The organism is Pseudanabaena sp. PCC 6802, assembly GCF_000332175.1.
Classification (GTDB): Bacteria; Cyanobacteriota; Cyanobacteriia; order Pseudanabaenales; family Pseudanabaenaceae; genus PCC-6802.
Genome location: NZ_KB235914.1, coordinates 2008410 through 2063874 on the forward strand (window position 1 = coordinate 2008410; position 55465 = coordinate 2063874).

Genomic DNA, 55465 nt, shown 5'->3' on the forward strand with positions numbered 1-55465 from the left:
ATCCTGCCGCCGCAAGCAGTTGTTGATATTCTACTTCTGTGCGCTCTTTACCTCCCGGACACATCACGAGCATGTTGATGTCCAGTAGCTTCCCAACAGATGGCGAGTTACCAGGTGGAATCACGGCTTCAATTACTAGTAATTTGCTATTTTCTGTCATTGCTTGGTGGCAAGTCTTGAGAATAGCAATGGAGCGTTCGTCATCCCAATCGTGGATTATGTGTTTGAACAGATAAGCATCTGCCTCAGTTGGTACTGATTCAAAGAAACTCCCCGATACCAATTGACAGCGATCGCTAACTGGATGTTGTGCGATCTGAGTTTTTGCCCGCGCAATTACATCCGACAGGTCGAATAAAGTGCCTTCTAGATTAGGATTTGCTTGCAAAATGGTCGTTATTAGACTGCCATGCCCACCAGCAACATCTACGATATGACGCATAGCCGAAAAATCGTATGCTGCGACTACAGCATCGTTTTCAACGCTGGAAAAGCTAGTCATCGCACGGTCAAAAATAGCTGCGGGTACGGGATTTTGGCTGAAATACTGAAAGGCATTCATCAGATAGAGATCCTCAAATGCGCTCTTACCAGTCATCAGACTATGCATGATATTTCCCCAACTGCTGTAGTGTTCCGGATCTCCCATCATGATTGACACGTCGCGTAGAGAGCCGGGGATATCGCTGCGCAGAAACTCTGCTAAGGGAGTGAGGGTAAACCAACCTGGCTTAGTTTCGGCAAAAATGCCTACGCTTGCGAGTGCTCTTAGCAGGCGAAATAGGGCTTGGGAATTGACTTTCGTTGCATCTGCCAATTCCTCACAAGATCTAGCCCCCGTTGTTAAGAGATCGGCAATGCCTAATTTCGCGGCGGCATAAATCGATTGCGCTACCCAATAACCCGTTATCATTTGCAGCATTGCCATTTGTGGAGGCAATTCTTGCGCCTGGGAAACTTCAGCTACCGTGTCAGAAGCAGCATGTGTTGCTAGTTGCATATTTAAAGTTCAGTTTGCGTTCTAAAGTGTGCGATCTGGAATACGTCAGCCAGGTTGGAATGGATTCATCTCGGGCTCAATCAAATAAATCTGCTTCTTGCAAAGTTTTGCCCATTCGATCCTTAGCAGATAGTAGGGGGTAGGTGTCGATCGGCCAGGCGATCGCTAGTTGAGGGTCGTTCCAAATAATGCAGCGATCGCCATCTGGGGCATAGTAGTTAGTGGTTTTGTAAAGAAATTCCGCATATTCAGATAGAACTAGGAATCCGTGGGCAAAGCCTTCGGGAATCCATAACATGCGCTTGTCATCGGCATTCAAATTAATTCCCACTGACTTCCCAAATGTGGGAGAACTGCGCCGAATATCCACTGCCACATCAAATACTTCTCCCACCACGACTCGCACCAGTTTGCCCTGTGGTTTTGTAATCTGGTAGTGCAAGCCGCGCAATACTCCTTTAGCGGAACGGGAATGGTTGTCCTGCACGAAATTAGCTGCGATTCCAGTTTTATCTGTAAAGACTTGCTGGTTGTAGCTTTCATAGAAAAAGCCTCGTGCGTCGCCAAATACATTAGGCTCCAAAATTAATACGTCGGGAATATCGGTTGTAATTACTTTCATAAATTTAGTCTAATCGTTCCCCTCTAGAGCATTTAATAGTCCGTAAGATCGCTGGCGCTTTCATGGGCGACGCGGTGTAAATATTCACCATAGCTGCTTTTTGCCATCGGTGCGGCTAATTCTAATAGCTGCGATCGCGTAATGTAACCCTCGCTGTAGGCAATTTCCTCGATGCAGGCTACTTTTAAGCCCTGCCGCTGTTCTAGGGTTTGAATAAATGTAGCGGCTTGATGCAGCGATTCGTGGGTACCTGTATCCAACCATGCATAACCGCGCCCTAGAATTTCCACCTTCAGATGACCTTCACGCAAGTAAGCTAAGTTCAAATCGGTAATTTCCAACTCATTTCGCGCCGATGGTTTTAGTTGCGATGCTTTTTCCACCACTTGCGCGTCGTAAAAATATATCCCCGGCACGGCGTAGTTAGACTTGGGTTGTTTGGGTTTTTCCTCCAGGCTGATGGCAATGCCATCGCGATCGAATTCAATTACGCCATATCTCTGTGGATCGGTGACGCGATAGCCAAATACCAGTCCGCCGGATTTTAGCTGAGCGGCAGAGCGCAATACATCCTTAAACCCATGCCCGTAGAAAATATTGTCGCCCAAAACTAGACAGACAGGATCGCTGCCGATGAAATCCTTGCCTAAAATAAATGCCTGAGCTAAGCCATCGGGACTGGGTTGGGCAGTATAACTAAACTTTAGCCCCCATTGACTGCCATCCTGGAGTAGAGTTTGAAACAGCGGTAAATCGTTGGGGGTAGAGATAATCAGAATGTCGCGGATGCCTGCCAACATTAAAACTGACAGGGGATAGTAGATCATTGGCTTATCATAGACAGGCATGAGTTGCTTGCTCAGCGCCCGCGTAATTGGATACAGGCGAGTGCCGGAGCCGCCCGCGAGAATAATGCCCTTCATCTAAAAAATTAAGTTACTTATTAATTTATTGATGCAATTTTATCGTTCGATCGCCTTATTTTATCGGTTTTTGCGAGAGTGTTCAGATTTTTGTGTAAATTGAGTCCTGAAGTACGTATTTACGCTGTTTCAGAGGCTCGATACACAAAATTCCGATCGCACCCGTTTTTGCAAGCATAGCGATCGTCAAAATTATAGCTATAGCCAATAGGCTTAGGACGAGGTGCAGGGGTGGAACCCCTGCGTGGGGGCACAGCCCCCACACCCACTGTCCTAACAGATCTGTCTACGGCTGGCTATATATAGTAGAAGTCGTAGGGGTAGTGCCCCCTTGCCTACCCCTAGATATCGGGGCGATCGGGATTGGATTGCCCCTACCACAATAAATGGATTTTTCACGTTAGAGCAGAATCAGGAGGATTGGGGGCACCGCCATCCAGAAGCTGCCCTAAATGGGTTGAGGTGCGGCCATGAGAATAAACTTCTCCATCAGCCTGGGGAGAATGCGATGGGCGATCGCGGCCAGATATCCCTGCCAATCGACATAGATCTCTGGAGACTCCGTTGCCAAACCTTTAACCAAAGCTCTAGCGACTTGCTCTGGTGTAGTGCGATTCACCCAGCGGAACAGTTGCATTTCTCTCACCATATCCGTATCGGTTAGCGATGGCAGCAATGCCAGGACGCGCACGTTATGACGTGCTAGCTCGCCACGCAGTGCTTGAGTCAAACCTAAGATGGCAAACTTGGTCGCAGAATAGGTAGACATAGTCGGTGCCGCTAGTTTTCCCATGAGACTAGAGACGTTGACAATTACACCATTGCGATGGCTCGCCATGCGCTTCGCGATTGTGTGGGTCACGGTATATAAACCGACCAGATTCACGCCAATCTCTTCTCTCACCTTTTTGGGATGGGATTGCAGAAAAGGTGACTGATGAGCGATCCCAGCGCAGTTGACGAGCAGGTGAATTGGCCCGTAGTCTCGCCAAGCTTGCGAGATCGCAATGCTGAGATTTTCAACTTCAGTCAGGTCGGCAACAATCGGGACTGCCCGTACTCCATATACTTGAATTTGGCTGGCGACCTCCTCTAAAGCTTGGGGATTGCGAGCCAAGATCAATATGCAGCTTGCACCCTGGCGGGCTAGTTCGAGCGCGATCGCTTTACCAATTCCCCTCGATGCTCCTGTCACTAGAGCAGTTTTGTTCGTTACTTTCATGTTGTCTCTCCTTCATTCTAGGAGTCACTTTTAGTGCTTCTTTGATGCTTGAGCAGAAATTTTCTTAGCAAACAGCAGACATCTATCTGGATGTCATAGTTGTTTCGCATCTGAAATTGCAGGCTTATTCTATCCACTAACTATTAAGACCTTCAGAAGATCTTCTAAGTTAATTTTGAGCCTGCAGAGATTCGGACTCGATCTAGATTAGAGAGCATTCAAATCAGCGTTATAGCCCTGCGCAATCTGGTTGGATATAGGTCGTAGGCGAACATTCCCCTCGCAGAGGTAGAATTTCTGTACCCTGCCCTAACCCAACTTCGCAGTGCTATAAAAATAGAATTAAAATCAGAATTGAAGATTTTAAACCGAGATATCGCTTTGCATTATTGTCTGCCACATTTTCACTTAAGAGACATTCAAGCGTGGCGATCGCAAAACAACTAATCTAAGTTCAGAGTCCGAACCTATGCAGAAATCGCAAATAACCCGCAAATTGTGTTTTCGTGCATGTGCCAAACTCCTTTTAGAGATTATGCATACCTGGCAGTAGTACCAGGACAAGTTCAACTTAGCAAGGGGATCGATATGTCACAATACTCCTAAAGGCATATCTCTTAACATAACGCAAACTTTCTTAATACTTAAGATAGATTTCCCTTGAAATTCCCTCTGCCCTTGTCATCCAAAGGGCATAAGGGAACATTTTTTACCCCTACTGCTGTCGATCTAGCATCTGATTCTGCTTGTACCATGTTGCGACCATAATCATCAGCGCTAAGGCTCCACTGGAAGCAACCAGAGGTAGAACGCTATAACCCTCTGCCGCCTGCATCCCAGAGTGACCGATCCAGACAAATGGAGCTAGTCCTACGGGGGTGCCCAAAATAGTCCCAATAAAATAGTCGCGCTTGCTAATCTGACTCAGCCCTCCGGCAACGCTGACCACCCCATAAGGGGCAATAGGTAAGAACCGCATGGCAAAAGCGTAGGGAATTCCACCGGATTTGAGGTGAAGATTTATGTGATTCAAGGTCGGACTGCCAGAATTGCCAACACAACTCTTACCAAGGCACCGAGAAATTGTGAAGGCGATGGCGGCTGAGGTAATGGCAGCGATCGAAGTAATAGCTAAACCCCAAACCCCACCAAAAATTGCCCCTCCAGCAATATTAAAAGCGGTCGAGGGTAAAACCAGGAGTGTAGCTGCGACGTAGGCAGCAATAAATACTAGGTAGCCCCACATGCCAGTCTGGTGCACTAGTTCGCTGATATGTTGTAGTTGCACCAAATTAGTAAAAAGCAGACCGCCAGTTACTATGCCAAGAAGTGTAAGAGCTAGGGGTATCCAAACTGATTTATGTTTGAGGTGTTGGGTTACGTGCATGTGGATTTTGCTCTTTAGGCCGAATCTAGTCAAAATACTGAAGTTGGCACAAGTATACCCAGGATGCACATTTAAATTAACGGCAGTTCAAGAAGAAATAAGAATCCCGATAAAAAACCTATAAAAAATGAACTGTTCGGTCTTCTTGTATTAAGCTAAACCTATAGCAGTAACCGATCTGGTTTGAGATGGAGATGTGGAGGCAACGCCCCACGCAGGCATTTTACCTCCTGCAAGCCGTACTAACTAATTCTGTCATTGCTATATCCTGTGGCTGAAAGAATGAGGATGGGCATATGTCGGAATCACTATTTGCAGAAGCAAGGCAAAGGCTAGATTTAGCCTTAAAGCATGTCAAGATTTCTGAGGATGCGGTCGAGCAACTCAAGTATCCTAAGGCCAGTTTGCAGGTTTCGGTACCTGTGCGGATGGATGACGGTTCCTTGCAAGTATTTCAAGGCTACCGGGTGCGCTACGACAATACCAGAGGCCCCACCAAGGGTGGCATTAGATACCATCCCAACGTCTCGATGGATGAAGTGCAATCCCTCGCTTTTTGGATGACATTTAAGTGTGCCGTGCTGGATTTACCCTTTGGCGGTGCCAAGGGCGGCATTACCATCGATCCCAAGCAGCTATCGAAGTTTGAGTTAGAACGTCTCAGTCGCGGCTACATCGATGCGATCGCCGACTTCATCGGGCCTGATGTTGACATTCCCGCCCCCGATGTCCAAACCAACCAAATCATCATGGGCTGGATGATGGATCAGTACAGTATTATCCAGCGCAAAATCACGCCCGCCGTGATTACGGGTAAGCCGCTGACTATGGGTGGCAGCACCGGGCGCGAGACAGCGACGGGTATGGGTGCGTATTTCGCGATCGAAACAATTATGCCCAAGTTCCAAGCTGTACGGGAGAGCACGACCGTGGCCGTGCAGGGATTTGGTAACGTGGGTGCGGTGGTGGCGGATCTCCTGTGCCAGGCTGGTTATAGGGTTGTGGCAGTCAGCGATTCCAAAGGCGGGATCTATGCCAAACAGGGATTGGATATCCCTAGTATCCGCAGTTACAAGAACTCTACGCGCGATTTCCGAGCCGTTTACTGTGAAGGTACGGTTTGTAATATCGTCGAGCATGAAATAATTACCAACGAGCAATTACTGGCTCTGGACGTGGATATTCTGATCCCAGGTGCTTTAGAAAATCAAATTACTGAAAATAATGCCCATAACATTCGGGCTAAATACATATTTGAGATTGCTAATGGCCCGGTCACGCCCGCTGCCGATCGCATTTTAGAGGACAAAGGAATTCGCGTATTTCCCGATATCTTAGTTAATGCTGGTGGTGTCACGGTCAGTTATTTTGAGTGGGTGCAAAACCGCAGCGGTCTCTACTGGTCGTTGGATGAGGTCAACAGCCGACTCAAACACAAAATGGTGGAGGAGACGGAAAGAATTTGGGCGATCGCCGAGCGAGAATCCATCTCCATGCGCACCGCCGCCTACGTTCACGCCCTGAATCGCATCGGCGAAGCGATCGATGCCAAGGGCACAAGGGATTATTACATCAGCCAGTAAATCTCAAGATTATTGCGCGCTACGCGCGATCGCTATCAGGATTTAGGCTCGAATCAAAAGCACTCGACATAGAATTCTAGATTTCTAGACTCCTCACACATGTCGAGTGCAATTCAATTGCTATTAACTTTAATTCGAGCTAGTTATTCGATCTAGTTCTCGTAGATTACTCTGGAGTTGAACCCTTGCGATCGCATCTTGGAGTTCAGTGCTTCAGCATAACTGCGCTTGTTAAAGCCTTGCACTTCGATATATTGCCCCAGACGAGAAGAACTGAGCTTAGCTGATGGAACTACGCCTCTGGACTTCGTCAACACTTCCTCGGAAGAAGTAGGAATAATCACGTAGTAGCGCTTCACCGATTCTGCCAGTGCGGCTAGATCTTGATTGACCTGCTGAAGCCCTTGCTGCAAAGTCCTCACATCGGCGGCAACCGCAGCTAATTCTTCTTTACTTGCCTTTTGCTCGATTTTGGCGGAAAGCAATTCGTTTACCTTATCCAGGCAACTGCTCAAACCAGCCGCAAATTCGTAACGGGTCAAGGCTCGCTGTCCGCGATACGTGGCATCAGGGTAGCCAGCAATGCAACCGTAGCGTTCGACCAGTGCTTGCAGGGCGGGATACGCCCAATCTGTGGAGCGGACATCTTTAAGCTGTGAGGTTGAGGTCGTATTTTGCGGCACGTTCTGCGTCTCTGTCTGTGCAATTGATACAGTAGGAAAAGATGCTGCCGCGATCGCTACACTCAGAATAATTTGAACAGGGGTTGGTTTTTGAAGTTTAGACATCATAATTTTGAAGTTTAGATATCACGTGTACGGGGAAATTCAGTTACAAATTTTGCAAAAGCCACCCTTTACCTTCTAAATCTTAAGTCCTGGAGACGAATCCCTCATGGATATCGAGCGTTCGATCTCGATTATACATGCACTCTATAAAATTTACTTTAACCCAGTTGCAAAACAGAATTGCTCGCACCGGAACTTGAATTGAGAGCATTTATATGAGAGCATCTATATCCAGGATTGGATGAGATTAGAAGGGTTACTTTGAAGTAATTTACTTTGAATTTTAGCGATTACGCTATTTTACAGCACATGGTTATTCTATTCTACCGCAAAAACTAAAATTTAGGGGGACAAGTGACGCAACAACCGCAAGCGGATCTCAAACCGCGCAGCTATGATGCTGTACTTGGTGGAGAGAAAATACCTTTGCCAACACGCGGCGTTGTTCTAGGTGGGATCGCAGGCGTACGTACTCGCTTTAATAGCGCGATCGCTTCTCAACGGATTTCAGCCCTGCGCGAGGCATTGCAATATGGCGATCGCGGCTTAGAGCTATTGTTGTCTGGCTTAAAGGATGACGTGCTCCAGGTACAACTAGCGGCGCGACTATTACTAGCGAATAGTTCGTATCGGGAACTAGAGAATTACCAACAGATTCTCGCAAAATATCAAGATTACGACCGATTCCATTGTCTGCATACGCTGACCGGCCATGCGAATCTTGTCAACTCCATCGCCATAACTGCTGATTCTCTTACTCTAGCTAGTTGCGGTAATAATAAAACCATTCGGGTATGGGATGTAATTACTGGCACGGAAGTTGCTACTCTGGCAGGACACGCTGACATCGTCAGAGCGATCGCGATCGCGCCTGACGATCGCAAATTGGTAAGCGGTAGCCGCGATCGAACCATCCGAGTGTGGGATCTGCGCGATCGCAAAACCTTATTAACTCTCAGCGGACATTCCGGCTATGTCAACTCTGTCGCAATTACCCCCGACGGAAAATCCATAGTTAGTGGCAGTCAGGATACCACGATCAAAACCTGGTGTTTGGCAACTGGTGAAGCCTTGCAGACATTAAAGGGACATACCAATCTTGTCGATGCAGTGGCACTCAGCCCTGACGGTAAAATTATCGCTAGTTGTAGCTGGGATACCACAATTAGAGTATGGGATCGCATCAGTGGCGCACAAATATGGGAATTTATCGGCCATTCGGCTCGCGTACTTTCCTTTGCGATTAGTCCCGACGGAACCAAACTGGTGAGCGGCAGCCTCGATACGCGGATTATGGTGTGGGATTTAATTGCGGGTAAGAAAATTTGCACGTTGGAGGGGCATTGGGGATGGGTAAAATCGCTGGTAATAAGCGCGGATGGCAAAACCCTCATCAGTGCGAGTTACAAGATAATTAAAATATGGGATTTAGAGTCAGGAGAAGAAATTCTCACACTGAACGGACATGGCGATCTAATCAATTCCATTATTCTTAGTTCGGATGGGCGAACTCTGATTAGCGGCGGCGAAGATAATCTAATTAAAATTTGGGGAGCGAGATAGCAGACGGGATCGTTCCACTAATCTAAAAGCTTAGAAACTTAGGGACTTGCATGAAAATTAAGATACCCACGATGTGTTACGGCTTTCGCCTAACGCATCCTACGGTGGGGACATGATTTAACCGCGCCTCCTTGTAATTGCCCATCTTACATTAACGGCGAGGCTTGGGTGCAAGTCCTGTTATATTTAAAGTTATGTAGCGTAGCAACGAAAATGATTGTCGAAAATAGCGAAGTTATACTGTCAGTAACCGATCTAACCGCTGATGTGGATGGCATCCAGATTTTGAAGGGTGTCAACCTCGAAGTCAAAGCTGGTGAAATTCATGCCATCATGGGGCCGAACGGCTCCGGCAAAAGTACATTTTCCAAAGTCCTGGCCGGTCACCCCGACTACACGGTAACGGGTGGAGAGATCGTGTTTCAGGGCAAAAACCTGCTGGAGTTGGAGCCGGAAGAAAGAGCCAGGTCTGGCATATTTCTAGCTTTTCAATATCCCCTCGAAATTCCTGGCGTGACTAATGCAGATTTCCTGCGGTTGGCATACAACTCGCTGCGCAAGCAAAAAGGCCTGCCAGAACTCGATCTGCTCGACTTTGACGACTTTATCCAGGAAAAACTGCAAGTGGTGGAAATGGATGCATCGTTCCTCAGCCGGAGCGTGAATGAAGGCTTTTCCGGTGGTGAAAAGAAGCGCAATGAGATTTTGCAAATGGCAATTCTAGAGCCAAAACTAGCCATCCTGGACGAAACCGATTCCGGTTTAGATATCGATGCCTTGAGAATCGTCGCTGGTGGAGTAAATCAGTTGTCTAAGCCAGATAATTGCTCGCTAGTGATCACCCACTACCAGCGCCTTCTGAACTATATCGTACCCGACTTCATTCATGTTATGGAAGGTGGGCGCATCATTATGACTGGCGATAAGAATCTCGCTTTGAAATTGGAAGAGAAGGGTTACGATTGGCTCGTAGAAGCAGAGGCATCGCAGGGGGTGGCAAAATGACAATTCAGGTATCTGATTCGCCATTAGGAGATCGTAGCGATCGCCTCGCTCGTAGTAACGGCAACAGTCAATTTCTCTCCCATGTTTTGCAGTTGCGTTCTGAGATTGGCGCGCAGGCATTAGATGGGGATGTAGCCGCTCAAATTGAGCGGCTGCGCGGCATTGCCAGCGATCGCCTCAGTTTTCTCCAGGTACCTACCACCAAAGACGAAGATTGGAAATATACCGATTTGTCCAATCTAGTCAAACAGGAATTTCACCTACCTTCAGCAGCGGGATTGGAAACTAAAGTCCAATCTGTCGTCAACCAGCATGGCTTATTGGAGTCAGCTAACAGCTTATTGGTGTTTGCGAACGGTTCTTACATCTCTTCTGCGTCCCATATTAGCAATCTACCTGATGGCGTAATTGTTAGCAGTTTGTCAGGTTTGAATGCTAATATTGCCGATCCAACAGTGCTGAATCGGATATCTCAGTACTTGGATAAGTATCTGGGCAAGCATACCGACGCTCAGGATACTTTTGCCACGCTGAATGTAGCTTGCATGGCCGATGCTGCTTTAGTCTACGTGCCTAAAGGTACGATTCTAGAAACTCCCATCCAGGTTATCTCTATATCTACTCACAGTGACGTGCCGACGATCGCCCATCCACGTTGTCTGGTAATTGCTGAAAGCAATAGTGGCGTTACCCTAGTAGAAACCTATGTTGGCGATCTCGATGCTACGTATTTTACCAACACCGTTACGGAAGCATGGTTAGGAGAAAACGCACGGCTCAACCATACGAAGGTGCAATGGGAAAGCCAGAACGCATATCATATCGGCACGACCGCGATCGCCCAGATGCGCGGCAGTTCCTATACGAGTAACGCGATCGCGCTAGGAGCGCAGCTATCCCGCCACAATCTCCATATTCGACAGGTGGAGGAACAAACGGAAACGCACATCAACGGTCTGGCACTGATCGGCGATCGACAGCTAGCCGATACCCATTCCTGCATGTCCCACGATCGCCCCTATGGCACCAGTCGGCAGCTACACAAGTGTATCGCTGGCGATCGCGCCCATGCCGTGTTTAACGGTAAAATCCAAGTGGCAAAGGCCGCTCAACTCACTGATTCTGCCCAGTTAAGTCGGAACTTACTTCTATCATCGAAGGCGAAAGTCGATACTAAACCGGAACTAGAGATATTTGCCGATAATGTCAAGTGCGCTCATGGCGCGACGGTCAGCCAATTAGATCGCGAGGAAATCTTCTATTTGCAAAGCCGTTGCATTGACTTTGCCAGTGCAGCAAGTATACTGACCTATGCTTTTGCCGCAGAAGTAATCGAGCGCATTCCTGTTACCTCACTACGCGACAAGTTAAACTCTTGGGTATTAGGCCAAACGCAAGCCCAAACTTGAGATGTCCAAAAGTGATATAGCAATCACAAATGATTTGTGAAAAAGGGGGTGTGGGGGCGCAGCCCCCACGCAGGGGTTCTACCCCTGCACCCCGTTCATAAATGATTTACGACCGCTATATAGTGCTTTATCTGTGCGAGCTTAACGTGATGCAAAGGCAAAATCTATGGGAACCAATTGGGAAAATTTCCTCAAAAATCTGGGAGAATGGCAAGGATCGTTCGTCCGGGTTTCGCTTGATGGAGAATTGCTGGACTCAACTCCTTCCATTCTTTGCTTAGAAGGACTAGAGAACGATCGACTGGTACGACTCAGTCTGCGACGCTTTGGAGCCGGAGGTTACAACGAGCCTCCCATCTCAACCTACGAGCAAGAATACCGTTCTGTGGGCAAGCAAATTATTTTTTTTGACACGGGCGCTTTTTCTAAAGGATCTTTACAACTGGCACCCTTTGCTGAATTTGGTGCGGAGTATGGTTTTGTAGCCGAAAATCGTCGCTTGCGTTTTGTCCAGCTTTACGATCGCCAGGGGAATTTGAACGGCCTCACCCTGATTCGAGAATTTCGCAGTGGGGCAACAGCCCGCGAGCGTCCGCCTCTGACGCTGGAGCAAGTGTACGGTCGTTGGCAGGGAATTGCCTGCACTGCTTACCCAGACTGGAAGCCCTCAGAAACATATCCCACAAGTTTGGAGATTAAGGAGATAGGTGGCGATCGCATCCAGCAGCAATTGTCCTTTGGCGATCGCACGATAACTTCAACGGCTCGCAGAGAAGGCAATAAACTGATCTTTGAGGAAGGAACGCTCCCCAGGCAAATTTTATTGTTGCCCGATGGAACATCAAGCAATACTCCTCTACAAGTGCAACTCCGACAACCATTTTTTGTTGAATTAGGTTGGCTTGTAGAGGCAACACAACGCCAACGTTTGATGCGCAGCTACAACGAGAAAGGGGAATGGATTAGCGCCACCCACATTATCGAGCAGAAGGTAGAGTAGCGCTATCGTTCGATCTAAACCCTAGATCTTTAAAGGTTTTAGAGCGCCAGTTAAGCGATCGCTTCCTAGTGGTAAGATCGGCTATGGCAAGTGCGAAGCAAAAAACAAAAAGTAAAAATTAAAGTTTATATGCTCTCTCCAGAACTTGTTAAGCCCCATTCAAATACCGCTTTGGGTTGTATTTTGGTGGTTGAGGATGAAACGATCATTCGTAACACTATTGCTCTCGCCCTCAGGGATGAAGGCTACGAGGTCATAACTGCAGAGGATGGTTACAGTGCCTTAGGCGCGCTAGAAAATGGCGATCGCGTCGATTTAGTCGTTCTAGATATCATGTTGCCATATATCAACGGTCTAGATTTTTGTCGTACCATCCGCCATGCTGGAAATTCCGTACCGATCTTAATGTTGAGTGCCAAGGGCAGCGAATCCGATCGCATTGTTGGCCTGGAGGTAGGTGCGGATGATTACCTCACAAAACCCTTTGGCATGCGCGAACTAATAGCGCGATGCCGTGCTTTAATGCGGCGGCGCATCGGTTACAACCAGCAAACTGCTAGCAGCCCCGTTTTAAAATTCGGCGACCTGACTATGCACTTACAGGAATGCCGCGTTACGGTCGGTGACAAAGAAGTCAGCCTTTCTCCGAAAGAGTTCCGGCTTTTGGAATTGTTCATGAGCCACCCCCGCCGCGTCTGGTCGCGCGAACAGTTGCTAGAAAAAATTTGGGGTACTGACTTTGTCGGCGATAGCAAAACCGTCGATGTCCATATGCGCTGGCTCCGCGAAAAACTAGAAACCGACCCCAGCGACCCCAAATACCTGGTTACAGTCCGAGGCTTCGGCTACAGGCTGGGTTGACTCTCCATCTCTCTCCCAATTGGTCGGTTAAACCGATAGGTTTAGGGCAGTCACAAGGGTTAGGGCAGAAGGCGCTGCCCCAACCACCAACCACCAACCACAACCACCATAACCCAACCCCTAACACCCAATCCCATGTTATGGTTCCTCCTAGGCTTTACGACTAGTCTAATCCTGCTATGCGGCGGTGCAATCTGGCTTTACCTCAGGTTAAAGCGCGATCTGGAACGACAAGGACTTATACTGAGTGAGGGATTGATATGGCAATCGCTCCAGCGCATAACAAGTTCGACGAGGCAGGTCCAGATCGATATGCTCGGTGGCGATCGCGAGCCAGAGAACTATCTATTGGAGCCAGAGCATGATGATTGGCAGCAGATTCTTCAAAATGCACCGATTGGCTACCTGGAAGTAGATGAGGAGAATTGTCTGTGCTGGATTAATGTCAAGGCTTGCAATTTGCTTGGCATCCCAGTTCGCTCCGATTACGCTATTACTAAACGCTTGCTATTACAAATCGTGCGTTCCTACGAATTGGATTTGTTAATCGCCCAGACTCGGACAACCCAACAGGCTCAGCAAAAGAAGTGGGTATTTCATCGGGTCGTTCCAGATCCGCTGCATCCCGTGCAGCAGCAGGAGCAAACGCTCAGGGGACATAGCGTGCCTTTGCGCCACGAGCATATTGGCATCTTTATTGAGGACTGTCAGGAAGCAGCCGTTCTTCAGCAGCAACGCGATCGCTGGGCATCGGATGTCGCGCACGAACTCAAAACACCGCTGACATCCGTGCGCCTGATCGTAGAGACATTATCCAGTCGTGTTGCGCCCGATCTCAGAGAGTGGATGGAACGCCTGCTGCATGAAGTAATTCGCCTCGGTAATTTAGTAGAGGATTTACTCGATCTCGGTCAGATGGATACTGGTATGTCCGTACGATTAAATCTCAGTCATGTAGATCTGCCAACATTAATACAGTCCGCATGGTCGAACCTCGAACCTCTGGCAGCACAACGACAGGTGAGTTTAGAGTATCGCGGGCCTGGTAATTTGGATATTGAAGTCGATGAATCGAGGATTTATCGCTTGCTGCTCAATTTGTTTGATAACAGTATTAAACACAGCCCCCCATCGCAACCCGTATTGGTCAAGCTGGGCGTTGAGAGCGACGATCGCGGCAATCGACAAGCCATAATTGAAGCGATCGACTATGGTAAGGGATTCCCTGAAGCAGCTCTACCGTACGTATTTGACCGCTTCTATCGCTTTGACGAATCGCGCGCGCGCTCTGCTGGTAACAGTGGTGGTAGCGGTCTGGGTTTGGCGATCGCGCGTCAAATCGTACAGGCACACCGAGGTAGCATTACCGCCAGCAACCATCCCGAGACTGGTGGGGCTTGGGTGCGAGTTAATCTCCCAATCTGCTACATTGGTGAAGATTAAACCCAAGTAGTCTAGTAAAGTCAGATAAAGCCAGAATGAAGAATTTTCAAGTTTTCGATAACGACATCGATAGCACCGCCCTTGAGTACTACTTACAATGTGGCGCGATCGCTGTTGATACGGAAACGATGGGGTTGATTCCGCGTCGCGATCGCCTGTGTTTAGTCCAAATCTGCGATGCTAGTGACTGTGTCAGCATGGTGAGAATCCAGCGCGGTATTACGAACGCACCGCACCTCAAAAAACTGATGGAAGCACCGGATGTGACCAAAGTATTTCACTTTGCTCGGTTTGACGTGGGCATGTTAAAGGCATATCTGCAAATTACTACGTTTCCAATTTTCTGCACCAAAATCGCTAGCAAACTAGCCCGTACCTACACTGACAAACATGGCTTAAAGGATTTAATTAAGGAACTCGAACAAATAGAACTCGATAAAACCTCCCAAAGTTCTGACTGGGGAAGCGTTTACGAACTTTCCGATACGCAACTTCAATATGCCGCTAATGATGTCCGTTATTTACTACCTGTGCGCAAAAAACTGATCGAAATGCTCGAGCGCGAAGAACGCTACGAACTAGCTCTAGCTAGTTTTAATTATCTACCTATCCTGGTCAATCTGGATTTACTAGGTTACGAAGATATATTTCGCCATTAAGAGGTTTCTCGTAGATAATACCAAATCCTTTGATTTGTTCCCTTAAGTCCGCGAAGGCAGACTTTGTTTGTGTATAGCGGTTTTCACTTGAGAACGGGTTTTATTGACGGGGTGAAGGGGTTCCACCCCTTCTTGGGGGCAACGCCCCCAAACCCCTGCTCTTTCCGATCTGAAAACCGCTATAGCCGCGACTGGAAGTCGCCAGGCAATATAGGGATAATTGATGCAGATTTGGTCATGAGAATGAGAACTTCTTTCTAGCTAACGTTAACCTTTGGTTGGCGGAGTACTTGAGCGTATAACTGTTCCACGCGATCGATATTTTTGTTCAGAGTATAACGTTCCAACACCCGCTTTCTGGCCTTTTGCCCCAACATACTCACCATCTCGGGATGAGATACAAATAGAGGTAGTAGCGTGCAAAGCTGCGAGGTCAGTTTTCTGGGATCTAAAATGATGCCCGCACCATCGGCTAGCGCTTCCCCATCTGCGCCCACATCGGTTGCAAGGCAGGCAACTCCGCAGGACATCGCTTCCAGTAGAGACAAAGATAAGCCTTCTACGAGCGAAGGCAAGATAAATACATCTGCCCCTCTCAAAATCTCAATCCGTCGGCGATCGTCTCCGATAAAACCCATCCATTCAATCGTCGGATCTAGGCCGTAAAATGCCTTCAGGCTGGGAGCCAGGGGGCCATCACCCACGATCGCTAGCTTACAAGTAGAAGGTAATCTCAGTTTGCGCCAGGCTTTGAGCAGTGCTTCCACATTTTTCTCCGGTGCCAGCCTGCCCTGGTATACAAATAGTCGCTCTGCCTTTAACTCTGCTTTGATATTAGAAGGCCCTGGTGAGAATTTTTCCGGATCGACACCATTGGGAACGATCGCGATGCGACTGCGCGGCACGCCTAGCTTTTTGAGCAGATCGCGTTGAATCGCCGAGAACACGATCACCTGATCGTAGTCTGCCAGCGAAGGAGCGTAGATCTGGTATGTAATTTGTTGCGTGCTCGAAGTCAGGTTGCGACGCTTGACATCAAATGGCAAATGGAATGTGGCAACCAGTGGTACGCCAATCTCTTCGCAGATTTCCGGCAGGCGAAAGTCAAGTGGGGATAAAGCTAAGGATGCATGTACCACATCTGGCTTCAGATTGTACAAGGAATCAACTAAAAGTTTGCTAGTCCTGAGCGTAGGAACGGTGTAAATGGTGGATTTATACAAGAACGGTAAAGTGACTTCCTGCCATTCCTGGAGCGTATCGATGGGATAGTCGTCTTCGGTTTCGCCTTCGCTTTCCGACGCAAAGTGCAAAAAGCTCACCTTATGACCTCGCTCCAACAAAGCATTTGTGATCTCGCGACCGTAGGTGACATTGCCACATACGGGTGTTTTCTTACCTAGCCAAGCTACGTGCATTAATTACGCGATTTAAAAAAATTAACGAACAATATAATTACCTATCATAATTGTCGCCGCTTTCCGTGAAATAGTCCATTAGAAACCACTTTTACTTATAGCGTATGCCTGCTTCTTCTAGACGCTGCAGTGCTACGCCCAGGCGATCGCGATCGGCAATCAGGCTAATGCGGACGTAGCCTTCGCCACCCTTACCAAAAGCATTGCCAGGAGTCAGGACTACACCTGTACGGCTCAGCACGTCAAGCGCAAAATCGGTGGATTTGGTGCCGGGCGGACATGGTACCCAGAGGTACATCGTGGCGTAGGTTTTGGGAATATTCCAGCCCAGTTTGCCCAAACCCTCAATGAGAAAGTCGCGGCGATCGCGGTAGCGGTTCCGCACGGTTTCTAAGTAAGAATCCGGTAGGTTTAGTGCTGTTTCAGCCGCCACCTGAATTGCGGAAAAAATACCGTAATCAATATTGGTTTTCAAGGTGCGCAGCCACTGAACCACATGGCGGTTGCCCACGGCAAAGCCAACCCGCCAGCCTGCCATGTTATAGGTCTTGGACATTGTATGAAATTCCACGCCCACATCCTTACCGCCAGGGACTTCTAGCAGACTGGTAGGCTGATAGCCGTCAAAGGCAAGCTCTGCATATGCCATGTCGTGCACCAGCAAGATCTCGTATTTACGGGCAACTGCCACTACTTCCTCAAAAAACTCCCGCGAAGCCACTGCCGTAGTTGGGTTGCTGGGGTAGTTAAAAAAGAGCACCTTGGCTCGTTGCAGCACCAATTCGGGGATGCTATTTAAATCTAGCAGCCAGTTATTTTCTGGCTTGAGGATGGCTTCATAAATTTCCGCTCCGGCAATCAATGGCCCCCGGAAGTGTGCGGGATAGGCAGGACTGGGAACTATCACCAGATCGCCCGGATTAATAAAGGCAAGTGCTAAATGCGTCAGCCCCTCTTTGGAGCCAATCAATGGCAATGCTTCGCTTTCTGGATCGAGCGATACTTTGTAGCGGCGATGGTACCATTCCGTAATGGCACGCCGAAAATTAGGAGTACCCTCAAAGGGAGGGTAGCCGTGATTTTTGGCATCGTGCAATGCTTGAGTCGCGCTCTTGATGACTGGCGCAGGCGTTGCTCCGTCTGGATTTCCCATACCCAGGTCGATTAAATCCAGCCCTTGCTCTTTGGCCTTGAGCTTTAGCTCGTCCAGGCGGGCAAATACATATTGCGGGAGGCTTCCTAAACGTTGGGCGGGCTGTAGCCAGTCTTTCATAGGTTTACAAGGTTTACAAAGTCGATCTAAGGTGTATGAGCAATTCGGACAAACTTAGCAGTATGCATTGATACAATCTTTCATAATAGCTGCTTATATATCTTCGATCGCGGCGATTTCACAATTCATAAATACCAGTGTTAACCCCACCCGTAGAACTCGATCTAGAAAAAATGCTGCTGGCGATCGCAATGATGGCGATCGCCGCTGGTCTGTCCGTATGGCAAAAGCTCGGTCTGGCTGGCAGTTTAGCGATCGCCACGGTACGCAGCATCGTCCAGCTCGTCATCGTGGGGTATTTACTCGATGCCGTTTTCGATCTGAAGCAGCCAGTGGTAATCTTGCTGGTGGTTCTGGTGATGAGCGCGATCGCTTCGGTGGAAGCCAGGCACCGCATTGGCAAGAAAGTTCCGTTCGTGTTGCCATTGGTGTGGCTGTCGGTTGTGGTGGGTGCGGGTACGATTTTGGCATATACCACGGCGATCGTGGTGCGACCTGGTGTGTGGTACGCGCCGCAATATCTAATCCCGCTGGCAGGCATGATTTTAGGCAACGCTATGAACGGGGCATCGATCGCGGCAGAGAAATTAACGGCGGCGCTTAGCGATCGCGCTCGCGAAATCGAAACTCATCTATCGTTGGGCGCAACCGCTCAACAGGCGATCGCAGCCTATGAAAGCGATGCAATTAAAACCGCCATGATTCCCAGTATCAACGGCATGATGGTGGTGGGACTGGTAACTTTGCCTGGAATGATGACCGGACAGATTTTAGGCGGCGTGTCGCCGCTACTGGCGATTCGCTACCAATTAGTAATTTTGTTTGCGATTACTGCTTCCAATTTGATTACGTCTCTATTTGTAACTAAAGCGATCGCTCGTCAGTTTTTCACGCCCGCTCAGCAGTTGAAGCAGTTCTGATAGCTATAATGTAAGTTACTAGCTTTTGTGGAGAACGATCGATGCACCAGATTAACTTAAAAGAAGCAGAGACACAACTAGCTGAGTTAGTCGAAGAAGTATCCAATGGTGAAGAAGTTGTTATTATTCATAGTGATGGGAGATCTTTCAAGATTGTACCGATCTCCACAGAAAAAAAACCTAAATTTGGCAGTGCTAAAGGGTTAGTAAAATTATCAGATGATTTTGACGACCCAGTTGAAGGCTTTGAGCAATATACTCCATGAAGCTCTTACTCGACACCCATACCTTCTTGTGGTTCATTGAGGGGAACCTCAAGCTCAGCGAAGAAGCAAGGATTTTGATTGAAAACCCAAAAAGTGAAAGATTCTTGAGCATTGCTAGTCTGTGGGAAATGTCGGTAAAGACAAGTATTGGTAAATTAGAACTTGGAATGACTTTCACCGATTTAGTCAAGCGCGAAGTGTATGGGAATGCCATTGATGTACTCGAAATATTGCCAGAGCATTTAGATGAGTTGGCAAAACTGCCTTTTTACCACAAAGATCCATTCGATCGGCTTATAATTGCTCAGAGTATTGCGGAGAATATATCTGTCATCACAAAAGACATCATATTTGAAAATTATCCCATAGCTATACTGTGGTAATTGATATGATTCAATGTTTATTTAGAGGCGATCGCCCCATGCACATCTCTAAATAAACATGGCGATCGCCTCACTCACAGAATTACAAAAGCGATCGCTCGTCAGTTTTTCACGCCCACTCAGCAGTTAAAGCAGTTTTGACCGCAAAAAATCCCATCAGATTAAGGGTGAAGTGTCAAAAAATTAAGGAAGTATGACTAGATGAAGATCTCCTAGCCCCCATTATAGTAACAATAATTTGACCCATGATTCCTCCTTTCGATCAGTATCGCTTGTATCATCTCAAGACTTTTGCCAATATGTCTAATGCAAAATAAATTGTTACCCGGTATGTTCCACTAAGTTGGACATTGTTCGCCCTCCTTATAGTGTTTCCTCTATGAAGTTACAGTATTTTGCCTGATGCAAATTTCCTCGTAAAGCTGTTTAAGACGACTAGGAGACTCAGGCAAATCGACTTCTACAAATTCCTCAACTGGGGCATTTGGCTTACCAGTCAGCTCACATAAATCTCTGATTTTTCTTATCAGTAAAGTAATTAGTGAACCGTTTTGATCCAAAGTTAAAATGTCATATTTATCAAAAACCACTATTGCTTTCTTAGTAGCTGCATGAAAAACAACTTGGCGTAACCTAGAATTTCCTATCTTTTGCTGCCTGGCTTTACCTTCTTCTGGGAATCCAGATGCACCATTCAAAGTAAAAAATACTCCTAAGCTGGTATTAGTAAGATTGTATGACATAATGCAGCATAATCTTGCAAATTGGCTATCCGACAACTTCTCTGTAGTTGCTTTCGCCTCCACGACTATGTCTCTCTGATTAAATTCTATATATAGCAAATCACAAATTGATTTCCACTCTACCGTATCCCCACCAATCACGAGATCGTATTGAGAAGATGGTGAACGGAAACTCTTAAGGCTTGTATAGCCGCTTAAACCACAAAAACTTAGCAAAGCTATTTCTTCTAGAAGATAACCAGCTTTCTGGATGTCATCTTGAGTAGGTTTATTTAAATCTACAAATTTTTTGAGTTTAGAAAGATGTTCAGACAGTTCTGGGATTGCAGTGTATAAATACGATGCTAAAAGAGCTATGTCAGAAGTATCGTTTGGATCGCGGTTTTTTAAGACTTCTAAAGCTTCAAGTACTTGCTTAACATAATCGTTTTGGCTCATGCTCATACAAATTCAATCTTGTCAAGCGCTTTGACCATAACATCAAAAAATAGCTCTGAATAGTCTTCCACATCCTTGTCGCATAAAGGACAATGCCAAGGTAGTTTTGGGAATCCAGTGCCATAGGGAATTGCTCCTGCTGCTACCTCTGGATCACAGTTATGGTAAATCAGTAGAGAGCTTTCAGTAGATTCAGAACTACTTAAAATCGTTAATATTGCAAGCGCTTCAGAGTATTTTAGTCCTAGTTTTGCTGCAAGTTGATGAGGCATTATATTGCTGCCTACTTCACTAAAGTGACTGCTAAGTAACTCCTTCTGATCATCATTTAACAATTCTAGATTGTTGCAAGAGAACTGAGTCATTTTTTTACTCCTATCCCAAGCTCATTTATTAAAAATTCTAATGCTGCATGACTACCTCCGTATTCCAGATAACAATTTAAATGTATGAAGATATCTGGAGTCTTTGAACTAGGTTTAGCTCCAAAATAGCAATGTGCTTTGAATACATGTTCCTTGCTAGACAGTTCATCCTCAGAAGATAGATCTAGTCTATCCAAGCGAAATTCATAAGACTTAGTTCCCCATTCTTGTATCAGTGTTCTCAAGATTGCACTTTCTACATCAGAAAACCTTTCTGAATCTTCTGAACCTTCTAATTTTAGAGATTCGATAGCGGATTTAGCTAACTGTTTTGATAGTGCCTGTAACCCTCTAACATCAATATCAGAACTCCCAGAACTTCGAGCATTTAGAGCTACTCCTGATGCTTCAGCCCTGATACGTAAATGCTGCCATTGATACTTAAAACCTCCCAATTCACTATTAGAACCCATTTAGGAAGTCGCAGTTGCCAGATTTCTTAGCATTTTGCGGATTAAAGCCAAGTAAATAAACGATTCAGACATTTGCTCATAAAATTCATAATCCTTGCTTAGTCTACGACAATTACCTAACCAAGCAAAGGTTCGCTCTACCACCCAACGCTTTGACTCCACTACAAAACCTTTCTGATTGTCTGCCCGTTTGCTAACTTCCCAAAGCCATCCGAAGTTGTCGTTGACCCATTGTGTGATTTCATCACCAGAGAATCCAGCATCAACCAGAATTTTCTCTAATCGTGGTAATGGAGATGTGAGATTCTGTAACAACTGCTTAGCTCCTGCTCTTTCACCGATGTTAGCTGCACACACCAACACCTTTACAACTAAGCCCAAGGTGTCAACCATAGCGAAGCGTTTTCTGCCCTTGATTTGCTTACCGCCATCAAAACCTCGACTGCCCGCACTTTCTGTTGTCTTCACACTCTGGCTATCGATACTCACCAAGCTTGGGGTCGCCTCTTTACTAACCTTTTCCCTAAATTGTTGGCTCAATTTGCGATTAATCTCCTCCAGTAGCCCAGTTCTTTCCCACCTTTGCCAGTAGAAATAGACCGTTGAGTAAGGCGGAAAGTCATGGGGTAGATTCTGCCATGTACAACCATTTTTGAGTATATAGAAAATGGCATTCAGTAACTCTCGCATATTTGTTTTGGGTGGCCTACCCCATTTTGATGGTTTGGGTAGCATGGGTGCGATAATTTCCCATTCTTGGTTGGATAAATCGGTATTATAGGATCGGCGCATCTCTTCAGGTTTATACTAGACTTCATCAGTATTTATACCTGCTTTTGGTGCGCCTTTTACTTCCTAAATGGCTTCTTAAGATATTTATGCCATAGATCTGACAATATAAGTTTATTTAAGTTTGGGTCTTCCCAGTTACCCTCAAGTAGCTCTTTCAACTCATCAAAGAATTTTGGGATATGCATCCAATATGGAAATTGATGTTGCCTAATGTCCGATTCTTCTTGAAGTATATAGCTAAAACCCTTCCAATGGAGGGCGATATAATTTGAACAAATCTCGGCTGCAATAATCCAACGAATATTTCGATTTCGATCTAATGTGCGAGCTTCACCTATTCCAATATAGGAAGGGCTAGAGATCTTATGAACGCGGACGTACCATTTTTTATCACTCTTTTTGGCATTAATTGCACCGTACCATTTCTCTTCTCCAAAACTACTGAGCAGAAAGGCAGCATCTTCTAAGTCAGGTTCTTTTGAATGACTTCCCAATTTGAAGCTCAACCATGATTTCGGGCACTCTAGATATGCTAAGAGAATATCATTTGCTGAGATAGTCTTATTATCCAAAGCACGTTCAACTTCACTAACCAAATCATCCTTCGACTGATTAGTTTTTTTCGATGAAATTATTTTTTTTAAAGTAGTAGTAGTAAACTCTGGGCTAGACAAAAAATGACGGAGAAAATCTTTGTCTGAAAAACCTAGATCGATAAAAGCATCAATGCCCATAAGAGTTTAACTATCTTGTGTTAACTATAAATTATAATAATCGATCAATGATTATTGTAACATTTTTCCAAACCCCTTTTTTAGGGGCAAAATATAACTTTATGGTTTAAGTCGCATTTATGCTGAGCAATCTATACCGCCTGTATGTCCTACTATGACATGTATTACGGTATTAATAGGCTCAAATACATTATCTTTATTCCAAAACTAAAAATATCTGGCCGCGCCTGACATTCGGGCTGTCTTTGGTGTTAGATGACGCGCTCGCAATGGTTATGGCTTTAATGCGATCAACTATTGGCAGCTTAGATTTGGTAATGCGATCGCTCATTTGCTTCAGTCCAGGTACATCCGCTAATAATGCTGCCAAATCCAATTTTTCATTCAGATAAGCGTAGGTCTGGTAATTGCGAGGTAGCGTAGCGGCGATCGCTTTGGCATTCGATTTGTAATCGGAAGATTTGGGGTTAGCAGTCAATGCTGCTTCCATCGCATCGACGGAATTGGCAACCAGGACTAGATCTGGAGTCTGGCTGCGCACAGCCGCTACCGTTCCAGTTATGGCAGCAGGACTGGAAACTTTTTTGTCGGCTTTGCCGATCGCCGCACTGAGTCGAGTCCAAACCGTGAGTTCGCGTCCGTCAACCTCCAACTCACCTACGGTTAGTTTCGATTTACTGCGCGCGGAGTCGTCAAGTTGAGCGATCGCTGTCTTAGCGATCTCAGGATTAGTTTTTTGGACGGCAAATACCCAGTCGTTTGCTCGATCGGCTTGCGGTTGTAAGCTAATGGCATATTCGCCCCGCACCCAAGCAGAGATATCTTGCTCCAGGCTAAACCCTAGATGAGATGACACCAGAGCGATCGTCCGATCCAAGAGTGCCGTTAGTTCGGGATAGGGCTGTACGGCGGCATTAATCTGCTGCCAGGTTTGCTGCAAATCTCGCCCCACAATTACCGAACTGCCCACTGGGATAGACTGGGTAGCCTTGTTGTCTGTAGCACTAGAAGTACTCGCGGCGATCGCGGGTAAATTAGCCAGCGAATCTAGAGTCAAAAGCGTCTCCGCTTTCACGCCCAGCCGATCTAAGCCCAAGCCCAGAGTAATTGCGGCTTCAGGCAAGTTAGCTAAATTCGACGGGATAGAACCGCTGCCTGCCCCCCATTTGCCTAATTCTGCCAAATTGACAAATGCTACCCCAACGCGTGCTTCGGATAGCTGACCTACGCTCTTTTTGTAGTTGTTAAAGCTGGCAAGTGCCAGATCCGGTACCTGAATGTCGTTAATGGCATTGCGCATCGCTTTGGGATCGTTGGTTAACAGCACAAACTTGCCCAAAATGCCCGCCGTCAGTCCTGGACGCTTGGATGTAGGCGTGGCATAGATAAAAGGTACTCCCTGATATTGTTCGAAGGCTAGATCGATTCCAGCGATCGCCTGTTTTTGCCAGAATGCTTCCACAGATTTTTTTGCTACCCCTGGTTTATCGATCTCCAGTGCCAGCAGGTAACCCGGTTGCAAGCCATTCTCCGGTTGGCGATCCAGATCTGTGGTGGTGACAGCAAAAGTAACTTCATTCCCCAACCAGGGTTTGACATCGGCATCGTAATCCAGCGCCCACTCTTGCTTCACCAACCGCTTCAGATCGTCGATCTCGCGGCGGAGCGCGGCGCGATCGCCCGGTGGCGCTGCCAGTTTTGCAGATAAGCCCAGCTTATCGGGATTTACAAGGAAAGAGGCCACCAATGGCGATCGCTTGGGCAAGAACGTGGCGGCGATCGGCTGGACTGTGGCATCGCGCAACAGGTTGCCAGGGGACGCACTCAAAACCCTCGATACTGCCGTAATACTCAAGAGCAGCAATACAATTGCCGCCGCTGCAATACCGATAAAAACTGATTTTGCCTTCATAGAAAAACTGGGGAACAGCGCTTATCGTGACTAAGTCTACCGCCGATCGTGCAGGCTTTAGCTCAAATTATGTGGAAATTTACGTGGATTTGGGGTATGGGGGTTAGGGGTGGTTACTTGTAGGGGCAGTGCCTCCGTGCCTGCCCTCAACTAAATCGGTCTTAACCCGAGGACTAGATCGTAATGCCAGGTTATGAGATTTGCTATAGCATCAACTGCAAAGTATCTTGCCTAAGCAGTCTCTAAAGCTAGCTGCTGAAAGCTAACGACTATAGTTAGAATGAATGGGCTGAATTTAAGATCTACGTTCTATGGGCTATTTTCGTCCTGCTATTGATGCGATGTCTGGGTATGTTCCGGGAGAGCAGCCAAAATCTGGTGTTAAGGTAATTAAACTTAATACGAATGAAAACCCTTACCCACCTTCGCCTAAAGCGATGGCAGCGTTGCATCATGTGGAGCCGGATGCTTTGCGGCGCTATCCCGATCCGTTTGCGTGGCAGTTTTGTCAGGCCGTTAGCGATGAGTTGGGCGTGCCTGCGGACTGGGTCATCGTTGGCAATGGTAGCGATGATGTATTGAATGTATTGGTGCGAGCCTGTGCGGAGGGGCAGGAGCGACGGGTAGTATATCCCATGCCTACCTACGTTTTGTATCGCACTTTATCTGCCATGCAGCCCGCCGAAGTAGTTGAGGTACCCTACCCAGACAATTTCCAGTTACCGATCGCCGATCTCGTTGCAGCCAATGGGGCGATTACGTTTATTGCTTCGCCGAATAGTCCTTCGGGGCATACGGTGCCTTTGGACGATCTGCGGAAATTAGCTGGAAGCGTATCGGGAATCGTAGCGATCGACGAGGCCTATGTTGACTTTGCAGAATCCTCGGCATTGTCTTTGGTACGGGAATTTGAAAATGTAATCGTGTTGCGAACTTTATCGAAAGGTTATTCCCTGGCGGGATTGCGTTTGGGGTTTGGCGTGGCAAATCCGCAATTGCTGTCCGGTCTGTTTAAGGTGAAGGATAGTTACAATATCGATGCGATCGCGATCGCAGTGGGGACGGCAGCTATACGCGATCGCGACTATAAAAATACCTGCGCCGAGAAGGTCAAAGGATCGCGCGCTCAACTAACCGCTGATTTGCGCAAGTTGGGATTTAAGGTATTGGACTCCCATACGAATTTTGTATTGGCAACTCCACCACAGGGTAATGCCGAGTTTATATATCTGGCATTAAAGGATCGAGGGATTTTGGTGCGGTACTTTAAGGAAACAGGGTTGGAGGATAAGTTGAGAATTTCGGTTGGAACCGATGAGGAAAACCAAGCATTGATCGAGGCACTAGGCAGCATTTTGTGATGTCGATCGCTAAGTTTTTGCTATTTATTCAACGAGTTAATTGCCCAGCGTAGATAACCCTGGCTGACAGCAATGACAGGAACGGCAACGATTTCTGGTTCTGAATAGGGATGAAGCGATCGCAACCTTCCTTCCAGGGCAGCATAGTTGCTAAATAGAGTTTTGATCATCAGTAGATGTTCGGATTCCGTACATAGCTCTCCTTGCCAAAAATAGGTTGACGTAATTCCAGGTAAAATCTGTACGCAAGCAGCATGATGCTCGTCTACCAGGATACGAGCCAGGTGCTGTGCCGTACCCCGATCTGGCAATGTGGTCATCACTATAACTAGCTCGTTAGCATCTTGCATATTCTGGTACTTTTGTCTTGGCTAGAATAAGGGCAGTCACGCTAATTTTCGACTTGCCCAGAACAATACCAGATTTGCCCCACAAAATGAACCACGGCTATATCGATAATTTAACTAACCTGTGGTTTAATGGATTTTGCACGTCTTGGGCCTGTAGCTCAGTTGTATAGAGCAACCGCCTTCTAAGCGGTCGGTCATTGGTTAGAGTCCAATCAGGCCCGTTTTAAAAAACCTTGAAAAAATGCAAGGCATTTTTTCAAGGGGGTAAGCGTTTACTTCTTTTCAACGTTTTTTACCTGAGATGTAGACAGCTTGACTGACTCGGCTTCTAGCTGAGCTAGCTTTTGCTGCACCTGGGGCGAGTAAAGCCGCATGTAGTTCCAGTTATTCGCAAATACGCGATAGACATAGTCCCTCGTTTCGTCGAAGGGAATCGATTCTACAAATTCATCGGGATCGCCGATACCGCGACTCTTGACCCAGCGCCCGATCGCACCGGGGCCAGCGTTGTAACTCGCGATCGCCAGCATGGAATTATCGCCGAACTCTCGATGCGTGTAGTCAAAATACCAGGTTCCCATCTCGATATTATGCTCGGGATTTTTAAGCGAATAGTTTGATATGCCTTGCTTAGAAGCAATCCAGCGACCCGTATCCGGCATAATTTGCATCAAGCCCACCGCGCCGGATCGCGATAAGATCTCCGGCTCAAAGCGGGACTCCTGGCGAATTAACCCCATAACCAGCAGCGGTGGTAGGTTGCGCTGTCCTGCCCAGTTAGATATGGTGGAATAGTAGGGGAAAGGATACAATGCCTGCCAGAAAATGGGCTGCTTTTTGAGTTCGTTAATTTCTGCTTGTTCGGTAGCGGTAACGTCGAGCCAATTGAGACTGTCAGCTTTGGCAATACCGCGAATGTTGTCATTCACCCCAAGGCGCACGATCGCATCGGTAAGAATTTCCCTCGGGTTCTTCATTAACTGCCCCCGTATCGCAAACTGCCAGTAATCGCTAGCATCGCGATCCTGGCCGAGCATGTAGAGTTCCGACAAAGCTGGATTGCCTGCGGGTAGGGGACTGCGCGTGCTAGGACGGTTGAACGACGGCTGAATGCTGCGGGCTGTGGTAAAGTCACCCACCTGCAAGCCCAGTTGATTGGCCGATCGCCAGGCAAAGTAAGATTGAGGGTGCTTAGTTACGGCAAAGGTATACATCTGGCGAGCCGTAGCCCGATCGCCGAGTCGAGTTGCCCATTTCCCCGCCCAATAGGCAGCCTCCGGTGCCGTTTCGCTCTCTGGTTCGTTGGCTACGATGCGATTTACCCAAGTAATTGCCCGATCTAACTGCCCAGACCGAGCCTGGTGTTTGGCATAGCGCCAGGAAAGTTGAGCTGCTGCGTCGCTGCTGCCATAGTTATTGAGCAGTAAAGTTTGGGCATTGCTAGCTGCCTGAGCGTTACCCTGCTGTTGCAGGATATCCGCTTTTTTCAATAATGCTTCGCCCGCCGTGTTGGGATACTTTGCCACTACGATATCCGCAAACCTAATTGCCTCTTCTGGTCTGGAGAGATCGATCAGGCGAATCAGCGCCCTTGGTGCTTGGGGACTGTTGGGAAACTTTTGAAACACGCTGTGATAAGCGGCGATCGCCCGATCTTTCTGGCGATTGCGTTGGAAACTGCGCCCCAAGCGATAGGCAGTATAGGGATTGGAGGTGGCGCGGGCGTAGGCAAGACTGGCTTTGCCATACTCGGCATTGTCATAGTATCCCTCAGCGATCGCCCACCACCGATCGGGTGTAAGCACCACGCCCTTAAGACCGACCAGGCGATCTAACAAAGGCAAGATGCCCTTGTAGTCCCTAAAGTAAACCGCCATGCTAATTAGCAAATCAGGGCGATTGGGGCTCTTGCGCAATTCGGCTAGCAAGACATCCTGCGATCGCGGATGAGAAGGAAATTTTGACATTAACTGGGGAAATTGTCCCAGGGCATACAAAGCTTCGGCGGCGGCGGGACTATCGGGATACTGACTGAGAATTTGCTGCCAGACCGCCCTGGCTCCATTGAGATCCGACGATGCAGTTAGAGCCTGTGCCCGCTTCAGCAAGACATAATCAGCCAGCACGGGGTATTCCGTTTCCAAGCCCGCCAGTAATGGGATAGCCGCCTGAGGATTGCGATTAGCCAGATGCAGGTTGGCTAAAACATAGCGGGAGCGATTGCGTTCCGGCGATAGTTGTGTTGTTTGAGCTTGCGCCTGCAACTGCGCCAACTGTTGAGGTGGAGCTAAATTGGGTAAGAGGTCAAATGGGACAGAAGCAGAGTCGCGATCGCTAGCATCAATGGTAGCAGCCAGGAGGTTATTGGATTGGAAAGAGTTTCTAGCCGTAGTGTGATAGGTAGTAGCTCCGACTAGGGTAGTGCTGCAAGCCAGCACCAGCGACCAACGAGTTAATTGCTTCATCTGGAAATATCTGGATTAGTTGAGTGTGAGCGGGCGAGATACGAACAGAAACTATGAATGCACCCTATCGATCTAGGGCGTATTTTATCACCTCAGTCAATCTTATCGCCTATGCTTTCGACCAAATTTCGGGTGTAAAGTTGCCGTGCAAACCGTAGGGAACATGGTGTTTGAGATGCAGGGTGGCAACGGTTGGTGCTGTAATGTTTTGAGCATCCAGAATTACCACGTCAGAGCGATCGCTAGCGGCATCAAATACGATCGAGACTAACCAACCATCGTCTTCTGCCACCGCACCCGGACGAGGAATAAATACGGGTTCGCCCACAAACCCCCTAGGTGCAAAGCTATGCAGTTCTTGCTGACCTGTGTGCAGATCGACTTTGACAATTGCCTGGAGCGGTGCGTTCCCAGGTGTAGTGGGGGGCTGGGCGATCGCGCCCAGGTAAGCATATCGATACGGCTTTCCTACCAGCCGGGGGTTAATCGCGGGAAACTCGCAGGAACGTTCTACGATTAACTGGCGATCGACTTTACCGGAACGCAGATCGATATGAAAGCGCCAGAGTTGACCCGGAATTACGCGCTCGAAGTCAATTTCTTTGTAATTGGTATTCGGTTCGAGTTTGGGGTAGTCCCTGTAGCAAATGGAGTCAAGTATTACTGCATCATCCTGCTCGAAGGCATTGCAATGGTGAAAGATAAAACAGGGATCGGTAGTAAAGGTGCGGAGCTTGCCGTTGCGATCGAATAAGAGAATTTGGGTAGGTGTATTGGGTTTCAAATCTAAGCAAGCCCCCGCTGTTTTCATCCCGAATAGGAAGCCAAGGGGCTGAAACTCTACAGGATTCTGGGAAAAGATGCGGTAGTTGGGCGTGTAAGCGAAGTCGTGGAGAAAGCAAAATCCCGCTACCTTCTGCTGAAACTGCTCTGTCAAAACGCCATCAGGATCGATGCGATAAACCGAAATTTTGGACTTTGGCCCCGATTCAACTCCAAAGCCCCATAGATCGCCAGTCTCGGGATCGAGTTTGGGATGGGCTGTAAATACTTGACCGGTTTTTAGTACACCATTAAAACTCTCAATCCCTATGGTTTCTAGCGTGGCGGGATCGAGTTGGTAGGGGCGGCTGGCCTCCCATAAAGCTAGGAGCTTCTTAGCATGGTAGATTGCATTGGTATTGGCAATATTTTTGAATCGCAGGTCAAATATATTCTGCAACCAGCCACCTGGCTTCTGCGTGCCAAATACCCCCCGATACAAAATCCGTCCAGCCTCTTGTTCGGCTAAAAATTCCGGTGTTTTCACAAAACTGTTGGCAAAGTGGGCGCGCCCGTTGGCCAACGTAATGGCGCAGACCATGCCATCCCCATCAAATGGATGACCGTAAGCTTGCCCATTCACGTCTAATAACCCTGGCCCATTGCGGAATAAGGTGCCAACCAGATTTTGGGGAATCGCACCATCGACATGCTCTATCCAGTACGAATTTTCCGTCCTTAAGGATTCATAGCCCTTTTGCCAGTCAGATTTTGAGAAAGTAGGGGTTACAGCCTGCACCATAAACTTAAATTTAAAGATAAGTAAATTTTGATTACATTTAGTTACGCCTACCTACACTATAAGGGAGACCCCCTGAAATGCAAGCAACTAATTAGTAATACGAAGTAGCGTTGCGGGCAGATCTGACTAAATTTAACTACACCAACATCAATTTTTTTTGAGGAATGCAAAGTTTAATTAATTTAAATTGAGGGTAAATACTCAGCGTCCCCAATTCGGCATAGGATATTGGCAAACAAAAGCATACTAAATAGCCTAAAGAAATTTATGACAAATTTATTCCTGCTTGCCAGCGTTCCTGCAACACCCACCTGGTCAGTTAGTGTGGGTTTAGTTATGATCGTCTGCAACCTGGTTGCCGTCTCCATCGGTCGCTATGCCATTCAGCAGAAGGGCGTTGGGCCTGCACTGCCAGCAGAAATGCCTGGTATGTTCCAAGGCTTTGGCGTACCGGAGTTACTCGCAACGGCAAGCTTTGGTCATATCCTGGGTGCTGGCATGATTTTGGGCCTTTCCCAAGCGGGCTTGCTCTAGATCTAAAAGTCCAGGTTCTGGTAACTAGAAAATCTTAAGAAACCTCTGTAAGAAGGTACTCCTGAAGGCAATAGCGTCATGCTATTGCCTTCAGTGTTTAAGATTGCCTGGCGACTGGAAGTCGCGGCTACACAAACAAAGTCTACCTGCATAGACTCCAGGAAAAGGGGGGTAGCAAACCAGGATTTGGGATCAAACGTGAACCTGGCTGAGAATAGCACCCAGGCGATCGTAGTCATCCTTAAGCAAAATGCTGAGGTTGCGACCCGCACCGACCAGCCACTCGCGATCGCACCCTCTCGCTTGGTAAACATCCCTCAAAACGGCTGCTACTAACTCATCTACTGGCGCTCCGCTTAGCTGCGTGAGGGTACGTAGAAAATATAGTTCTTCTGTAAATTCTTCGATTTCTTTAATATTGCAGGTATATACCGCCTGATGGATCTGTGGGGGGCGAGAGGGAAGGTGCTGGTAAACGCGATCGCCAACGACAAACCCCACAAGTGCCACCCTTATCTCGGTTTTGAGCATGGCAAAAATCTGCGGCTGCTGCTCTCTTAGCTCGGTCAAAGATAAGCCCAATGCCCTTGCTCTATGTACCGAGTCAATGGGAGCAGTTGTAGCGTGGTAAACCACACCATAGGTTACTCCAGTATTTTCTTCTTCGTTAATCGATTTCACCCAACTGCCGAAAGCTGGCATGGTTGGGAAATTGAGTCCCTCCGGTTCCAAGCACTGAGCCATAAATTCAGCCGTCGAAGTTTCGACTACCTCAGCAATGCGATCGGGGTTAAGATTTGGGGCAGCATATTGGGGAAGTGGTAGGCGCATATTTTTGAGTGATGGGTGATGGGCGATGGCGCAGGGGTTTAGCATTTGTTGAGAGCGATCGCGTTTGACGCAAAGATTATCGGACAAATGCTAAACCCTTACGGGTGATGGGAGTTGGGGGGAAAAGTACGATCGCGTACGTCAGTGCAGTAATGCTCTACAGCTTTGGAGATCGATGCGCGTAAGTCAACGTATTTGCGGGCGAAAGGTGGCTGCCAATCCGATAAGCCCAGCAAATCGTGGGTAACCAGAACCTGACCGTCGCAGCCGCTTCCTGCACCAATTCCTATTGTAGGAATAGTCAGTGCTTTGGTAATGCGATCGCCGAGAGCAGCGGGTATATTCTCCAACAAAACCGCAAATACTCCAGCTTCTGCCAGCGCTTGCGCTTGCTGGAAAATCTGCTCTGCTGTTTTCGGATCTTTGCCTTGAGGACGGTAGCCCAATTGATGGACGGACTGTGGCGTTAAGCCCAGGTGTCCCATGACTGGAATGCCCGCATGCACTAGCTTCGCGATCGTATTCACAAGATCCCGATAGCCTCCTTCTACCTTAATCCCTTGCGCATTTGTCTCTTTTAGCACTCGCCCTGCTGCATGTAGTGCCTGTTCGGGACTGCACTGGTAACTCAAAAATGGCAGATCCACTAGCAGTAAGGCACGATCCACACCGCGTCCGACCGCCTTGGCGTGGTGAATCATTTCATCTAACGTGACTGGCAATGTGGTTTTATGTCCCAGTGCCACCATTGCCAGCGAGTCACCCACAAGGATAACGTCTACCCCAGCCGCATCAAGTATTTTAGCGATTGCATACTCCGTCGCCGTCAGCACTGCGATCGCTCTGCCTTCCTTTTTCCATGTTTGTAGTTGGGCAACGGTTACTGCCATAATGTAAACTTTATTAAAGATTTCAAAAGTCAATCAATATCAAACTAGAACATTAAATATGCAAGTTGGTCAAAAAGTTCGCATTCGTGGTTTCCAAGATAAAGGCGCTCCTGAGTTTGCCAATAAAGTGGGAGAGGTTGGAATAATTAAAGAACCTAAGATTGTTGATGGTGGCAAAATGGGCTATATCGTCGCATTCAACGATAATGCGTCCACCTGGTTTTTTCAAGACGAACTAGAAGAAGTTTGGGCTTAATGGCCGATCTCAATCGCCAGGATATCATTCGCGGCATGATGGCTGAGGTAGATGGTCTCAGCCATCGCATGGCCGCCGCCAGTTTAGAGGCAGCGATCTCTTGCATTTCTCAAGCCTTAATCGAACATCAGTCAGTTACAATCAGCGACTTTGGTAAATTTGGCGTACGACAGCGTCGCGCGCGTCAGGGCATGCATCCCCACACCCACGCTCCCATCCAAATCCCCTCGGTCGCAGTACCTTACTTTTCCCCCAGCCCCGCATTGAAACAGCAAGTGAAGCATGGCTCTAATCCTGACATTTCTCGGTAAAGGTGGCGTAGGTAAGACCACGGTAGCGATCGCGGCAGCTAGATCTTTTGCACGGCAGGGCAAGCGCGTATTGTTGGTCGGTCAGCAGGCAGGGCCGAGCCTGAGCCAGATGCTGGGAGTCGATCTAGACTGCGATGCCAAAGAGGTAATGACGGGATTTAATGCCGTGCATCTAGAATCGACGACGCTTCTGGAGCGCTACTGGGAAAAGATGAAAAACTTGGAAAGCCAGTACCTGCGCACGCCATTTTTTAAAGAAGTTTACGGGCAAGAACTGGGGATATTACCTGGCATGGATACGGCGCTCGGTTTGAGTTTTCTGCGCGAGCGCGATGCGGAAGGTAAATACGACGTGCTGATTTACGATGGCATCGGCGATCTGATTGCGCTGCGCATGTTAGGGATGCCGGAAATTTTGGGATGGTATTTGCGGCGCTTTCGTCTAGTGCTGACTGGTTCGGCGATCGGGCAAGCTTTATCTCCATTTGTAGAGCCAATTTTGCGGAGCGTCCTTCAGGTTTCGGCTACAGAAGACATTACGCAGCAAGCGGGGCAAATGACGGATGTGTTGTCTAGAGGGCAGCAAGCTGTCAGCAATCCCGATCGCGTGGCTGCCTACCTGGTTACTACTAGCGATGCGATCGCCATTAGTACGGCAAAGTATATGTGGGGCAGCGCCCAGCAGGTGGGTCTGACCGTGGGTGGCGTATTCGCGCGGGGGCACGTAGCAGCGGATGAGTTTGCGCCGTTGCCAGTGGAAGCGATCGCCGAAAACCTCACTGAATTAGCGATTCCAATGGCAGCTAACCTCGCACCCGCCCCGATGGCAATTGATGTCAGTACCCGTCAAGTGAGGCTATTTTTACCCACATTTGACAAACGCCAGGTTAAACTAATCCAGTCGGGGCCAGAAGTTACGATCGAAGCTGGCGATCAGAGACGCAATATTTTTCTGCCACCGGAGCTAGTTGGAAAGCAAGCTACAGGTGCTAAATTTCAAGATAGCTATCTAATCATTTCTTTTGGCTAGCCACGGTTAGTTAAACTTCTATATAGCGATCGTAAATCATTTACGAACGGGGTGCAGGGGTAGAACCCCTGCGTGGGGCTGTGCCCCAACATCCCCCTTTTTCAAAAATCATTTACGATCGCTATAGAATAACTGGTTCTTTCCAGTAGGTGAACAGCATGGTTACAGTTCTAAAACAGCCATTAGCAATTCCGCCGTTAGAAAATGGAGATCGTCTATCTCGGTCTGAATTTGAGCGGCGCTACCAGGCAATGGTCAACATCAAAAAAGCCGAACTGATTGAAGGAGTTACCTACATGGCATCGCCGTTGAGGTTGAGAAGTCATGGCGAACCGCATGGCTTATTAACTACTTGGCTCGGAACCTACAAGGCGTTTACTGTAGGTGCGATTTTAGGAATCGAACCTACAGTAAGATTGGATCGCGACAATGAGCCACAACCAGATGCGGTGCTATTCATTCCCGGTCGGCAAGCCGTAATTGATGCCGATGATTACATTACCGGCGCGCCGGAACTTGTGGTAGAGGTGGCAGCTAGCAGCGTGGCGATCGATCTACATGATAAAAAGCGGGCGTATCGACGCTGTGGCGTACAGGAATACATTGTATGGCGCACGTTGGACGGGGAACTGGACTGGTTTGTGCTAGAAGCAGACGATTACGTGACTTTACCAACCGACGAACAGGGCATTTGCCGCAGTCGAGTATTTCCAGGTTTGTGGTTAGCGGTAGCAGCATTGCTTTCTGGCGATCTCGCAACCGTGCTATCGGTATTGCAAACTGGATTATCGACACCGGAGTATCGGGAATTTGTCGAACATTTATAGGAAACCGCATGGAACCACAGCAAACTATTGAAAGTCGTCTGCCGCCAATTACACCCAACGATCCGGTGCAATGGATGCGAGCCAATTTGTTTAGTAGTTGGTTTAATAGCATCCTGACAGTACTGTGCTTGCTGTTTATCTACAAGGTCGCTACTGGTGCTTGGGTATGGGCAACTGGTACCGCCCAATGGGAGGTATTAAGCGTTAATCTCTACCAATTTTTTATTGGGCGCTATCCGATCGATCAAGCTGCCAGGCTTTGGGGTGTAACGACTTTATTATCTCTGCTTTCAGGTTTATCCTGGGGCATTTGGGGTAGGTTCAGCCGTGGAGTGGCCATATTCGTCGGTGCTGTACCCGTGGCGCTGTTGGCATTGCTGCCGATCGCTCTCATGGACAAAGTATGGATTTTAGCGATCGGTGCCACGGTATTTGCTGGTTTCTTTGCAGGACAAAAACTCAAACCTGTTGTTGGGAATTGGCTATTTGCAATCTGGCTGCTGTCATTTCCATTACTAATTTGGTTAATTGGTGGTGGTATTGGGCTGAGGGTGGTTCCAGATAATCTATGGAATGGTTTACTATTAACCGTTTTGATGGCTGTGGGTGGTATTTTTCTCTCCTTCCCGTTGGGAGTATTGTTGGCGTTGGGCAGACAAAGCACGATGCCCATATTTCGCTGGTTCAGCACGATCTACATCGAGGTGGTGCGCGGCTTGCCCCTGATCGGTATTTTGTTCATGGCACAGGTGATGTTTCCGTTGCTGTTGCCGCCAGGGGTAGAAGTATCGCGAGTCATCCGTGCCGTGATGGGATTTGTCCTGTTTAGCGCTGCCTATCTCGCCGAAAACGTACGCGGCGGCCTGCAAGCGATTCCACGCGGACAAATAGAAGCAGCAAAGGCGTTGGGTTTAAATGTGGTGCAGACAGTGTTGCTGATTGTTTTGCCGCAGGCACTAAAAGCAGTAATTCCGGCGATCGTCGGTCAGTTTATCGGTTTGTTTAAGGATACTTCTCTAGTTGCGATCGTCGGTCTGGTAGATTTGATGGGAGTTTGCCGCACGATTCTGGCACAACCCGACTACATCGGCAGATATGCGGAAGTGTATCTATTTGCTGCTTTAATCTACTGGATTTTCTGTTACTCTATGTCCTTGGGTAGCCGCAAACTAGAGAAATCCCTCGCATCTAGTTCCTAGGGCTAGCAGACAGGTACGAGGCGCTGCCCCTACAATTATCGGTTATTATAGGGATAATTGGTGCGAGTTTGGAATCAATTTAGATTCTTCTCACATGTTTGGAAGATATAATGCAAGCCTCCTAGCAGCACGGGTGGGTCGCCCAAGGAGTAAACCGAGGACTCAAAGACCTGACCGTCCAAGCTGAGTTTGTAAAACATCCAACTTTGAGCATTTGTGATAATCCCCATAATATCGATCTCTTTGCCTATTTGACGATTTCCCCACTGACATGCCTGCATTTCCACCAGACACTGCGCTAAGCCTTGCTCGAAGTCGTCTTTCTTGGCTTCCACAATGCAAGCAAAAGGAGCTTCCAAGTAATCTTTCTTCGCGGCAATCAGGTAGTCAGCATTACCAATCAGCACGTCGCTTTCTAATCTAGCACCCTTCCAAATCTTGAGACTATGAATATCTTCCATTGCCTCCTCGCAAAAAGCGTCGATTAGCAATTTCTTCGACTCTTCATAACTGCGCAAGTCAAAATGTCGCTGTAGCCTGTCTAATCTTTGCTTAAAGAAATCACTCGGCGCGATCGCTTTACTTTCAAATACCCAGGGCACCAAAGTAGTTATGCCTAGTTGTTTATACGCTGCGATCGCGTTAAAACTAGAGAAGTTTTTCTTTTTGGATTTTGGTATTTTTACAGCTTTCACGACTGCCTCCTGCTAATTTTATTTACTCAGCAGCAAACTCTGGGCGGGCTTGCGCCATAAAGCGGCGCTGGCAGCTCAGTTCCGGTTGGTCGGGTTGGGGGTGGCGCTGGATGTAGGTACCATCTGGTTGCATATCCCATGCCTGACGATTATCGGCAAGAGTGATATCCAAAATCTGCTTGAGTTCTTGAATTAGTTTCGGCTCCTCAATTGGTGCGATCACTTCCACGCGGGCATCCAAGTTGCGCGGCATCCAGTCAGCGCTGCCAATGAACATTTCTTCCTCACCGCCATTGCTGAAGTAAAAAATACGGGAATGTTCCAGAAATCTCCCAATCACGCTCATAACTCGGATATTATCGCTGATACCTTCTACACCAGGACGCAGACAACAGATACCGCGCACGATCAGATCGACTTTAACTCCAGTTTGCGAAGCTTTGTAGAGCCAAGCAATTAGTTCGGGATCGACGAGGGAATTCATCTTGGCGATAATATAAGAAGCGTAGCCATTTTGTTGATGCTGAATCTCGCGATCGATTAGATGGGCAAAGCACTTGCGCATATTTACAGGGGCAACCATCAGCTTCCGATATTCGCTTTGACGAGAATACCCAGTAAGATAGTTAAATAATTCAGTTAAGTCCGCACCCAAATCTTCGCGACAACTGAGCAGGCCGAGATCGCTATAAAATCTGGCAGTTTTAGAATTGTAATTGCCGGTACCGATGTGAAAATATCGTATTAAGCGCTCTCCTTCTTGTCTCACCACCAGCGCAGTTTTTGTGTGGGTTTTGAGATTCCTTAAACCATAAACCACATGCACGCCTGCATTCTCCAGCTTGCGCGCCCAGACAATGTTATTGGCTTCATCAAACCTGGCTTTTAGTTCCACCAGTACGGCGACCTGCTTGCCGTTCTCCGCCGCTGCAATCAGAGCATGAACGATGGGGGAATCGCCGGACGTGCGGTAGAGAGTCTGCTTAATAGCCAGCACATCTGGATCGTGGGCAGCTTGGGTGATAAATTTCTCAACCGTATTGGTAAAGGAATGATAGGGATGGTGTATTAAAAAGTCTCCCTCATGGCGAATAATGTCGAAGATCGTGCGCTCGTCATCTTCCGCTTCATAGGTTTTGATATTTGGATGGCTGACCGATCGCCAGGGCTTATCTTTCAGTTGTGGTAGAGGCAGGTTGGCAAGGGCGATTAGATCGCCTAAATCCAGTAGACCTTCAATATCATATACATCTTCTTCCTCAATACCCAATCTATGCATGAGGTCGGCGCGAATGGAGGCCGGTGCTGATGCCGTGATTTCCATCCGTACTATCGGTCCAAACTTTTGTTTGCGCAACTCGGCTTGCAATACCGAGATCAGATCGTCCGCTTCTTCTTCTTCGATATCTAACTCCGCATCGCGAGTGATGCGAAATGGATAGTATTCTAAAATGGTCATCCCTGGGAATAGGGCTTCCAGGTTGTGCGCGATCGCTTGCTCCAGTGGGATAAATGTATGTCCTGGTGCATCTGGAATGGGGACAAATCGAGGCAGAAGATGGGGCACCTTGACGCGGGCGAAATGCTTTTCATCGGTGTGCTCATCGTAAACAACTACTGCAAGACTAAGGCTGAGATTGGAAATATAGGGGAATGGATGTCCGGGGTCAACTGCTAGTGGGGTAAGGACAGGGAAAAGCTGACTTTGAAAGTATTCCTTTAGGTGCTTTTCGTGCTTAGCACTCAGATCGCTATAGTCAAGGATATGAATATCTGCTTGCTTGAGCTCGACGCGAAGTTGTTGTTCAAAACTAACGTGTTGCTGTTTAACGAGGGGTAGTAGGGCAGTGCGAATCGCCTTGAGTTGTGCGGGTAAGGTAAGTCCATCATCTGTGAGGATGTCCAGGCCATCAGCAATCTTCTTTTTGGCGCGGGATACCCGCACCATAAAAAACTCATCCAGGTTAGTACTAAAAATTGAGAAAAATTTAACTCGTTCCAACAGAGGCGTACGAGGGTCAAGTCCTTCACTTAAAACTCTTTGATTAAATGCAATCCAACTTAACTCGCGATTGAATAGATGCGAGGGATTAACTTGTTGGTTTAACAGAATCGTTCCTTTAGGCTTGGCAACAGTTCTTCTAGCTCTGGGCATTGATACCTTCTTGGGAATAGAGATAAAGGTTTGCACAAATTTGTACGGGTATTATACTCTAAGCTATTAGCAGCCGTTAGTCAGTATTGCAGGACTCAACCTCTTTTACTAAATCCGGGGTGTGTGGCGATCGCTGCTTGAATGCGCCTGTAGCGAGGTAGTGGTATACAAGTAAGGATCGAAGTGGGGTTGTAGGGAATGCGCACCTGCTTGGGGGCTTGCACCCACCCCCCAATCGTTAAATATCCTTACTTCTTCAGGACTACCAAAAATACATAGTCACCTGAAAGGCAGTAGGCAAAGAGTAAAAACATGAAACATCTCTGGTACTTAGTCCAAAATATCCTGGGTGTAATCTTTCGCCATCCTATTACAGGGGCAAGCATTATTTCCCTCATGCCTGACGGACGTATAGTGCTGATTAAAAGAATTGACAGCGGTCAGTGGGGGCTGCCGGGAGGTATGGTGAATTGGGGTGAGGATATCGCTACTGCCGTGCAACGAGAGTTGCGCGAGGAAACAGGGCTGGAAGTAGTGAAAATTTCCAGATTGGTGGGGGTTTACTCATCGCCAGAGCGCGATCCGAGAATTCACTCCATCTGCGTCGTGGTAGAAGCCCAGGTGACAGGGGAGATGGTGGTAGGCGATCGCCATGAAGTTGCTGACGTGCAGGCATTTACAGCGGACTCTCTGCCACTGGGCAACCTTGCCCACGATCACGATCGCCAATTACAGGATTACTTCTCGAACAAAACCACCTTGGCCTGATCGTCTGCCATTTTGTCCGTGCTTTGACACCTCTACCAAATTTGCCAGGTTGGTTCGCTAGGCACAAAGTTCAGGGCTGGCACGGAGGCACAGCCCCTACAAATACTTACGCATAACCTGGGGCTGCTATACTCGTAGGTAATCATTAACTTATATAAAGAAAATTATAAGAACATGTTTGATGTCTTGATCGTAGGGGCGGGCATGGTTGGTGCTAGCCTGGCCTGCGCTCTGGGAGACAAAAATAATCCAGGTAACCGCAGCCTCAAGGTTGGTATTATTGAAGCGCGTTCCGATCTACTCCAGGGGCAGTTTGGTGCAGATGGTCGTGCCAGCGCGATCGCGCTGGGATCGAGTTATATTTGGCAAAACATCGGCGTTTGGGATGCTATGTATCGCCGTGGCGTTACGCCGATGCACTGCGTTCAGGTATCTGATGGCGATTATCCGCACAAAGTAAAGCTTCTGCGCGAGGACGTGGGTAAAGAAGCACTGGGCTACATTGTGGAGAATCGAGTCACACAGGAGTCTCTGTGGGAGTTTATGCGTGAATGCAGCAATATTGAGTGGATCTGCCCCGCCAAGATTAAAAACATCTCATGGGTAGATGCAGACGGGTCGGCTAATTTAGGGAATGTGGGAGTGCAGCTACCAGCACAGGATTCCGCCCCTGCGACTCATCTTCAACAATCAATTCAGGTGCAAATTAATTCGGATATTGGCGATCGATGGCTGAGTGCCAAGTTACTAGTTGCTGCCGATGGAGGTCGCTCGATCGTGCGCCAGTTGGCAGGAATTCCCACTAGCGAGAGGCTTTACAACCAGACCTGCATAGTCGTTACGGTCAAGCATGAATATCCCCACTGTAATACTGCCTACGAGAGATTCCAGAGCAGCGGGCCATTTGCCATTTTGCCCCTGAGCGGCGATCGCTCCTGCATCGTCTGGACGGCTACCAGTGCTGAAGCTCCGGTATTAATGGCTCTCGATGAAGTCGAATTTATGCGCGAGCTGTCAAAAAAATTTGGCGGACATCTGGGCAAACTGACACTGGAAACTAGATACACAGAGCGGGCAACCTACGTGCCCCGCTGGATGCACGCTCAGACCTATATTCAACCGCGCTTGGCACTAATTGGCGATGCTGCCCATACCACTCACCCCGTAGCCGGACAGGGCATGAATTTGGGTATCCGCGATGTTAGTGCGATCGCGGAAATCTTACTCGATGCTTACCATAAAGGCGAAGATATTGGCTCTACGAACGTACTGACGAGCTATCAGACCCGTCGCCGCCTGGATAACCTGGGAGTAATTACGGTTACGGATCTGACCAATCGCCTCTTTTCCAATCAATTCATTCTATTCAAATGGATGCGGCGGGTCGGCTTAGCAATCTTGACAGTGAAGCCATTTAAGCAACTATTGATGTATTTTATGATGGGTTTAGCGAGCAGGGAACCGCATCTATCAGTAACATTGAAGAACAACAATTAAAGATTCGGTCCAAGCGATCGCTAATCCATATAAATCTCCTAAAGACCTGCGATCTCACCATTCCCTTCAATTACTTCGCCAATATGATAAGCAGGAATATCTCGTTGCTCGAACCAAGCTATTGTTCCATCCCGTTGCGATGGAGCTACGATCGCTACCATCCCAATTCCCATGTTAAAGGTATTGAACATTTCGGCTCGAGCGACATTTCCCTGCTCTGCCAACCAAGTGAAAATCGGCAAGACATCCCAACTATTGGGCATTATCTGCACGGATTTACCTTCACCCAAACAGCGAGGCAGGTTTTCAGGAATGCCTCCACCCGTAATGTGGGCCAGGGCATGGATATCCAGCCCCGCTCGTATAGCATCCAGAACGGGACGCACGTAGATGCGTGTAGGAGTCAGTAGAACTTCGCCCAAACTTAGATCGGCGGTTGCCGCAGAGAGATTAGGGCGATCGCTCCAGTTCCAACCCTCATCGGCAACAATCTTGCGGACTAAACTAAATCCGTTGCTATGCACGCCAGAGCTGGCTAACCCGATCGCAGCATCGCCAATCTCTACCTGCCTGCCGTTGAGGATGCGATCTTTCTCGACAATGCCAACGCAGAAACCTGCGAGATCGTATTCACCATCATCATAGAATCCAGGCATCTCAGCCGTTTCTCCACCAATTAGGGCGCAGCCTGCCATTTCACAGCCGCTAGCAATTCCTTTGACTACTTCAGTTAGTTGGTCGGGATTCAGCTTGCCCGTTGCCAGATAATCCAAAAAGAATAAGGGTTCGGCTCCAGATGTTAAAACGTCGTTTACGCACATGGCGACGAGATCGATACCTACCGTATCGTGGCGATCGCAGATCTGGGCTAGCTTCAGTTTAGTGCCAACGCCATCGGTACCAGATACCAGGACTGGTTGCCGATAACCCGTGGGAAGTTCAAATAGACCGCCAAAGCCGCCCAAATTCCCCATAACGCCCGGTCTGCGCGTGCGATCCACCAGAGCGCGAATCTGCTCTACAAATGTCCGACCTGCTTCAATATCAACGCCTGCTTGCCGATAATCCACTGAACCTATTTCCTAGCTCTTTCCTAATTCTTCTGCTCGCCGCGTTGCAGCCACAACCGCATCAATAAGTCCAGACCGCACTCCCGATCGCTCTAGCTGGGCAATTCCCGCGATCGTCGTACCACCTGGACTCGTCACCCGATCTTTTAACTCTGCCGGGTGCAAACCTGACGTAGAAATAAGTTGGGCTGTACCTAAAACTGTTTGTATAGCTAGCTTTGTGGCGATCGCTCGCGGTAGACCCGCTGCCACACCACCATCTGCCAATGCCTCAATCACGATTGACACGTAGCCCGGACCCGAACCAGACAGCCCCGTAACGGCATTCATCAGCGACTCGGGCAATTCCACTACCTCACCAATTGCCGAAAAAATTGCGATCGCTATTTCCCGATGAGACCGATCGGCTGATGCTCCCATTGCTAGAGCGGTAACCCCGGCTCCGACTTGGGCTGGAGTATTAGGCATCGCTCTGATTATAGCTTTCGATATAATTGCAGATTCTAACTGTGCGAGAGTTACACCAGCTAATATAGATATAACTAGAGGCACGGAAGTAGACGACAAACCCTCAACTGCCTGCGCGCATATTTGAGGTTTAACCGCTAATATCGCCACTTCACCCACTGATGCTAAAGCATTAACATCAGTTACTCGAACGCCATATTGCTTGGCAATGTAGTTGCGTCGATCTGGTTGAGGGTCGCTGACGCAAATCTCTTGAGCCGAGTAAACTCCCTTAGATAGCACTCCTGAGAGAATCGCTTCTCCCATTACGCCACCACCAATTATGCCCAAACGAATTGTCAATTATGCCTCTATCTTCCAGATATGTAACTTGCCATGCCTAAGTTAGACTAATTAAATGACATTTCATTTACTACTAGTTGATGTTTACCGCGCACGTTTACCGTACAAATTTATTGTGCAAAACGAGCGATCGGGGCTTCCGTCGACCAGGCTGGGGCTGGGGCGGTCGGACGAGTTACTCTAGCTGGCTGAGGAACGACAACTGGTTCTGCCACTGTCGCTTGGGTAACCACCTGCACGCAAGATGGAGCAAACAAAAAGATGCTATCGCCAATTCTTTCTTGATGACCGTCGATCGCATAGGTACCGCCAGCCACAAAATCTACTGCTCTCTGGGCTTGATCCGGTTCCATCATCGTCAAATTCAAGACTACAGACTTGCGTTCGCGCAGGGCTTGAATTGCCTGGGGCATCTCTTCAAAACTGCGAGGTTCCATTAATATAACTTGGGCGGCTCCGTTACTAGCTCCGGGCATTCCAATTACATTACTCATACTTTCCATATTTCCTCTGGATGTGCTGGGTATCAGTCTATCTCTATTGCGACGCGGTTGTGCAGTTTCTTCTTCAACAGCTACAGAAGAATTTTCCTCTTGATAGATGTTTTGATAGTCGTTGCTGCTATCAACTTCGTCATACTCATAATCATACTCTTGCTGCTCTGAAAGACCAACGAAATCTTTGAGCTTACCGAAGATTCCCATTACTGTAACTCCTGAATAACTCCTCGTGGGACATTTTTTGAAATCACAAAACTCAGAAATACCTAGATATTTAAGGTTTTGTTAATAGTTGAAATCAATAGAAAACAAACTGCGCTACGTCTAAACTCCCTAAACGTAACTTGTCAAAAGCTAATTGATGTGAGTCAAAAACTTTACCCGCTGAATCTAACCGATCTTCCTAAAAAAAGCTAGACCTTGGGAAATTTTTTTTGGAAATATTTGTAAAGCTGAATTAGTCTAATAATCAGCTATTTTTTAACAAGGGTAACGGAATATTGACTATCGTAACGATGAAATAATTATTTTGTAAGGACGCTTAAGGAAACATTAAGATTAAAAGATGCTTGCAGTTATGTAGTATGGGCAGGGTTAAAGCACTGCCAGGTCAGGTATTCAGTAAGCATTCGCGTAATTTAGATCGGCATTCAGTTAAAGACAGAGTTACCAATCCGAACTATTGTTGCACCAGACTTCACGGCGATCGGGTAGTCGCCTGACATACCCATAGATAAGTGTTGTAAGTTAGGAAATCCTCGATCTCTAAGCTTTTGGGCCAACTCGGCTACTTGCATAAACGTGCTGGCAGATGCAACTTCATCTAAGCCTAAAGGCAAGATAGTCATTAGTCCGACTATATTCAGGTTTTGGCATTCTTTAATTACAGCTAGATCGGACATCAATTCTGCTTCGTACCACCCGGATTTGTGGGGATCTTCTGCCAGTTTTACTTGCAAACAAATTTTTGGAGATTTTCCTATTTCTTTGACTAATCGATCCAATTGTTGTGCTAAGCTTACTCGATCTACGGAATGAATCCAATCAAAACACTGAATTGCTGCTTTGGCTTTATTACTTTGCAAATGACCGATCATGTGCCAAGTAATATCTTTTAAATCTTGTAGTTCCTGTTGTTTTTTTTGAGCTTCCTGTACTTTTGATTCGCCGAAATCCCTAATGCCTGCGGCATAGGCTTCGCGCATTGCTGACACAGATGCATACTTACTAACTGCAACTAGCTTGACTCGATCGGGTAAGGTTTGTGCGATCGCAGCAACCCGCTCGCCAATAGACTTTTCCATGTCATCATTACAATCCCCATAATCTCCTCATTATTCCAAACGAACGGGAAGCGAGCATGTATTTGCATGACGCTCTTATCCCTTCAATCGCATTAGATAACACCACTTCGATAGCAAAAGATGACAGATAGAAGATCTAGCAATTGCAACGAACATAGCGCCCTTAACTAGATCTCGATCGGGTCACCCACAACCGATAACAGAATTTAGCACAATGAATTTAGCACAATATTTAGAAATTGCATGTTAGGCAAAATTTTTTTTTAAGCTTTTGCACGGCATATAGTTTTCGGTAATGTAGAGATACCACTTCGCACAGCCGCTATGAAGGTAAAACTGACCCGCAGCCAGGAAAAAGTTTTGCATCTGCTACAGCAGACAAATCAGGCAATTTCAGCTCAGGGGATTTATGCAGAGTTAAGGAGCGATCGCGCCCCTGTTGGTTTAGCGACGGTTTATCGTTCCCTGGAGGTGCTCAAACTTCAAGGGTTGATTAAATCGTTAACTTTGCCCAATGGAGAGGCTGTCTACAGCGTCATGCCTGCGGATAAGCATCATCTGAATTGCTTGAACTGCGGCATATCTTTGCCAATAGAGAGTTGTCCGGTTCACGAACTAGGTAATCAGCTACAACAAGCACATAACTTCAAGATTTACTACCATACCTTAGAGTTTTTTGGACTGTGTCCCCAGTGCCAAGATCGCAGTCAAGATCCCCACCTGGAAGCGCAAGTGAAGTCAAACGATTTAACACACGATCGCCACAAATGTGCCGATTGTTGATTAATTTTTAACAAATAAGGGGATCCTGAGCTATATAATCAACGGGGAGTATGAGGAGTTAGTGATGCGCAAGTCCAAACTTTTATGCGTACTTCTGGCTGTGGCGGGGCTAGTCCCAACCGTCGCAACCGTAGATACAGCAGAAGCCCAAGAGTCGTCTTGTTTCATGGTTACTCCTTCGGGTGACTACATGGATCTAAGCGGTCTTTGCAAAAAAAATCCACCACCACAGAAACCCAAACCGCCAAAACCATCTGCTAAGGCAAGATATGCCAAGCAATCGCCCAGCTATCCCATCCTGTCCTACCCTAGCGAAGTAAATTTGCTGGCTTTCTTAAGGGTAATTCGCTACGCTGAGGGCACTGACAGTTCTGATGGTTACAACATTCAGTTTACGGGGGTCAGGTTCAGCAGCTTTGCCGATCATCCGCGCCGCGTTATTTGTAGCTACTATCGCGGTAAAGAGTTGTGCTCGTCTGCTGCTGGGGCTTATCAGTTTTTAGAAACCACCTGGGATGACGTGGCGAGCAGTATTGGGGCTGGCGACTTCAGGCCGGAGTGGCAAGATCGCGCCGCAGTCGAACTGATCCGGCGGGCAGGAGCATTAAATGACGTGCTATCGGGTCGGGTTGAGGATGCGATCGCTAAGGTGTCTCCTGTATGGGCGAGTTTCCCGCGTTGGTATGGCGACTATTCGGGCGAGTACGGTCAGGCAGTCGTACCTATGGACGAACTCGTCCAGGAGTTCCGCAGGCAGCAACAGATAGTTGCCGCGAGCCTACCGCGTAGCGGTCGAGTATCGTCTCGGTGATAAAGCACGGGGCACTGTTTTCTCTGCAATTCCCTCCCGCGATCGCCCAAGATCCAGGGCAGGCAGGGGTGCGCTGCCCCTACGATTATCAGAATTATTGGGGGCTTTGGGTTGAGGGCAAGCACAAGGCATTGCCCTACGAAACTGCTCGCAGGATCTGCTGCTTTAATTCCTGTGCCTGACTGAGTAAAGATTCTGCAAACACCACGGCGCTATCTTTTAATTTGCCTTTTTTCTTGCTTGTCTCCAGGGTAACGCTGCCACCGCCTGCTAGTTGGGCGAGTTCCTGTTTGCGCCGATCGGGGTCTAATAGTTGCACCTGTACTGTCGTGCGTTCCGCGATCGCATCGACACCATTCGAGATAGCAACAGGATCGGCAATTACGTGCTTGGAGACGTGAAAGTGGCAATCGGCGATCGCGGCGACAATCGGTTGGTGAGTTACGCAGAGTACCTGACGGGCGCGAGCGAGTTGATAGAGTTGCAGCGCGATCGCCTGCGATACGCGCCCGGATACGCCCACGTCAATTTCATCGAATACGAGGGTGCCAATCGGATCGATCTGGGCAAAGCAAGTCTTTAACGCTAGCAAAAAGCGGCTCATTTCGCCGCCGGAAGCAGTTTCGTGCAGCGGTTGCAGCGGTTCGCCTGGATTAGGGCTAAACTCGAACACGATCCGATCTGCACCCGTAGCATTTGGTTCGATTGCGGTAAATGCCACGCGAAATTGCACTTTCTCCATCGCTAGGGATTTTAAACCAGCAATTAATTTCTGCTCTAGTTGTGCGGCGGCGGCTTGGCGTAGCTCGGTCAGGGTACGGCAGGCAACTTGTAAAGCTTTGAGGTCGGCAGCGGCAATTTTTTCTAGCTCTTCAATTGACTGTGGCTCGTTTGTCAGCTCGTCCAATTCTTGTTGCAGTTTTTGGGCGTAGGCGATCGCGTCGGATAAGTTCGGCCCGTACTTGCGGCAAATTTGCTTCAGCAATCTAATGCGATCTTCAATTTCTTCTAGTCGTTCCGGTTCGCTTTCGAGGCGATCGCTGTAGGCATTAATCTGCCTGCCTGCCTCTTCTACCTGCGCTAGCGCTCCCGCAACCAGTTCCAGAATACCCGACAAGCTATCGTCAACTGCGACCATATCGTTGAGAACCGCTTCAGCTTTACCCAGAAGGTCGGCACAGGCAACCCCGGAGTCGTTTTGGTATAAAGCCTCGTAGACTTGATAGCTTTGCTGTTGCAGATCGACGCTGTGGGCGAGGCGGGTGCGCTCGTGCTCCAGTTCGATCGTCTCATTAGCACCAGTAAGGGCAGCCGCATCGAGTTCTTGAATTTGATATTGCAGGATGTCGATCTGTTGGAGCCGAGTGCGATCGCGATTTTGTCGTTCTACGAGTTGCCTGTGCGATCGCTCTTTAATTTCAAATAACTGAGCCACTTGTTGGCGCTGCTGCCATAGCTGCTCGCCACCAAAACTATCGAGCCATTCGCGCTGCATGGTGCCGCGTCCCAACAAAACGGTCTGCCCCTGGGCGGTAATTTCAACCAACTGCTCGCGCAGAGCATCGATTTGTTGCTTATTTACAATTACACCATTGAGGCGAGTGCGATTGTTTCGCGCAGTAATTTCGCGACTGCACACTAATAAACTGTCTTCGAGCAGGTCGATTTCCTGTTGGACGAGCCAATCCATAATGCCGCGATCGGCAATCTGAAACGTAGCTTCCACCATGCCCCGTTCCTTGCCAGTCCGCAACGCCCGTGCCGAGACTTTGCCACCGAGGGCAGCATCGAGGGCATCGAGAATAATGGACTTACCCGCGCCTGTCTCGCCCGTCATGATATTCAGCCCCGGATATAGCTCCAGTTCCAAGCTGTCAATTAAAGCAAAGTTTTCAATTTTCAGGCTTAAGAGCATAAGCAGACTCGCAACTATTTGCTAGGGCAATCCTAGCCTAAATTTCTGCTGTTAGCGATAGTTAGCAATCGGCTGGTAGTTACCCAGAAAGTTTCTGGATAACTTCAAAAGGAGAGTTATGCAGAACATTTCTGCATATTTCCTTAAAATGGGGAAAATTCTTGTATAAGCACCTGTAAATGGCGATCGTGTGGAAATTTTCCATATAATCACAAGTTGTACTGCTTTGACTACAGTTCACAGGAGTTTGTCAGTTAGCAGTATTATCTAAGATGCAAAATGTCAAATAATAACCTACGATCGAAGTGAGATTTAACTTCAAATGAGGTCTATTGAAAATGCCAGAACAGTTAGAAGAACGGGTAGCCCATTTAGAAGCTGAATTTAAACAGCTAAAACATAGAGTAGAAAGGGGGTTTTTCTCTAGCCCTTGGTGGGAGAAAGTTGCTGGGACATTTGCTGACAAGTCAGCTTATGATGAGGCAATGCGGTTAGGGCGCGAGTATCGCGATTCTCTCCGCCAAAGCCCTACAGAACCATCTGATGAGTAGATGTATATTCAATGGAATACATCAAATCAAGTGCAACCCATCAGAGAAATTGAAAACACAAATTCACCCTTGGGATTCTACAAAAGCGCAAAATGCTATACCTTGCCTTAAGTTGTTTGCAGGGAAGAGAGATATTACCTGCTGCTCAAGAATTGATTGAATTAGAAATCGACGGTTTGCAGTTAACCCCTGGGAACTTTCCTTCTGATGGATTTAAAGAATGCCTAGCTGAGCAGAAAATTATGGCCAGGACCCATCACGGATTCAATTGGCAGGGTATAAGACAAAGGGTTTGGAATGCAGAATTAGATTGTCTAGTAAAAGCAGATTCCGTTCATCCACCTCATATCAAATCTAACCAAAATCAAGCAGAAACTGAGCGGATTTGGCAACGGAAAGCTGAGCAGGGAAATTATCAAAATATTTTATTGGAAACCATGTATTCAGGCTACTTCTTAGGTAGCGATCGCCAAATTCTCTGGGCAATGGAAATAGGCTTGAATTTGGCAGTGGATGTTTCCCATATTTATATTCAAATTTGTCAAGGCACATTGAATCTTTCTACTTGGCAGAAACTACAGGAATACTCCAACATTGGCGAGTTTCATCTCTCTGCCAACAATGGGAATGGTGATATACATCAACCATTGATTGAGAGTACTTTTGGCTTAGACTGGGTACGCGATCGCTCCCAAAGCAATCCAGAGATCCCAATAATTCTAGAATGCTATATGCACAGTCTCACCTTTACACAACGTCAACAACAAGTAAAATTCCTAAAAGAATAGTTGCAAAGATAACGCTGGAGCGAGTAAACCATGAGTACAAAATATCTCTATACCCAAGAACAAGCAGCAGAATTGCGTGAAAAATTGATCGCCAATGTCATATTTCCTCAAGTTAAATTAGTTTTTGCGAAATACAACCAACTTAACTCAGCAATGTTTTTAGTAGCTCAGTATTGGGCAGATGAAGCAAGCGATGCTGTGCATTACCAACTATTGTTGTCAGTATTGTCGACTCCAGTAATTCCGGAAGAAGATGACCTTGACTCCGATCCTGTAAATTTACCCGGTCTGCAAAATTCATGGGAACTATTAGACTCTCTAGATGAGGATGAAGATGAACTAGGATTTTACTGGAATGACAACGGAGACGCTATTGCAGCGTTTGCAGCATTTTGCAAAGAAGATGCTCATCAGGAAATGGATGGATTGGAAGCCTACTCGCCCTACGCAGTTTTTAGACGCAAAGAGTCGGAAATTGAAATCGAAATTGTCGGCGAAATGCTTCGCCCTTGGGCAGATGGAATGCGCCCCGAAGAATGGGAAGAAGAATAACTCGAAATCACGATTAGTAAACTCAGGACGTTCTCAATACCAGGAATAAGCTCGATCGATTTGAGCTTCAGCAATTAGAACCCATGAGAGATCAGGGCATAACATCACTGCAACCATGTAGTGACCACATTAACCTTTCGCACTTACCAAACATTCAAAAAAACAGTTCGGGCATTGCGATAATGATACCAAATCCGGTATTTCTACCCCCTTTAAGAAGATATCAATTATCCAGTTTTTAGAGCGACAGGATCGGGCCACCAATGGAAATTGGTCAGCGCCTGAATCTGAGGTTGCATCTGGTGGAGAATGCAACAGCGTTGGGCAAGGGTCTCTTCTAAATGCTCTATTGCATCACTACCCCAAACACTATACGTTAAGGCATCAATGAAAAATTTACAGCAAGAAAAAATGCAATTGGATGGTTATGCACGTGCAACTAGGGCTATACTAGATCGAAGTGGCAGCATAGCTCAGATGGTTAGAGCGACGGTCTCATAATCCGTAGGTCCCCAGTTCAAGTCTGGGTGCTGCTATTAGGTTTCAGGGTTTTCGATCTAGGACGCATCCTAGTTTGCATCCTACTTTTATCTCGGTTAGGACATTACCTTTTTTGCAGGTATCGCTTATGTGCAGGGGTTGCTAACCATTGCCTTAAGTCGTCTTCACTGAATAGGTATGTCCTTCCAGAAAAAGTGTAATGAACTGTTTCATGTATGTAGGGAAGCAGCCGAAGTTACCGTCAATTTCTATTAACAGAGGTTAATGTTAGAAAAAAAAGGCTGAAAGCGCCTCACCACAAATGTTTGAGTTATTGTCAATAAGCATTTTATATTCGTTTCATTTTTACATATCCGTTGTCAATAACACGAAACGTCGTCAGGGAAGGAGTTTGATTGTTGACGAATTATAATGTAAAAATCAAACGCAGTCTCTGAGCATAGTCTAAAATCAAACCCTCTCCCTGCAAGCGTTTGATTTTTACACGGATTTAGGTGAAAAAGTATATCCGCCAAGCCGCAAAAGCTGGGCGGATATACAATATGTCTTGTCCAATCGACACGAGCATTATTATGGCAGATACAGAAGCTAGGCTTTTAATCCTTGAGGCGTTTGAATTCTGGAGGCAAGAGCAAGTCACGTTGGCAACGGTGGCGGATTTGAATTTTGTGGATTTGTACGAGAAAAGGCAGATCATTTTGCCGGAATGGGTTTACGAGTCTTGTCCCGCCATATCTCGATCAACGCTCCACAGATGGCGGAAACTTTACAAGCAGCAGAGCTTGGGCAAGCGCAACGGTAAACGATACCAGCTAGCCAGCTAAGCATTCAAAAAATTCTGCCCCAACCTGAGCGAAATCCTTCGGGTAGCCACCGAGATTTGAAAATTTTTCTGCTATAAACAACCGATCTGCCATTCTCCACAGCACTTAGATAGCCGTCTTTTAGATCGCCATAAGGGTCGTGACAGACGTAAGCACCGTCTTCATGCCTGCCAATCACGCAAATTACATGGCCGCCAGTGGGCGCTTCTTCTGTACCTCTATGAAGTATTGCGATAGGCACGGGTTTTCCGTGGGCAAGTTGGGTGTCTATATCGGTAAAGCCCAGATCTGTCCTCCAGATCGACTCCAGTCCATAGAACTTAAGAGCCAGGGTTTGGGCTTCATGACTGACGGTGTCACCATACTCCAGTACCTTTGCGAGATACTCGTCATCGCCCGATATATTAGCCCCAAGAAACTTGGCTGCCATTGCACAGCTAGAGGAATTGCAGGTTCGGTCTGGCATTGTGTAGTTGTCGGTTTGCGGGTAGAAAGGCACGCCCAATACTTGGGGAGAGTAAACTACAGGCTGCCGCTTTCCTTGCGGAGCAAGCTTGAACGTACCTGCATGTGTTGAGTTCAGTAGATCTGCGAGCTTTTTGACCTCGCAGTTGGTGGGCACCGATCTAATAGCAATACCACCATCCATCTCGTAAATCGTCCCATCGCCAAAGAAATCAAGCCAGGTCATGGGCGGCCTCCAATTAACTTAGACAAAAAGCCAGCGCGAGAAGCCTGAACCAGATCTTCCTTATCGGGACCAGGTAATCCTTTGGGAGTGTACAAGTCTCCGACGTTGACCCTTCCAGCTATGGCCGCTAAAGCGCCGCCCCCCGTGACTAAATGGGTCAAGCCAATGAGCAAGCGCTCAACATCCCTAATATCCTGGGCGCTTTCCGGTAGATGGCGGGCGGCAATATTGGCAACCGGTGGCACGACGACACCCACGACAAGGGCGCAGATCGCAACTAGCGACCCGCGAACAGAGGAGGATTCGAGAAAGCTTTTGGGTTTCATGGAGTTAGCTTGCCTAGTTCGGTGAGCGTAATGGCAGCGGTGTAGAGTTTACCATCGCGGCCAAAATCGATATTTGCGCCAACGAGGAACTTGGCGAAGTAAGCAAGGGAGCCGTCAACCCCAGATGCGATGGTGCCAACACTTTGCCTTGTGGGAGAGGCTTCAAACTCTACAAGCTTGTCAATTTCGTCGATTAGGGTAACGCCAGTGAAAGTCCCTAAACGGATGGCTTTGTCTTGCTGTGCGGTTATCTTACTTAGTCCCAAGTAAAAATCCTCGTAACCAATCGAACTAAAGCTCCACAGGTGTTTCGCTTCGCCGCTTGGGGCGGCGATCAGAGAGTTCAGATTAAGGGTGTGCCTGAAGCTCGGACGCTGATCGCTTACCTCAATACGAGGCGTGTAGCTGGTGAAGCGTTTGAGAGTGACTGTTGTAGCGCCAAGAGTTAAGGTGAGCATAGGACTACCTCGGGACTTTGTAAGATTTACCGATCGCCGAGTACTTGGGCATCACAACACCAACGATTTCGCCGATCCTGAGGCTGGCATTACTCTCGTAGTCTGTAAAAACCCTTGAGCCATCCGATAGCTCAAGCTCGTATTTGCCGTTAGCTGGATCGCGGCGGATAAACCTACCAGTGGAGGTGGCACGATTGCGCTCCCGCAGCTCGCGAGCGGCGACTTTTTGAGAGCGATCGCTACTCTTGCGGAGAGATTCCGATTGAGCTAGGCGCAGGGCCTCAGGCAGGCTTGATAGGGGTGCCATTAAATTTCGGGTTCCTAATCTCATGTTTTTGGGTAAAGCTGCCAGTTGCCCCTCGAATTGCTAGATAGTAGCCCGTCGGCAGCGCGACATTTGCGCCGAAAGATTGGCCTGCAATCCTGGCTTCAATTTGCCTGCCATTGTACTTGACCTGAGCGGATTGGAAGTTCGTAGACCGCAAGGAAGCGATCTTGGGAGACTGGTAGATTATGCCATTGTCGGGATTTAAGATTTTCAAGCAGGGGTGCGGTGTTGGCTCGTTGGGATAAGTGTCGATAGTCACCGCCCATCCTTGTGTAGGATTCGGCAGCCCGAGAGCTTCGCCAGGGCCGCCCAGATCCTTACTGGGCAAATAAGTAATCGCTATGCCATCTCCGTAGTAAAGTTCGCCCGCGATCTCGAAGCCAGTACCGCCGAACAGCCGGAACTCGAACGCAATTTCCCATTGCTTGAGGCTAATAGGATTGGACAAAACGATGCCGCCTATTTTCTGAATCCCGATGTCGGGAATCAGCTTGATTACGTCCTTGTCTATTTGAGCTACCCCTTCCAAGCCAGCGGCAACAAACTTTTCTTCTTTCTTGATAACTTGAACTGCTGGCCTTGGACGCGATCGCCAGATTTCCCTAAAAAGCCCTTGCGTTGGTACCGGGCCAATCGCTTCGCCAATTCTGGGGGCGGAATTGCTGACGAGCGAGCCGCCACTGAGTACGCTGTTACCAAGGGTTTGGTATTTGGAGGTACCGCTCGCCACGTCGTAGCCCGCGTAGGCGGCAGGCAAAATCGCCTCTTCAGCCTCCGCCTCTCTTTGCGCAAGCTTGCGGAGGCGATCGCTCGTCTTTTGTTGGGAGGCTAGGTAGGCGCTGTTCATGGGAAAGCGGTGTAGACAAAGCTATCAATAGAGATTTGCTGGTTGAGCAGGATAGTAGTCGTGTTCAAAGCCAGATCGCCATCGCCATCCGCGATACTGACGGTGCCGCCAAATTTGAGTAAATCGCCGCTGGTAGTAGCTTCAAAGCGGACAGCGGTGCCCGAGGCTACGGCTGTAGCGGGGCCGATCGAATTGGCGGTAGCAGATCCGCTTGCCGCCGCTGGAGCGAGCGGATTGGGTAGCGTAAAGGTGGCAAGGAGAACGTTGGCATTGTCGTAGATTTTGATTTTGCCACCGTTGAGCGAAGACAGAACCGTATCTACATGCGCGTTGCGGACTGCGGTGGTGTGAGTTAATGCCATATTTAAAATCCGTAAACAAACCAAAAATCAACAACCGCATCGGCACCTCCAGCCTCAGCGACGAATTGGCCGCGCACGAACTGCGCTGGCACCAGAATTGGATTTGAGACAAAGTAAACCCCGTTAGTC

Annotated in this window: 59 protein-coding genes and 2 tRNA genes (2 of these 61 only partly in view); 28 read left to right on the plus strand and 33 right to left on the minus strand. The window is 47.8% G+C overall.

The genetic code is table 11. The features are described 5' to 3' along the window. From PSE6802_RS0114415 to PSE6802_RS0114435, 5 genes are all read right to left on the minus strand, one after another. Window positions 1-1000, minus strand: the 5' portion of a protein-coding gene (locus PSE6802_RS0114415; protein WP_019500766.1) for a methyltransferase. It extends 68 nt beyond the left edge of the window; 1000 of the gene's 1068 nt are visible here — the first part of the coding sequence; it begins with the start codon at window positions 998-1000; its stop codon lies beyond the left edge, outside the window. A gap of 76 nt (window positions 1001-1076) precedes the next feature. Next, window positions 1077-1622, minus strand: coding sequence for a dTDP-4-dehydrorhamnose 3,5-epimerase (rfbC, locus tag PSE6802_RS0114420; RefSeq protein WP_019500767.1), 546 nt, complete (start codon window positions 1620-1622; stop codon window positions 1077-1079). Between the two features lie 32 nt (window positions 1623-1654). Beyond that, complete coding sequence (gene rfbA, locus PSE6802_RS0114425) at window positions 1655-2545, minus strand: glucose-1-phosphate thymidylyltransferase RfbA (protein WP_019500768.1); 891 nt, start codon at window positions 2543-2545, stop codon at window positions 1655-1657. 448 nt (window positions 2546-2993) lie between these two features. Beyond that, window positions 2994-3767 carry an SDR family NAD(P)-dependent oxidoreductase gene (locus PSE6802_RS0114430; protein WP_019500769.1) on the minus strand — a complete coding sequence of 258 codons (774 nt, stop codon included), beginning with the start codon at window positions 3765-3767 and terminating at the stop codon, window positions 2994-2996. Between the two features lie 715 nt (window positions 3768-4482). Further along, window positions 4483-5154, minus strand: a complete 672-nt coding sequence (locus PSE6802_RS0114435) for a TVP38/TMEM64 family protein (protein WP_019500770.1) — start codon at window positions 5152-5154, stop codon at window positions 4483-4485. Window positions 5155-5450: 296 nt separating this feature from the next. Here PSE6802_RS0114435 and PSE6802_RS0114440 point away from each other — a divergent pair, with 296 nt between their 5' ends. Further along, window positions 5451-6737, plus strand: coding sequence for a Glu/Leu/Phe/Val family dehydrogenase (locus PSE6802_RS0114440; RefSeq protein WP_019500771.1), 1287 nt, complete (start codon window positions 5451-5453; stop codon window positions 6735-6737). Window positions 6738-6889: 152 nt separating this feature from the next. Here the strand turns inward: PSE6802_RS0114440 and PSE6802_RS34840 are convergent, their stop codons facing one another. Further along, entirely contained in the window at window positions 6890-7528 is a 639-nt protein-coding gene (locus tag PSE6802_RS34840) for an iron uptake porin (RefSeq protein ID WP_412973434.1), read from the minus strand. 351 nt (window positions 7529-7879) lie between these two features. On the opposite strand from PSE6802_RS34840, the gene PSE6802_RS0114450 reads away from it, so the two are divergent. The 7 genes from PSE6802_RS0114450 (at window position 7880) to PSE6802_RS0114480 (ending at window position 15465) form a co-directional block, all read left to right on the plus strand. After that, window positions 7880-9088, plus strand: a complete 1209-nt coding sequence (locus tag PSE6802_RS0114450; RefSeq protein WP_019500773.1) for a WD40 repeat domain-containing protein — start codon at window positions 7880-7882, stop codon at window positions 9086-9088. A 213-nt stretch (window positions 9089-9301) separates the two neighbouring features. After that, window positions 9302-10093, plus strand: a complete 792-nt coding sequence (gene sufC, locus PSE6802_RS0114455) for a Fe-S cluster assembly ATPase SufC (protein ID WP_019500774.1) — start codon at window positions 9302-9304, stop codon at window positions 10091-10093. Further along, window positions 10090-11502 (plus strand): Fe-S cluster assembly protein SufD, encoded by a 1413-nt coding sequence (gene sufD, locus PSE6802_RS0114460; protein WP_019500775.1) that lies wholly within the window; start codon window positions 10090-10092, stop codon window positions 11500-11502. The genes sufC and sufD overlap by 4 nt, the downstream gene beginning before the upstream one ends. Before the next feature lie 166 nt (window positions 11503-11668). Then, the gene (locus PSE6802_RS0114465; protein WP_019500776.1) at window positions 11669-12502 is read left to right on the plus strand and encodes a DUF3598 family protein; all 834 of its coding nucleotides are present in this window, start codon (window positions 11669-11671) and stop codon (window positions 12500-12502) included. Between the two features lie 129 nt (window positions 12503-12631). Further along, the gene (locus tag PSE6802_RS0114470; RefSeq protein WP_019500777.1) at window positions 12632-13363 is read left to right on the plus strand and encodes a response regulator transcription factor; all 732 of its coding nucleotides are present in this window, start codon (window positions 12632-12634) and stop codon (window positions 13361-13363) included. 135 nt (window positions 13364-13498) lie between these two features. Continuing rightward, the gene (locus PSE6802_RS0114475; protein ID WP_036945644.1) at window positions 13499-14806 is read left to right on the plus strand and encodes a sensor histidine kinase; all 1308 of its coding nucleotides are present in this window, start codon (window positions 13499-13501) and stop codon (window positions 14804-14806) included. Window positions 14807-14841: 35 nt separating this feature from the next. Beyond that, complete coding sequence (locus tag PSE6802_RS0114480; RefSeq protein ID WP_019500779.1) at window positions 14842-15465, plus strand: ribonuclease D; 624 nt, start codon at window positions 14842-14844, stop codon at window positions 15463-15465. 257 nt (window positions 15466-15722) lie between these two features. Here PSE6802_RS0114480 and PSE6802_RS0114485 read toward each other — a convergent pair whose 3' ends face one another. Continuing rightward, window positions 15723-16883 (minus strand): glycosyltransferase family 4 protein, encoded by a 1161-nt coding sequence (locus PSE6802_RS0114485; RefSeq protein ID WP_019500780.1) that lies wholly within the window; start codon window positions 16881-16883, stop codon window positions 15723-15725. Window positions 16884-16974: 91 nt separating this feature from the next. After that, window positions 16975-18156: an aspartate aminotransferase gene (locus tag PSE6802_RS0114490; RefSeq protein WP_019500781.1), complete on the minus strand. Its 1182-nt coding sequence runs from the start codon at window positions 18154-18156 to the stop codon at window positions 16975-16977. A gap of 137 nt (window positions 18157-18293) precedes the next feature. On the opposite strand from PSE6802_RS0114490, the gene PSE6802_RS0114495 reads away from it, so the two are divergent. Genes PSE6802_RS0114495 through PSE6802_RS0114505 form a run of 3 tightly spaced genes read left to right on the plus strand, consistent with a single transcriptional unit; the run spans window position 18294 to window position 19725 of the window. Further along, complete coding sequence (locus tag PSE6802_RS0114495) at window positions 18294-19076, plus strand: ABC transporter permease (protein WP_019500782.1); 783 nt, start codon at window positions 18294-18296, stop codon at window positions 19074-19076. Between the two features lie 41 nt (window positions 19077-19117). Further along, window positions 19118-19342, plus strand: coding sequence for a type II toxin-antitoxin system Phd/YefM family antitoxin (locus tag PSE6802_RS0114500; protein ID WP_019500783.1), 225 nt, complete (start codon window positions 19118-19120; stop codon window positions 19340-19342). After that, a complete protein-coding gene (locus tag PSE6802_RS0114505; RefSeq protein WP_019500784.1) occupies window positions 19339-19725 on the plus strand; it encodes a type II toxin-antitoxin system VapC family toxin in 387 nt (128 codons plus the stop codon). The genes PSE6802_RS0114500 and PSE6802_RS0114505 overlap by 4 nt, the downstream gene beginning before the upstream one ends. Before the next feature lie 377 nt (window positions 19726-20102). Here PSE6802_RS0114505 and PSE6802_RS0114510 read toward each other — a convergent pair whose 3' ends face one another. From PSE6802_RS0114510 to PSE6802_RS0114535, 6 genes are all read right to left on the minus strand, one after another. Continuing rightward, window positions 20103-20906 carry a hypothetical protein gene (locus PSE6802_RS0114510; protein ID WP_202950702.1) on the minus strand — a complete coding sequence of 268 codons (804 nt, stop codon included), beginning with the start codon at window positions 20904-20906 and terminating at the stop codon, window positions 20103-20105. Window positions 20907-20908: 2 nt separating this feature from the next. Continuing rightward, complete coding sequence (locus PSE6802_RS0114515) at window positions 20909-21271, minus strand: hypothetical protein (RefSeq protein WP_019500786.1); 363 nt, start codon at window positions 21269-21271, stop codon at window positions 20909-20911. Next, a complete protein-coding gene (locus PSE6802_RS0114520; protein WP_019500787.1) occupies window positions 21268-21744 on the minus strand; it encodes a hypothetical protein in 477 nt (158 codons plus the stop codon). The genes PSE6802_RS0114515 and PSE6802_RS0114520 overlap by 4 nt, the downstream gene beginning before the upstream one ends. After that, window positions 21745-22536 carry an IS5 family transposase gene (locus tag PSE6802_RS0114525; protein ID WP_019498649.1) on the minus strand — a complete coding sequence of 264 codons (792 nt, stop codon included), beginning with the start codon at window positions 22534-22536 and terminating at the stop codon, window positions 21745-21747. 56 nt (window positions 22537-22592) lie between these two features. Beyond that, the gene (locus tag PSE6802_RS29025) at window positions 22593-23270 is read right to left on the minus strand and encodes a hypothetical protein (RefSeq protein WP_019500788.1); all 678 of its coding nucleotides are present in this window, start codon (window positions 23268-23270) and stop codon (window positions 22593-22595) included. A 196-nt stretch (window positions 23271-23466) separates the two neighbouring features. Continuing rightward, window positions 23467-25182 (minus strand): DUF3352 domain-containing protein, encoded by a 1716-nt coding sequence (locus PSE6802_RS0114535; RefSeq protein WP_019500789.1) that lies wholly within the window; start codon window positions 25180-25182, stop codon window positions 23467-23469. Window positions 25183-25493: 311 nt separating this feature from the next. On the opposite strand from PSE6802_RS0114535, the gene hisC reads away from it, so the two are divergent. Beyond that, window positions 25494-26543, plus strand: coding sequence for a histidinol-phosphate transaminase (gene hisC / locus PSE6802_RS0114540; RefSeq protein WP_019500790.1), 1050 nt, complete (start codon window positions 25494-25496; stop codon window positions 26541-26543). 20 nt (window positions 26544-26563) lie between these two features. Here hisC and cutA read toward each other — a convergent pair whose 3' ends face one another. Beyond that, window positions 26564-26893, minus strand: a complete 330-nt coding sequence (gene cutA / locus PSE6802_RS0114545; protein WP_019500791.1) for a divalent-cation tolerance protein CutA — start codon at window positions 26891-26893, stop codon at window positions 26564-26566. A gap of 147 nt (window positions 26894-27040) precedes the next feature. On the opposite strand from cutA, the gene PSE6802_RS0114550 reads away from it, so the two are divergent. Further along, window positions 27041-27114, plus strand: a tRNA-Arg gene (locus tag PSE6802_RS0114550). 51 nt (window positions 27115-27165) lie between these two features. On the opposite strand, the gene PSE6802_RS0114555 is transcribed toward PSE6802_RS0114550, so the two are convergent. Both PSE6802_RS0114555 and PSE6802_RS0114560 read right to left on the minus strand, forming a co-directional pair. Next, window positions 27166-29358, minus strand: coding sequence for a lytic transglycosylase domain-containing protein (locus PSE6802_RS0114555; protein WP_019500792.1), 2193 nt, complete (start codon window positions 29356-29358; stop codon window positions 27166-27168). A 109-nt stretch (window positions 29359-29467) separates the two neighbouring features. Then, window positions 29468-30922, minus strand: coding sequence for a carotenoid oxygenase family protein (locus PSE6802_RS0114560; protein WP_019500793.1), 1455 nt, complete (start codon window positions 30920-30922; stop codon window positions 29468-29470). Window positions 30923-31189: 267 nt separating this feature from the next. Here PSE6802_RS0114560 and psaK point away from each other — a divergent pair, with 267 nt between their 5' ends. Further along, window positions 31190-31456 (plus strand): photosystem I reaction center subunit PsaK, encoded by a 267-nt coding sequence (psaK, locus tag PSE6802_RS0114565; protein ID WP_019500794.1) that lies wholly within the window; start codon window positions 31190-31192, stop codon window positions 31454-31456. A 192-nt stretch (window positions 31457-31648) separates the two neighbouring features. On the opposite strand, the gene PSE6802_RS0114570 is transcribed toward psaK, so the two are convergent. Together PSE6802_RS0114570 and panB are read right to left on the minus strand one after the other, a co-directional pair. Then, window positions 31649-32287, minus strand: a complete 639-nt coding sequence (locus PSE6802_RS0114570) for an HAS-barrel domain-containing protein (protein WP_026103313.1) — start codon at window positions 32285-32287, stop codon at window positions 31649-31651. A 98-nt stretch (window positions 32288-32385) separates the two neighbouring features. Beyond that, the gene (panB, locus tag PSE6802_RS0114575) at window positions 32386-33177 is read right to left on the minus strand and encodes a 3-methyl-2-oxobutanoate hydroxymethyltransferase (protein ID WP_026103314.1); all 792 of its coding nucleotides are present in this window, start codon (window positions 33175-33177) and stop codon (window positions 32386-32388) included. A 58-nt stretch (window positions 33178-33235) separates the two neighbouring features. On the opposite strand from panB, the gene petP reads away from it, so the two are divergent. From petP to PSE6802_RS0114600, 5 genes are all read left to right on the plus strand, one after another. After that, the gene (petP, locus tag PSE6802_RS0114580; RefSeq protein ID WP_019500797.1) at window positions 33236-33433 is read left to right on the plus strand and encodes a cytochrome b6f subunit PetP; all 198 of its coding nucleotides are present in this window, start codon (window positions 33236-33238) and stop codon (window positions 33431-33433) included. Continuing rightward, on the plus strand, window positions 33433-33744 hold the full coding sequence (locus PSE6802_RS0114585; protein WP_019500798.1) for an HU family DNA-binding protein: 312 nt from the start codon (window positions 33433-33435) through the stop codon (window positions 33742-33744). Before petP ends, PSE6802_RS0114585 begins: the two co-directional genes overlap by 1 nt. Continuing rightward, window positions 33716-34774 (plus strand): Get3/ArsA fold putative tail anchor-mediating ATPase NosAFP, encoded by a 1059-nt coding sequence (locus PSE6802_RS0114590; RefSeq protein ID WP_019500799.1) that lies wholly within the window; start codon window positions 33716-33718, stop codon window positions 34772-34774. The genes PSE6802_RS0114585 and PSE6802_RS0114590 overlap by 29 nt, the downstream gene beginning before the upstream one ends. Before the next feature lie 158 nt (window positions 34775-34932). Further along, window positions 34933-35601, plus strand: coding sequence for a Uma2 family endonuclease (locus PSE6802_RS0114595; protein ID WP_019500800.1), 669 nt, complete (start codon window positions 34933-34935; stop codon window positions 35599-35601). An 8-nt stretch (window positions 35602-35609) separates the two neighbouring features. Next, on the plus strand, window positions 35610-36800 hold the full coding sequence (locus PSE6802_RS0114600; RefSeq protein ID WP_019500801.1) for an amino acid ABC transporter permease: 1191 nt from the start codon (window positions 35610-35612) through the stop codon (window positions 36798-36800). A 74-nt stretch (window positions 36801-36874) separates the two neighbouring features. Here the strand turns inward: PSE6802_RS0114600 and PSE6802_RS0114605 are convergent, their stop codons facing one another. Together PSE6802_RS0114605 and ppk1 are read right to left on the minus strand one after the other, a co-directional pair. Beyond that, entirely contained in the window at window positions 36875-37495 is a 621-nt protein-coding gene (locus tag PSE6802_RS0114605) for a hypothetical protein (RefSeq protein WP_019500802.1), read from the minus strand. 22 nt (window positions 37496-37517) lie between these two features. Next, a complete protein-coding gene (gene ppk1, locus PSE6802_RS0114610) occupies window positions 37518-39650 on the minus strand; it encodes a polyphosphate kinase 1 (RefSeq protein WP_019500803.1) in 2133 nt (710 codons plus the stop codon). 312 nt (window positions 39651-39962) lie between these two features. Here ppk1 and PSE6802_RS0114615 point away from each other — a divergent pair, with 312 nt between their 5' ends. Together PSE6802_RS0114615 and PSE6802_RS0114620 are read left to right on the plus strand one after the other, a co-directional pair. Next, window positions 39963-40418: an NUDIX hydrolase gene (locus PSE6802_RS0114615; protein ID WP_019500804.1), complete on the plus strand. Its 456-nt coding sequence runs from the start codon at window positions 39963-39965 to the stop codon at window positions 40416-40418. A gap of 174 nt (window positions 40419-40592) precedes the next feature. Continuing rightward, entirely contained in the window at window positions 40593-41915 is a 1323-nt protein-coding gene (locus PSE6802_RS0114620) for an FAD-dependent monooxygenase (RefSeq protein WP_019500805.1), read from the plus strand. Window positions 41916-41953: 38 nt separating this feature from the next. Here the strand turns inward: PSE6802_RS0114620 and purM are convergent, their stop codons facing one another. From purM to PSE6802_RS0114640, 4 genes are all read right to left on the minus strand, one after another. Next, entirely contained in the window at window positions 41954-42985 is a 1032-nt protein-coding gene (purM, locus tag PSE6802_RS0114625) for a phosphoribosylformylglycinamidine cyclo-ligase (RefSeq protein WP_019500806.1), read from the minus strand. A gap of 12 nt (window positions 42986-42997) precedes the next feature. After that, window positions 42998-43795 carry a pyrroline-5-carboxylate reductase gene (gene proC, locus PSE6802_RS0114630; protein ID WP_026103316.1) on the minus strand — a complete coding sequence of 266 codons (798 nt, stop codon included), beginning with the start codon at window positions 43793-43795 and terminating at the stop codon, window positions 42998-43000. A gap of 110 nt (window positions 43796-43905) precedes the next feature. Then, entirely contained in the window at window positions 43906-44499 is a 594-nt protein-coding gene (locus tag PSE6802_RS0114635; protein ID WP_019500808.1) for a cell division protein SepF, read from the minus strand. A gap of 446 nt (window positions 44500-44945) precedes the next feature. Then, window positions 44946-45599, minus strand: a complete 654-nt coding sequence (locus PSE6802_RS0114640; RefSeq protein ID WP_019500809.1) for a YggS family pyridoxal phosphate-dependent enzyme — start codon at window positions 45597-45599, stop codon at window positions 44946-44948. Window positions 45600-45923: 324 nt separating this feature from the next. Between PSE6802_RS0114640 and PSE6802_RS29030 the strand changes: the two genes are divergently transcribed. Together PSE6802_RS29030 and PSE6802_RS0114650 are read left to right on the plus strand one after the other, a co-directional pair. Further along, on the plus strand, window positions 45924-46382 hold the full coding sequence (locus PSE6802_RS29030) for a Fur family transcriptional regulator (protein ID WP_019500810.1): 459 nt from the start codon (window positions 45924-45926) through the stop codon (window positions 46380-46382). Between the two features lie 64 nt (window positions 46383-46446). Further along, entirely contained in the window at window positions 46447-47193 is a 747-nt protein-coding gene (locus PSE6802_RS0114650; RefSeq protein WP_019500811.1) for a glycoside hydrolase family 24 protein, read from the plus strand. 136 nt (window positions 47194-47329) lie between these two features. On the opposite strand, the gene recN is transcribed toward PSE6802_RS0114650, so the two are convergent. Further along, window positions 47330-49108: a DNA repair protein RecN gene (recN, locus tag PSE6802_RS0114655; RefSeq protein ID WP_019500812.1), complete on the minus strand. Its 1779-nt coding sequence runs from the start codon at window positions 49106-49108 to the stop codon at window positions 47330-47332. A gap of 338 nt (window positions 49109-49446) precedes the next feature. On the opposite strand from recN, the gene PSE6802_RS0114660 reads away from it, so the two are divergent. The 5 genes from PSE6802_RS0114660 (at window position 49447) to PSE6802_RS0114680 (ending at window position 52324) form a co-directional block, all read left to right on the plus strand. Next, window positions 49447-49659, plus strand: a complete 213-nt coding sequence (locus PSE6802_RS0114660) for a hypothetical protein (RefSeq protein WP_019500813.1) — start codon at window positions 49447-49449, stop codon at window positions 49657-49659. A gap of 92 nt (window positions 49660-49751) precedes the next feature. Continuing rightward, window positions 49752-50447, plus strand: a complete 696-nt coding sequence (locus PSE6802_RS0114665; RefSeq protein WP_019500814.1) for a hypothetical protein — start codon at window positions 49752-49754, stop codon at window positions 50445-50447. Window positions 50448-50477: 30 nt separating this feature from the next. Continuing rightward, window positions 50478-50999 carry a hypothetical protein gene (locus PSE6802_RS0114670; RefSeq protein WP_019500815.1) on the plus strand — a complete coding sequence of 174 codons (522 nt, stop codon included), beginning with the start codon at window positions 50478-50480 and terminating at the stop codon, window positions 50997-50999. Between the two features lie 462 nt (window positions 51000-51461). Further along, window positions 51462-51535: transfer RNA gene (locus tag PSE6802_RS0114675), tRNA-Met, on the plus strand. A 537-nt stretch (window positions 51536-52072) separates the two neighbouring features. Further along, a complete protein-coding gene (locus PSE6802_RS0114680) occupies window positions 52073-52324 on the plus strand; it encodes a hypothetical protein (protein ID WP_156815525.1) in 252 nt (83 codons plus the stop codon). A gap of 4 nt (window positions 52325-52328) precedes the next feature. Here the strand turns inward: PSE6802_RS0114680 and PSE6802_RS29035 are convergent, their stop codons facing one another. The 7 genes in view from PSE6802_RS29035 to PSE6802_RS0114715 are tightly spaced (at most 4 nt apart) and all read right to left on the minus strand, a layout consistent with a single transcriptional unit that may run on beyond the window. Further along, a complete protein-coding gene (locus tag PSE6802_RS29035) occupies window positions 52329-53015 on the minus strand; it encodes a C39 family peptidase (protein WP_019500817.1) in 687 nt (228 codons plus the stop codon). Continuing rightward, window positions 53012-53341, minus strand: coding sequence for a hypothetical protein (locus PSE6802_RS0114690; protein WP_019500818.1), 330 nt, complete (start codon window positions 53339-53341; stop codon window positions 53012-53014). The genes PSE6802_RS29035 and PSE6802_RS0114690 overlap by 4 nt, the downstream gene beginning before the upstream one ends. Further along, window positions 53338-53799 carry a hypothetical protein gene (locus PSE6802_RS0114695; protein WP_019500819.1) on the minus strand — a complete coding sequence of 154 codons (462 nt, stop codon included), beginning with the start codon at window positions 53797-53799 and terminating at the stop codon, window positions 53338-53340. The genes PSE6802_RS0114690 and PSE6802_RS0114695 overlap by 4 nt, the downstream gene beginning before the upstream one ends. A gap of 4 nt (window positions 53800-53803) precedes the next feature. Continuing rightward, window positions 53804-54106, minus strand: coding sequence for a hypothetical protein (locus PSE6802_RS0114700; RefSeq protein ID WP_019500820.1), 303 nt, complete (start codon window positions 54104-54106; stop codon window positions 53804-53806). Beyond that, on the minus strand, window positions 54081-54974 hold the full coding sequence (locus PSE6802_RS0114705) for an L-type lectin family protein (protein ID WP_019500821.1): 894 nt from the start codon (window positions 54972-54974) through the stop codon (window positions 54081-54083). The genes PSE6802_RS0114700 and PSE6802_RS0114705 overlap by 26 nt, the downstream gene beginning before the upstream one ends. Beyond that, window positions 54971-55336, minus strand: coding sequence for a hypothetical protein (locus PSE6802_RS29040; RefSeq protein ID WP_019500822.1), 366 nt, complete (start codon window positions 55334-55336; stop codon window positions 54971-54973). Before PSE6802_RS29040 ends, PSE6802_RS0114705 begins: the two co-directional genes overlap by 4 nt. A 2-nt stretch (window positions 55337-55338) precedes the next feature. After that, window positions 55339-55465, minus strand: partial view of a hypothetical protein gene (locus PSE6802_RS0114715; RefSeq protein WP_019500823.1) — the 3' portion only. The gene runs 302 nt beyond the window's last position; the window shows 127 of its 429 coding nt (coding positions 303-429); its start codon lies beyond the right edge, outside the window; the stop codon is at window positions 55339-55341.

Excerpts from the sequence above, each read along its gene's own strand:
- PSE6802_RS0114525 (WP_019498649.1), bottom strand. The coding sequence starts at position 22,536 with ATGCGCCGATCCTATAATACCGATTTATCCAACCAAGAATGGGAAATT.
- PSE6802_RS0114620 (WP_019500805.1), top strand. The coding sequence starts at position 40,593 with ATGTTTGATGTCTTGATCGTAGGGGCGGGCATGGTTGGTGCTAGCCTG.
- ppk1 (WP_019500803.1), bottom strand. The coding sequence starts at position 39,650 with ATGCCCAGAGCTAGAAGAACTGTTGCCAAGCCTAAAGGAACGATTCTG.
- rfbA (WP_019500768.1), bottom strand. The coding sequence starts at position 2,545 with ATGAAGGGCATTATTCTCGCGGGCGGCTCCGGCACTCGCCTGTATCCA.
- PSE6802_RS0114690 (WP_019500818.1), bottom strand. The coding sequence starts at position 53,341 with ATGAAACCCAAAAGCTTTCTCGAATCCTCCTCTGTTCGCGGGTCGCTA.
- recN (WP_019500812.1), bottom strand. The coding sequence starts at position 49,108 with ATGCTCTTAAGCCTGAAAATTGAAAACTTTGCTTTAATTGACAGCTTG.
- PSE6802_RS0114465 (WP_019500776.1), top strand. The coding sequence starts at position 11,669 with ATGGGAACCAATTGGGAAAATTTCCTCAAAAATCTGGGAGAATGGCAA.
- PSE6802_RS29030 (WP_019500810.1), top strand. The coding sequence starts at position 45,924 with ATGAAGGTAAAACTGACCCGCAGCCAGGAAAAAGTTTTGCATCTGCTA.
- rfbC (WP_019500767.1), bottom strand. The coding sequence starts at position 1,622 with ATGAAAGTAATTACAACCGATATTCCCGACGTATTAATTTTGGAGCCT.
- PSE6802_RS0114585 (WP_019500798.1), top strand. The coding sequence starts at position 33,433 with ATGGCCGATCTCAATCGCCAGGATATCATTCGCGGCATGATGGCTGAG.
- PSE6802_RS0114500 (WP_019500783.1), top strand. The coding sequence starts at position 19,118 with ATGCACCAGATTAACTTAAAAGAAGCAGAGACACAACTAGCTGAGTTA.
- PSE6802_RS0114635 (WP_019500808.1), bottom strand. The coding sequence starts at position 44,499 with ATGGGAATCTTCGGTAAGCTCAAAGATTTCGTTGGTCTTTCAGAGCAG.
- hisC (WP_019500790.1), top strand. The coding sequence starts at position 25,494 with ATGGGCTATTTTCGTCCTGCTATTGATGCGATGTCTGGGTATGTTCCG.
- PSE6802_RS0114440 (WP_019500771.1), top strand. The coding sequence starts at position 5,451 with ATGTCGGAATCACTATTTGCAGAAGCAAGGCAAAGGCTAGATTTAGCC.
- PSE6802_RS29025 (WP_019500788.1), bottom strand. The coding sequence starts at position 23,270 with ATGGGCATTGATGCTTTTATCGATCTAGGTTTTTCAGACAAAGATTTT.
- PSE6802_RS29035 (WP_019500817.1), bottom strand. The coding sequence starts at position 53,015 with ATGACCTGGCTTGATTTCTTTGGCGATGGGACGATTTACGAGATGGAT.
- petP (WP_019500797.1), top strand. The coding sequence starts at position 33,236 with ATGCAAGTTGGTCAAAAAGTTCGCATTCGTGGTTTCCAAGATAAAGGC.
- PSE6802_RS0114600 (WP_019500801.1), top strand. The coding sequence starts at position 35,610 with ATGGAACCACAGCAAACTATTGAAAGTCGTCTGCCGCCAATTACACCC.
- PSE6802_RS0114520 (WP_019500787.1), bottom strand. The coding sequence starts at position 21,744 with ATGGGTTCTAATAGTGAATTGGGAGGTTTTAAGTATCAATGGCAGCAT.
- cutA (WP_019500791.1), bottom strand. The coding sequence starts at position 26,893 with ATGCAAGATGCTAACGAGCTAGTTATAGTGATGACCACATTGCCAGAT.
- PSE6802_RS0114680 (WP_156815525.1), top strand. The coding sequence starts at position 52,073 with ATGGCAGATACAGAAGCTAGGCTTTTAATCCTTGAGGCGTTTGAATTC.
- PSE6802_RS0114510 (WP_202950702.1), bottom strand. The coding sequence starts at position 20,906 with ATGAGCCAAAACGATTATGTTAAGCAAGTACTTGAAGCTTTAGAAGTC.
- PSE6802_RS0114435 (WP_019500770.1), bottom strand. The coding sequence starts at position 5,154 with ATGCACGTAACCCAACACCTCAAACATAAATCAGTTTGGATACCCCTA.
- PSE6802_RS0114470 (WP_019500777.1), top strand. The coding sequence starts at position 12,632 with ATGCTCTCTCCAGAACTTGTTAAGCCCCATTCAAATACCGCTTTGGGT.
- psaK (WP_019500794.1), top strand. The coding sequence starts at position 31,190 with ATGACAAATTTATTCCTGCTTGCCAGCGTTCCTGCAACACCCACCTGG.
- PSE6802_RS0114660 (WP_019500813.1), top strand. The coding sequence starts at position 49,447 with ATGCCAGAACAGTTAGAAGAACGGGTAGCCCATTTAGAAGCTGAATTT.
- PSE6802_RS0114665 (WP_019500814.1), top strand. The coding sequence starts at position 49,752 with ATGCTATACCTTGCCTTAAGTTGTTTGCAGGGAAGAGAGATATTACCT.
- PSE6802_RS0114430 (WP_019500769.1), bottom strand. The coding sequence starts at position 3,767 with ATGAAAGTAACGAACAAAACTGCTCTAGTGACAGGAGCATCGAGGGGA.
- PSE6802_RS0114475 (WP_036945644.1), top strand. The coding sequence starts at position 13,499 with ATGTTATGGTTCCTCCTAGGCTTTACGACTAGTCTAATCCTGCTATGC.
- PSE6802_RS0114505 (WP_019500784.1), top strand. The coding sequence starts at position 19,339 with ATGAAGCTCTTACTCGACACCCATACCTTCTTGTGGTTCATTGAGGGG.
- PSE6802_RS0114650 (WP_019500811.1), top strand. The coding sequence starts at position 46,447 with ATGCGCAAGTCCAAACTTTTATGCGTACTTCTGGCTGTGGCGGGGCTA.
- PSE6802_RS29040 (WP_019500822.1), bottom strand. The coding sequence starts at position 55,336 with ATGGCATTAACTCACACCACCGCAGTCCGCAACGCGCATGTAGATACG.
- PSE6802_RS0114485 (WP_019500780.1), bottom strand. The coding sequence starts at position 16,883 with ATGCACGTAGCTTGGCTAGGTAAGAAAACACCCGTATGTGGCAATGTC.
- PSE6802_RS0114640 (WP_019500809.1), bottom strand. The coding sequence starts at position 45,599 with ATGGAAAAGTCTATTGGCGAGCGGGTTGCTGCGATCGCACAAACCTTA.
- PSE6802_RS0114535 (WP_019500789.1), bottom strand. The coding sequence starts at position 25,182 with ATGAAGGCAAAATCAGTTTTTATCGGTATTGCAGCGGCGGCAATTGTA.
- PSE6802_RS0114615 (WP_019500804.1), top strand. The coding sequence starts at position 39,963 with ATGAAACATCTCTGGTACTTAGTCCAAAATATCCTGGGTGTAATCTTT.
- PSE6802_RS0114515 (WP_019500786.1), bottom strand. The coding sequence starts at position 21,271 with ATGACTCAGTTCTCTTGCAACAATCTAGAATTGTTAAATGATGATCAG.
- PSE6802_RS0114560 (WP_019500793.1), bottom strand. The coding sequence starts at position 30,922 with ATGGTGCAGGCTGTAACCCCTACTTTCTCAAAATCTGACTGGCAAAAG.
- sufC (WP_019500774.1), top strand. The coding sequence starts at position 9,302 with ATGATTGTCGAAAATAGCGAAGTTATACTGTCAGTAACCGATCTAACC.
- PSE6802_RS0114595 (WP_019500800.1), top strand. The coding sequence starts at position 34,933 with ATGGTTACAGTTCTAAAACAGCCATTAGCAATTCCGCCGTTAGAAAAT.
- PSE6802_RS0114480 (WP_019500779.1), top strand. The coding sequence starts at position 14,842 with ATGAAGAATTTTCAAGTTTTCGATAACGACATCGATAGCACCGCCCTT.
- PSE6802_RS0114695 (WP_019500819.1), bottom strand. The coding sequence starts at position 53,799 with ATGCTCACCTTAACTCTTGGCGCTACAACAGTCACTCTCAAACGCTTC.
- PSE6802_RS0114705 (WP_019500821.1), bottom strand. The coding sequence starts at position 54,974 with ATGAACAGCGCCTACCTAGCCTCCCAACAAAAGACGAGCGATCGCCTC.
- PSE6802_RS0114570 (WP_026103313.1), bottom strand. The coding sequence starts at position 32,287 with ATGCGCCTACCACTTCCCCAATATGCTGCCCCAAATCTTAACCCCGAT.
- PSE6802_RS0114490 (WP_019500781.1), bottom strand. The coding sequence starts at position 18,156 with ATGAAAGACTGGCTACAGCCCGCCCAACGTTTAGGAAGCCTCCCGCAA.
- panB (WP_026103314.1), bottom strand. The coding sequence starts at position 33,177 with ATGGCAGTAACCGTTGCCCAACTACAAACATGGAAAAAGGAAGGCAGA.
- PSE6802_RS0114590 (WP_019500799.1), top strand. The coding sequence starts at position 33,716 with ATGGCTCTAATCCTGACATTTCTCGGTAAAGGTGGCGTAGGTAAGACC.
- sufD (WP_019500775.1), top strand. The coding sequence starts at position 10,090 with ATGACAATTCAGGTATCTGATTCGCCATTAGGAGATCGTAGCGATCGC.
- PSE6802_RS0114670 (WP_019500815.1), top strand. The coding sequence starts at position 50,478 with ATGAGTACAAAATATCTCTATACCCAAGAACAAGCAGCAGAATTGCGT.
- PSE6802_RS34840 (WP_412973434.1), bottom strand. The coding sequence starts at position 7,528 with ATGATGTCTAAACTTCAAAAACCAACCCCTGTTCAAATTATTCTGAGT.
- PSE6802_RS0114700 (WP_019500820.1), bottom strand. The coding sequence starts at position 54,106 with ATGGCACCCCTATCAAGCCTGCCTGAGGCCCTGCGCCTAGCTCAATCG.
- PSE6802_RS0114555 (WP_019500792.1), bottom strand. The coding sequence starts at position 29,358 with ATGAAGCAATTAACTCGTTGGTCGCTGGTGCTGGCTTGCAGCACTACC.